The 57671-nt window shown below is 45.5% G+C and carries 48 protein-coding genes (2 of these 48 cut by a window edge); 20 read left to right on the top strand and 28 right to left on the bottom strand.

Annotated features, from left to right (window positions below; all coding sequences use genetic code 11):
- The 10 genes from wecC to ACUALS_RS15320 all read right to left on the bottom strand — a co-directional run.
- Window positions 1-792, bottom strand: partial view of a UDP-N-acetyl-D-mannosamine dehydrogenase gene (gene wecC, locus ACUALS_RS15365; protein WP_005470068.1) — the 5' portion only. It extends 447 nt beyond the left edge of the window; only the first 792 of its 1239 coding nucleotides appear in the window; the start codon lies at window positions 790-792; the stop codon falls past the left edge of the window.
- 30 nt (window positions 793-822) lie between these two features.
- Window positions 823-1959: a non-hydrolyzing UDP-N-acetylglucosamine 2-epimerase gene (gene wecB / locus ACUALS_RS15360; RefSeq protein WP_454449759.1), complete on the bottom strand. Its 1137-nt coding sequence runs from the start codon at window positions 1957-1959 to the stop codon at window positions 823-825.
- Window positions 1960-1974: 15 nt separating this feature from the next.
- On the bottom strand, window positions 1975-4191 hold the full coding sequence (locus tag ACUALS_RS15355) for a GumC family protein (protein WP_454449758.1): 2217 nt from the start codon (window positions 4189-4191) through the stop codon (window positions 1975-1977).
- A gap of 41 nt (window positions 4192-4232) precedes the next feature.
- The gene (locus ACUALS_RS15350) at window positions 4233-4772 is read right to left on the bottom strand and encodes a polysaccharide biosynthesis/export family protein (RefSeq protein ID WP_334474961.1); all 540 of its coding nucleotides are present in this window, start codon (window positions 4770-4772) and stop codon (window positions 4233-4235) included.
- A gap of 6 nt (window positions 4773-4778) precedes the next feature.
- Window positions 4779-6017, bottom strand: a complete 1239-nt coding sequence (locus ACUALS_RS15345) for an outer membrane beta-barrel protein (RefSeq protein ID WP_454449757.1) — start codon at window positions 6015-6017, stop codon at window positions 4779-4781.
- A gap of 10 nt (window positions 6018-6027) precedes the next feature.
- On the bottom strand, window positions 6028-7443 hold the full coding sequence (locus ACUALS_RS15340) for an undecaprenyl-phosphate glucose phosphotransferase (RefSeq protein ID WP_334474963.1): 1416 nt from the start codon (window positions 7441-7443) through the stop codon (window positions 6028-6030).
- Window positions 7444-7940: 497 nt separating this feature from the next.
- Window positions 7941-8690: a phosphate ABC transporter ATP-binding protein PstB gene (gene pstB, locus ACUALS_RS15335; protein ID WP_038135235.1), complete on the bottom strand. Its 750-nt coding sequence runs from the start codon at window positions 8688-8690 to the stop codon at window positions 7941-7943.
- Window positions 8691-8724: 34 nt separating this feature from the next.
- Window positions 8725-9588, bottom strand: a complete 864-nt coding sequence (pstA, locus tag ACUALS_RS15330; protein WP_005470214.1) for a phosphate ABC transporter permease PstA — start codon at window positions 9586-9588, stop codon at window positions 8725-8727.
- 16 nt (window positions 9589-9604) lie between these two features.
- Window positions 9605-10537 carry a phosphate ABC transporter permease subunit PstC gene (gene pstC / locus ACUALS_RS15325; RefSeq protein WP_038188250.1) on the bottom strand — a complete coding sequence of 311 codons (933 nt, stop codon included), beginning with the start codon at window positions 10535-10537 and terminating at the stop codon, window positions 9605-9607.
- Between the two features lie 93 nt (window positions 10538-10630).
- Window positions 10631-11452, bottom strand: coding sequence for a phosphate ABC transporter substrate-binding protein (locus tag ACUALS_RS15320; protein WP_005470267.1), 822 nt, complete (start codon window positions 11450-11452; stop codon window positions 10631-10633).
- Window positions 11453-11834: 382 nt separating this feature from the next.
- Between ACUALS_RS15320 and ACUALS_RS15315 the strand changes: the two genes are divergently transcribed.
- Window positions 11835-13478 carry a methyl-accepting chemotaxis protein gene (locus ACUALS_RS15315; RefSeq protein ID WP_454449756.1) on the top strand — a complete coding sequence of 548 codons (1644 nt, stop codon included), beginning with the start codon at window positions 11835-11837 and terminating at the stop codon, window positions 13476-13478.
- A gap of 64 nt (window positions 13479-13542) precedes the next feature.
- Here the strand turns inward: ACUALS_RS15315 and ACUALS_RS15310 are convergent, their stop codons facing one another.
- Window positions 13543-14886, bottom strand: a complete 1344-nt coding sequence (locus ACUALS_RS15310; RefSeq protein ID WP_334474989.1) for a DEAD/DEAH box helicase — start codon at window positions 14884-14886, stop codon at window positions 13543-13545.
- Window positions 14887-15228: 342 nt separating this feature from the next.
- Between ACUALS_RS15310 and ACUALS_RS15305 the strand changes: the two genes are divergently transcribed.
- Complete coding sequence (locus ACUALS_RS15305; protein ID WP_005470243.1) at window positions 15229-15477, top strand: Lpp/OprI family alanine-zipper lipoprotein; 249 nt, start codon at window positions 15229-15231, stop codon at window positions 15475-15477.
- Between the two features lie 65 nt (window positions 15478-15542).
- On the opposite strand, the gene ACUALS_RS15300 is transcribed toward ACUALS_RS15305, so the two are convergent.
- Genes ACUALS_RS15300 through ACUALS_RS15285 form a run of 4 tightly spaced genes read right to left on the bottom strand, consistent with a single transcriptional unit; the run spans window position 15543 to window position 19602 of the window.
- Window positions 15543-16448: a L,D-transpeptidase family protein gene (locus tag ACUALS_RS15300; protein WP_334474965.1), complete on the bottom strand. Its 906-nt coding sequence runs from the start codon at window positions 16446-16448 to the stop codon at window positions 15543-15545.
- Entirely contained in the window at window positions 16438-17862 is a 1425-nt protein-coding gene (gene phrB, locus ACUALS_RS15295) for a deoxyribodipyrimidine photo-lyase (protein ID WP_334474966.1), read from the bottom strand. The genes ACUALS_RS15300 and phrB overlap by 11 nt, the downstream gene beginning before the upstream one ends.
- Window positions 17859-18662: a MerR family transcriptional regulator gene (locus tag ACUALS_RS15290; protein ID WP_334474967.1), complete on the bottom strand. Its 804-nt coding sequence runs from the start codon at window positions 18660-18662 to the stop codon at window positions 17859-17861. The genes phrB and ACUALS_RS15290 overlap by 4 nt, the downstream gene beginning before the upstream one ends.
- A complete protein-coding gene (locus ACUALS_RS15285; protein WP_005469911.1) occupies window positions 18652-19602 on the bottom strand; it encodes a YbgA family protein in 951 nt (316 codons plus the stop codon). The genes ACUALS_RS15290 and ACUALS_RS15285 overlap by 11 nt, the downstream gene beginning before the upstream one ends.
- A gap of 344 nt (window positions 19603-19946) precedes the next feature.
- Here ACUALS_RS15285 and deoD point away from each other — a divergent pair, with 344 nt between their 5' ends.
- From deoD to ACUALS_RS15265, 4 genes are all read left to right on the top strand, one after another.
- Entirely contained in the window at window positions 19947-20657 is a 711-nt protein-coding gene (deoD, locus tag ACUALS_RS15280; RefSeq protein ID WP_005470284.1) for a purine-nucleoside phosphorylase, read from the top strand.
- A gap of 61 nt (window positions 20658-20718) precedes the next feature.
- A complete protein-coding gene (locus tag ACUALS_RS15275) occupies window positions 20719-22188 on the top strand; it encodes a lactate dehydrogenase (RefSeq protein WP_334474969.1) in 1470 nt (489 codons plus the stop codon).
- Between the two features lie 126 nt (window positions 22189-22314).
- Complete coding sequence (locus ACUALS_RS15270) at window positions 22315-23802, top strand: hypothetical protein (protein WP_038188238.1); 1488 nt, start codon at window positions 22315-22317, stop codon at window positions 23800-23802.
- Complete coding sequence (locus tag ACUALS_RS15265; RefSeq protein WP_454449755.1) at window positions 23783-25363, top strand: diguanylate cyclase domain-containing protein; 1581 nt, start codon at window positions 23783-23785, stop codon at window positions 25361-25363. The genes ACUALS_RS15270 and ACUALS_RS15265 overlap by 20 nt, the downstream gene beginning before the upstream one ends.
- Before the next feature lie 6 nt (window positions 25364-25369).
- On the opposite strand, the gene ACUALS_RS15260 is transcribed toward ACUALS_RS15265, so the two are convergent.
- The gene (locus ACUALS_RS15260; protein WP_454449754.1) at window positions 25370-26260 is read right to left on the bottom strand and encodes a DMT family transporter; all 891 of its coding nucleotides are present in this window, start codon (window positions 26258-26260) and stop codon (window positions 25370-25372) included.
- 140 nt (window positions 26261-26400) lie between these two features.
- Between ACUALS_RS15260 and ACUALS_RS15255 the strand changes: the two genes are divergently transcribed.
- The 5 genes from ACUALS_RS15255 to ACUALS_RS15235 all read left to right on the top strand — a co-directional run bounded on the left by ACUALS_RS15255 (window position 26401) and on the right by ACUALS_RS15235 (window position 31274).
- The gene (locus ACUALS_RS15255) at window positions 26401-26790 is read left to right on the top strand and encodes a DUF3302 domain-containing protein (RefSeq protein WP_038135257.1); all 390 of its coding nucleotides are present in this window, start codon (window positions 26401-26403) and stop codon (window positions 26788-26790) included.
- A complete protein-coding gene (locus ACUALS_RS15250; RefSeq protein WP_005470154.1) occupies window positions 26790-27920 on the top strand; it encodes an HlyD family secretion protein in 1131 nt (376 codons plus the stop codon). The genes ACUALS_RS15255 and ACUALS_RS15250 overlap by 1 nt, the downstream gene beginning before the upstream one ends.
- Before the next feature lie 274 nt (window positions 27921-28194).
- Window positions 28195-28743 (top strand): ECF-type riboflavin transporter substrate-binding protein, encoded by a 549-nt coding sequence (locus ACUALS_RS15245; protein WP_454449753.1) that lies wholly within the window; start codon window positions 28195-28197, stop codon window positions 28741-28743.
- A 6-nt stretch (window positions 28744-28749) separates the two neighbouring features.
- Window positions 28750-30438 carry an ABC transporter ATP-binding protein gene (locus tag ACUALS_RS15240; protein WP_454449752.1) on the top strand — a complete coding sequence of 563 codons (1689 nt, stop codon included), beginning with the start codon at window positions 28750-28752 and terminating at the stop codon, window positions 30436-30438.
- On the top strand, window positions 30435-31274 hold the full coding sequence (locus tag ACUALS_RS15235) for an energy-coupling factor transporter transmembrane component T family protein (RefSeq protein WP_005470016.1): 840 nt from the start codon (window positions 30435-30437) through the stop codon (window positions 31272-31274). The genes ACUALS_RS15240 and ACUALS_RS15235 overlap by 4 nt, the downstream gene beginning before the upstream one ends.
- Window positions 31275-31308: 34 nt before the next feature.
- Here the strand turns inward: ACUALS_RS15235 and ACUALS_RS15230 are convergent, their stop codons facing one another.
- Complete coding sequence (locus ACUALS_RS15230; RefSeq protein WP_454449751.1) at window positions 31309-31659, bottom strand: GlpM family protein; 351 nt, start codon at window positions 31657-31659, stop codon at window positions 31309-31311.
- A gap of 6 nt (window positions 31660-31665) precedes the next feature.
- Window positions 31666-32022, bottom strand: coding sequence for a hypothetical protein (locus ACUALS_RS15225; RefSeq protein ID WP_005470273.1), 357 nt, complete (start codon window positions 32020-32022; stop codon window positions 31666-31668).
- 304 nt (window positions 32023-32326) lie between these two features.
- Between ACUALS_RS15225 and ACUALS_RS15220 the strand changes: the two genes are divergently transcribed.
- A complete protein-coding gene (locus ACUALS_RS15220) occupies window positions 32327-33760 on the top strand; it encodes a methyl-accepting chemotaxis protein (RefSeq protein WP_454449750.1) in 1434 nt (477 codons plus the stop codon).
- A 34-nt stretch (window positions 33761-33794) separates the two neighbouring features.
- On the opposite strand, the gene ACUALS_RS15215 is transcribed toward ACUALS_RS15220, so the two are convergent.
- Entirely contained in the window at window positions 33795-34559 is a 765-nt protein-coding gene (locus ACUALS_RS15215; RefSeq protein WP_454449749.1) for a ferredoxin--NADP reductase, read from the bottom strand.
- Between the two features lie 207 nt (window positions 34560-34766).
- Here ACUALS_RS15215 and ACUALS_RS15210 point away from each other — a divergent pair, with 207 nt between their 5' ends.
- A complete protein-coding gene (locus ACUALS_RS15210) occupies window positions 34767-35471 on the top strand; it encodes a DUF445 domain-containing protein (RefSeq protein WP_454449748.1) in 705 nt (234 codons plus the stop codon).
- A gap of 57 nt (window positions 35472-35528) precedes the next feature.
- Here ACUALS_RS15210 and ACUALS_RS15205 read toward each other — a convergent pair whose 3' ends face one another.
- The 6 genes from ACUALS_RS15205 to ACUALS_RS15180 form a co-directional block, all read right to left on the bottom strand.
- Window positions 35529-36005: an Lrp/AsnC family transcriptional regulator gene (locus tag ACUALS_RS15205; RefSeq protein WP_005470058.1), complete on the bottom strand. Its 477-nt coding sequence runs from the start codon at window positions 36003-36005 to the stop codon at window positions 35529-35531.
- Between the two features lie 118 nt (window positions 36006-36123).
- On the bottom strand, window positions 36124-36354 hold the full coding sequence (locus ACUALS_RS15200) for a hypothetical protein (RefSeq protein ID WP_038135274.1): 231 nt from the start codon (window positions 36352-36354) through the stop codon (window positions 36124-36126).
- A 174-nt stretch (window positions 36355-36528) separates the two neighbouring features.
- Window positions 36529-38016 (bottom strand): sodium/proline symporter PutP, encoded by a 1488-nt coding sequence (putP, locus tag ACUALS_RS15195; RefSeq protein ID WP_454449747.1) that lies wholly within the window; start codon window positions 38014-38016, stop codon window positions 36529-36531.
- Window positions 38017-38106: 90 nt separating this feature from the next.
- Window positions 38107-38805: a 1-pyrroline-5-carboxylate dehydrogenase gene (locus ACUALS_RS15190; protein WP_038135278.1), complete on the bottom strand. Its 699-nt coding sequence runs from the start codon at window positions 38803-38805 to the stop codon at window positions 38107-38109.
- A gap of 20 nt (window positions 38806-38825) precedes the next feature.
- Window positions 38826-41945, bottom strand: coding sequence for a bifunctional proline dehydrogenase/L-glutamate gamma-semialdehyde dehydrogenase PutA (putA, locus tag ACUALS_RS15185; protein ID WP_454449746.1), 3120 nt, complete (start codon window positions 41943-41945; stop codon window positions 38826-38828).
- A 187-nt stretch (window positions 41946-42132) separates the two neighbouring features.
- Window positions 42133-42948: an AraC family transcriptional regulator gene (locus ACUALS_RS15180; RefSeq protein WP_038135284.1), complete on the bottom strand. Its 816-nt coding sequence runs from the start codon at window positions 42946-42948 to the stop codon at window positions 42133-42135.
- 511 nt (window positions 42949-43459) lie between these two features.
- On the opposite strand from ACUALS_RS15180, the gene ACUALS_RS15175 reads away from it, so the two are divergent.
- The 3 genes from ACUALS_RS15175 to ACUALS_RS15165 all read left to right on the top strand — a co-directional run bounded on the left by ACUALS_RS15175 (window position 43460) and on the right by ACUALS_RS15165 (window position 47557).
- Window positions 43460-44554, top strand: coding sequence for a PEGA domain-containing protein (locus ACUALS_RS15175; RefSeq protein ID WP_039477602.1), 1095 nt, complete (start codon window positions 43460-43462; stop codon window positions 44552-44554).
- 147 nt (window positions 44555-44701) lie between these two features.
- On the top strand, window positions 44702-46528 hold the full coding sequence (locus tag ACUALS_RS15170; protein WP_038188193.1) for a formylglycine-generating enzyme family protein: 1827 nt from the start codon (window positions 44702-44704) through the stop codon (window positions 46526-46528).
- A 318-nt stretch (window positions 46529-46846) separates the two neighbouring features.
- Entirely contained in the window at window positions 46847-47557 is a 711-nt protein-coding gene (locus tag ACUALS_RS15165; protein WP_038188190.1) for a helix-turn-helix transcriptional regulator, read from the top strand.
- A 19-nt stretch (window positions 47558-47576) separates the two neighbouring features.
- Here the strand turns inward: ACUALS_RS15165 and pdxH are convergent, their stop codons facing one another.
- Window positions 47577-48212 carry a pyridoxamine 5'-phosphate oxidase gene (gene pdxH, locus ACUALS_RS15160; protein WP_038188187.1) on the bottom strand — a complete coding sequence of 212 codons (636 nt, stop codon included), beginning with the start codon at window positions 48210-48212 and terminating at the stop codon, window positions 47577-47579.
- A 207-nt stretch (window positions 48213-48419) separates the two neighbouring features.
- On the opposite strand from pdxH, the gene ACUALS_RS15155 reads away from it, so the two are divergent.
- The 4 genes from ACUALS_RS15155 to ACUALS_RS15140 are packed head-to-tail and all read left to right on the top strand — an operon-like array spanning window position 48420 to window position 54578.
- Window positions 48420-49811: an HlyD family type I secretion periplasmic adaptor subunit gene (locus ACUALS_RS15155; RefSeq protein WP_038212101.1), complete on the top strand. Its 1392-nt coding sequence runs from the start codon at window positions 48420-48422 to the stop codon at window positions 49809-49811.
- Between the two features lie 59 nt (window positions 49812-49870).
- Entirely contained in the window at window positions 49871-50533 is a 663-nt protein-coding gene (locus ACUALS_RS15150; RefSeq protein WP_038135297.1) for a transglutaminase-like cysteine peptidase, read from the top strand.
- Between the two features lie 5 nt (window positions 50534-50538).
- The gene (locus ACUALS_RS15145; RefSeq protein WP_454449745.1) at window positions 50539-52449 is read left to right on the top strand and encodes a bifunctional diguanylate cyclase/phosphodiesterase; all 1911 of its coding nucleotides are present in this window, start codon (window positions 50539-50541) and stop codon (window positions 52447-52449) included.
- A 14-nt stretch (window positions 52450-52463) separates the two neighbouring features.
- The gene (locus ACUALS_RS15140) at window positions 52464-54578 is read left to right on the top strand and encodes a type I secretion system permease/ATPase (protein ID WP_005469201.1); all 2115 of its coding nucleotides are present in this window, start codon (window positions 52464-52466) and stop codon (window positions 54576-54578) included.
- Window positions 54579-54647: 69 nt separating this feature from the next.
- Here the strand turns inward: ACUALS_RS15140 and ACUALS_RS15135 are convergent, their stop codons facing one another.
- Both ACUALS_RS15135 and ACUALS_RS15130 read right to left on the bottom strand, forming a co-directional pair.
- Complete coding sequence (locus tag ACUALS_RS15135) at window positions 54648-57191, bottom strand: glycosyl hydrolase family 18 protein (RefSeq protein ID WP_454449744.1); 2544 nt, start codon at window positions 57189-57191, stop codon at window positions 54648-54650.
- A gap of 366 nt (window positions 57192-57557) precedes the next feature.
- On the bottom strand, window positions 57558-57671 hold the end of the coding sequence (locus ACUALS_RS15130; RefSeq protein WP_005469170.1) for a tryptophanase. 1284 nt of this gene lie beyond the right edge of the window; 114 of the gene's 1398 nt are visible here — the last part of the coding sequence; its start codon lies off the right edge, out of view — the gene reads right to left on this strand; its stop codon occupies window positions 57558-57560.

Below are 57671 nucleotides of genomic sequence, written 5' to 3'. Positions count from 1 at the left end.
TCCACCAACGCCAGGACCTGGGCTAAGTACGTTTACACGTGGATGGCGGTTGGCTAATTTGATCAACTCCCAAACGTTGATTTTTAGCTTGTCACAAATAACAGATAGCTCATTGGCGAACGCAATATTCACATCTCGGAATGAGTTCTCCGTTAGTTTCGCCATTTCCGCTGTACGTGCATTGGTTACGATACATTCGCCACGAACGAAGGTAGAATAGAGTTCTGCCGCTCTATCGCTACATGCTTTCGAAAGCCCACCGATAACTCGATCATTTGAAACGAGCTCTTGTAAAACGTAACCAGGAAGCACGCGTTCAGGGCAGTGTGCAACTTTAATATCAGCAGCATCACCTTTTTGTTGAGGGAACGTCAAATCAGGTCTAGCCGCCGCCAACCATCCAGCAAGTTTTTCAGTCGCGCCGACCGGTGAAGTAGACTCGAGAATGACTAAGTTACCTTTCTCAAGCATCGGAGCGATGGCTTCACAAGCCGCTTCGATATAGGAAAGATCAGGCTCTTTATCTCCTTTAAAAGGTGTAGGAACAGCAACCATAAAAGCATCAGCCTTTTCAGGTGTTGTTGTAGCTCTTAAATTACCTGTACTCACCACACCGCGCACGACAATGTCTAAATCTGGCTCAACGATATGTATGTTACCTTCGTTAATAGTATCAACCGCGTTTTGGTTGACATCTACACCAACGACTTCAATACCTCGAGATGCAATGACCGCAGCTGTAGGCAACCCGATATAACCAAGACCAATAACAGAGATTTTTTGGAACGACATGATTTATTCCTACTATCAGAAAATTAAAAATTACGAAAAATGGTTGCGAATAGCATTAATGATGCGACTGCACGCTTGACCGTCACCATACGGGTTGTGTGCCTTACTCATTTTTGTATAGGCTTCTTCATCATTAATTAGGCGATTGACTTCTGAAATTATGGACACTTTATCTGTACCCACTAATTTAACTGTCCCTGCTGCTACAGCTTCAGGGCGCTCTGTTGTTTCGCGCATAACGAGTACTGGTTTTCCAAGTGAAGGGGCTTCTTCTTGAATACCACCAGAATCAGTTAAAATGAGATACGATCTATCCATTAAATAAACAAACGGTAAATAGTCCTGAGGTTCAATAAGGTAGACATTGTCTATACCTTTCAAAATTCGATTCACTGGCTCTTGGACATTCGGATTAAGGTGCACAGGATAAATGATTTGTGAATTTGGGTTGGTTTGCGCTATTTCTGCCAAAGATTCACAGATACGTTCAAATCCCCCGCCAAAGCTCTCTCTTCGATGGCCAGTCACCAAGATCACCTTTTTACTAGGATCTAACATTGGGAAAACATGTTCCAATGTTTCGATTAAATCGACGTCTTCTCTGAGGCGATGTTTTATTAGCATTAATGCATCAATAACTGTGTTCCCTGTTATTGATACACTCGTTTGTTCAACGTTCTCAGCGTATAAATTGCGTGCGGAACCTTGCGTTGGCGCAAAATGTAACGTGCTCAAAGCACCAGTTAGTTTTCTATTCCCTTCTTCTGGCCAAGGCGAGTAAATATTACCCGTCCGCAGCCCTGCTTCCACATGACCCACAGCAATTTGTTCATAGTATGCGGCAAGGCTAGCCGAAAGAGTTGTCGCTGTATCACCGTGCACCAAAACCATGTCCGGCTTAAATTCCTGCAATACGGGGCGGAGACCTAAAAGAATTTTGGTCGTCACATCATTTAGAGATTGGCCCGGTTTCATAATATTCAGATCGAAATCAGGCTTAATATCAAAAAGATCCAATACTTGATCTAACATTTCTCTGTGTTGTGCTGTAACACACACCTTTGCTTCAATACCAGCAGCCACTTCAAGCTCTTTTACCAACGGAGCCATTTTGATTGCTTCTGGACGAGTACCAAAGACAGTAAGTATTTTAATTGGTGAGTTCATTGTATTCCGTTACCTTTAACTATTTTGCGCGTATTGCGCATACTCTGAGTAATTGTGTGAGCCCTTTTTCGGTGAAGGAACCTGATTTAGTACTACACCATCAATAGTTATTTGATGCTTGGTAAACAGAGTCATTGTGTGTTTATACACCGATTTAGATGTACTATTTGCTTTTATAACCAGAAGAATGCCTTGGGTTAATTTTCCGATTATAAATGCGTCTTTAACCGGTAGCACAGGAGGTGTATCAAATATAATTCGGTCGTATTTACTTGCTAAGTATGTCACGAGTTTTTCAAATGCTTTACTGCTTAGCATCTCTTGAGGGTTTGGCGCTAACATACCAGCACCTAATACATCTAGATTCGAATCTCCAATTGTCGCTATACATTCTTCAAAAGGCGTATTCATCAACAAAATATTAGTTAAGCCTGGTTGACTAACCGACAAGCCGAATCGCCCTGCAATAGATGGCTTTCTTAGATCGCAGTCTATGAGAAGGACTTTTTCAAGCTTAGAAAATGAAAGTGCCAGATTGACAGACGTCGTAGTTTTACCCTCACCCGGAACAGATGACGAAATAGCCAACATCTTTCTCTCTGAATTCTGAAGGTTCAAGTACAAAGATGTCCGGATAGAGTCGACTGATTCTTGGAATACCGCAAACTTGTTATTAGTAAATACTCTCGAGTCGATAGGTGATTTCCTGTATTCCTTATCTTTTACTATCGGCAGCGTGCCAATGGGTAAGAGGCCAAGTTTGTTTTCAAAATCACGAGCAGACTCAATTGTATTATTGAATGCGTCTAAGCAGATAACCAGCACAGTGGCAAAGCCAAGACTGGCAACAAATGCTAGAACAACAATCAGCTTTTTGTTTGGTTTGTTTGGATATTGAGGTGTAAGAGCATAGTCACTAAAGCGTGCATTGGCAGCACTAAAGTCACTAGTTGCTGTTGTTTCTTTTTGGCGAGTCAAGAACAAGTCATACAGCTTTGCGTTTGTATCAACTTCTCTCTTCAATGCATCATATTCGCGCTTTATTACACTCAGAGATTGAAATTCATCTTTCTTGCTTAGTAACTCTCGTTTTAAAAGCTCTTCTTGATTGATTGCGCTAGCTAGCTCTTTTTCAATGCCATTGATTAGTTTTTTTACAACTTTCGCTGCTCTTTGTTGAATAGATTTAAGCTGCGCGTTGGCTTGAATCATTTTGTCATGCTTTGGACCGTATCGCTTGGCGAGCTCACTGACTTCTCTCTCTGCATTTGATTCTGCAAAACGGATATCTCTTATCTGTGGGTGGTTAGATATCTGCGAAATGGAAGCAAGAGTAGCGACATCCTTTGCAGAGTTGCTCTTAAGAGCATTGTACAACGCTTGAGTTTCAATCCGCCTATCCGTAGCCTTTGCAATTCGGTCGGTTAGATTTGAAAGCTCTGAACTAGTAAGCGCGATAATACCGCTATCATCAATCAGCTCTTGCTGTTTTAGAAAACTCAATAATGCTTGCTCAGACTCATCGAGTTGACTTTTTAGTTCTGCCAAACGTTGGTTAATCCAGCCAGTAGCTTGCTCTGTTGCGACTAGTTTTGATTCAAGGTTGTTCTCAATAAACGCGAGACCGACTTCGTTGGCAATTTTTGCAGCCAATTCTGGGTCAGTAGATTCAAACGAGATGTTCACTAGTTGCGTTTTTCTAATAGGCGAAATACTCAACTTACCTTTAAAAGCTGTTAACACTTTGCGATTAACGGACTCTTCAACACTTTTGAGATCAAGCTCTGTTATTTCTTTTTGAGGGAAATAAGATTCAACAATTGGATGCGATAGTATCTGTTGTTTAAGACTTCCTAATAAGCCTTTTTCTGAAGACTCTACGCTCGGATTAAACTCCTCAAGTTCCGATAGTCGGAGCTTATCAATCACACGTTGCGCCACTTGATTCGATTTCAAAATTTCATATTGAGTGAGGTAGTATTCTTGTGCTTTAGTATCAATGCCAATCACCTCCTCAATAGAGACAGCTTTGGCTGTGCTCGATTCAATAAGAAGCGTTGCCGTTGCTTTATAGGTTGGCGTTATTGATAAAACCACCATGACGGCTAAAGCAGTACACAATAGTGCAAAAAACGAAATGGAAAACCAGCGGGATTTGATCAGGTGTACATAATAACCGATGTCGATCAATTGCTCGTTTCTAGACTGTGTTGTATGGGTGTTATTAAGCATGCTGACGTCCATAGCTTGTTATTTTAGATAAACGGTCGTAATTAGAAAAAACTTTGCTCAATAACAATAATGTCCCCTGGCATCACTTTATTTGAGAGTTTTACTTTGCTTTTGGATTCTTCTGAACCAGATTTTGCAATATAGACTTTTCCTCTTGCAGCACGGTCAGTAAATCCACCAGCCAATGCGATTGCTTTATCGACGGTTAAACCCGGTTGATATTCATAGCCACCCGGCTTCTTTACTTCACCATTGACATAGATACTGCGAAAACCGATAACGCTCACACGCACCTTTGGATCGATCAGGTAATCGCCTTTCAAACCTTTCACGATTTCGTTGCGCAATTGCTCCGGTGTTTTATTAAGAGCGTTGATTTGCCCTAAATAAGGATACTCAAATCGCCCGCCATTACTTATATAAAGCTCTGAAATTGACAAGTCTTCTTCACCATAAACTGAGATTTGAAGCTTATCACCGGCCCCTATCTTATAGGTATCATCAAACGCTTCAGCATTAGCTTTTAATGTCAAAGAAAAAACAACTAAAAATATTGATATGTATTTAATCATTGAAGACATTATCCGTTAGAAAATAAGATTTGCTGACACGTAGTAAACATTTTGCTTATATTTATTTTGTTCTATAGATGAGTCATTATTCTCTAAACGCCATCCCGCACCAATCTCGATATCATCGCGTAGTTCATATCCTAGTCCGAGGCCGAGTCTATATAAATCTTCGGTACGTGTTGACTCTGAATAGTCATCTTTTACATATAAAAAAGACAGGTTCGTAAATAAGTTTGAACGCCAGTAGTGCTTCCAGTTTGAATCAAAACTCTTTTCATCCACGTAATTAGAGCCTTGCTCAGGATCTTTTGCACGCTGGGCGGCAGAGACAAGCACCGTAGAATAGGATAGCGGTTTCCATTCGAGGTCTAAATCCCAACTAAAGCCATTAAAGTCCACTTTGTCTGCTTCAGAATAAGACTTGTTTTGGAAACCTAATCGCAATTTACCTTTGGTTTTCCCGGTAATGTCCCAAGTTGCACCTGTTAGTAGAAATCTATCTACGCTATCTTGAGACGTAGTTGTATCTGTTCCATCGTATTTATAGTCTCGATTATTGACATCTACTTCCACTAATAACTGAGTTGCGGGTAAAGCTCGATAGTAAAACGCCATTCCGATACCAAACTCAAAGTAGTCTTTGTATTTGGTACTTAATGGGGTAAATTGAGGTTCTTTGATGTTTCTATAATTTTGATAGTTTTTGTCTTCCAAGCGAAGAGATGACTCAATTCGCCCCTTTGCTTCGTCAGAACCATAAGCATGAGTGATACTCGCTTTATGAACGGAAAACTCTACCGGACTTTCCGCAATAGTCGACAAATTATCCCCGGCAAGAATACCAGTACCACGCTCTTCATGTTGGTATAAAAATGCATAGTCGATAGACAACGAGTTGCGGCGGTTGATCGAAATGAAGTTTTCGCTTACAAAGCGATGATCAATGTAGTTATCGTCACGACTGTCGAAGTAAGTACCAGAAGACACTTGATAGAGTAGTTGATACAGGCTCTCCCCTCTCTCTGCCTGCAAAGCAACACCTGGCTCAAGTACGATTAAAGATGAGGACTCGGGGTTCTCTTGCTTAGAGTATCGACCTATGTTGTCATTGTATTCATAAGCACTGTTAAAAATCGGAATTACTTTTATTCCAGATTCCGTTACATATCCATTTCCTTCCAGAGCTGCATGGGCATGACTACTCCCGACAATAGATAAGGCAAGAGCAGGCAGTATCTTGTTCGATATCTTCATGGATAATCCTTTAGTAAGCTGTTTTACCAGTGAAACCTTTGAAAATCGTTAGATAGACTATTTTGATATCTAACCACAGTGTCCAGTTTTGAATGTAGGTTAAGTCGTACTCGACTCTTTTCTGCATTTTATCGAGCGTGTCAGTTTCGCCCCGGTAGCCGTTTACCTGTGCCCAACCTGTTATTCCGGGTTTGACATGATGACGAAGCATATACTTATCTATCAGTCCTCTATACTCTTCGTTGTGCGCAATGGCATGAGGTCTTGGACCAACAATCGACATTTGTCCGGTCAACACGTTGAAAAATTGCGGCAGTTCATCTAAAGAGGTCCGCCTTATAAAAGCGCCAAATTTCGTGACTCTCGGGTCTCCCTTAGTCGCTTGCTTAACAACAGGGCCATTATCTGTTGCTCGCATTGAACGGAATTTCCAAACTTTTATTGAACGACCATCTAACCCATAGCGATCTTGTTTGAAAATAATTGGACCCGGGGAAGAAAGTTTTACACCGACGGCAACAAATAGAAGGATTGGTGCTATTGCTAGAATGATAAGAATGGATAAAACTACATCTTCAATCCGTTTAATCACCGATGAAAAGCCTCGAAAAGGAGTATCATGTACACTGAGCGTCACGACGTTGCCTATGCTATTCCACCTAGAGTGCAGTAAATCAAAAGTGAAAAAGTCAGGGACAATATGCACATGTGCGTTAGAGTCAGCAAAGGCATTCAGAATTTGTTTGATACGCTTTGCAGCTTCCATTGGAAGAGCGACATAAACGTTCTTTACACTTCCATGTTTGGCTAGTAATAAGGCGTCATCAATGTTGCCCAACATTTTTAGATTGGTTTGGACAGAGCCTAAACTATCTTCAATCCTTTCTAACGTTCTGTCATCGTAAAAACCAACTAACTTCTCGCCATTGTGTTTATTTTTCTCTAATTCTTTTCCTAGTAGCAACCCTGCTCGAGTCGCACCAATAATGATAGATTTATTACGGTAGCAATCATCTGGCCTTAAACGCTCGGGTAATGCAAATACTGCCCATCGCCATAACATCAAAGATACGGGGGTCACTAGGAACCATACACCAAGTACGACACGAGAATACGAATCTGAAACCTTAAGGAAGAAACCTATTGCTAATGAGATTGCAATACAAATAAGCCAGGAAATAAGAACTGTTACTAGAAGTTGATTTAACGAAACACGTTTGTGTGTACGGTATACCCCAGAGACTTCAGCAGCTAAGTAATAAGACACTAAAACGAAAGATAGAATTACCTTATAAAGAGATGAAAACTCATCTACATAGATAAGTGTTGTGACAATAAGAACAAAACTGATGATAAATATATCGAAAAATCGATACATCAGTACCGATTCTTCTCCATGCTGCTTTATAGGATATCCAGTTTCCATATGAGTTGTTAGGCCTATCTCTGTCGTTCAACGCTACCGCCCTTAGGTTTAGCCCCCAAAGTACTTAAGCAAAAATAATTGTTGTCTGTCGAAATCCAATTTCTGAATCTCATTTTTAAAGCGTATATAGTCTGAATATTTTTCACCGAAAAACAAACACCCTTTAATACCTTATTACTAGAGTTCTTTTTATTGAGAGTGCAAATTTTCTTATCTTTGAGAAAGAGAGGTTCAACGCGATTTAACTCGAATAAATGTGAAAAACAGCTTTCGCAGGCAGTAATTATCCATTAGTAGACATGACCAACAACTAGCACTTTTGATCTTATGAATACGCCAATTAATAAACTTGTGTTCTAGTACTTTGTGTTATGCATTTTTTATTTTCAATCTTGTTACATTCGAAAGCTAAAAAACAAAAAAAGCCCCTCATAAAGAGGGGCAAAAGTACCATCGCTTATAGTTATAGTGATATTGCCAGTAAATAGCGTTTAAAGTTAACCGAAATCACCGTTGACATAACCTTTGGTGCGATCATCTTTTGGTGAACTAAAGATATTTTGCGTTTCATCGTGTTCCACTAACTCCCCCATTAGAAAGAATGCGGTCCGGTCAGAGATACGACGCGCTTGCTGCATGGAATGCGTCACGATGACGATGGTGTAGTTCTTTTTCAGCTCTTCCATCAACTCTTCAATTTTGTGTGTCGCAATAGGATCCAGCGCAGAAGTAGGCTCATCCATCAGGATCACATCTGGCTCCATCGCGATGGTTCGAGCGATACACAGACGCTGCTGCTGACCACCAGATAGACCGAACGCATGAGACTTAAGACGATCTTTTACTTCATCCCATAGTGCCGCGCCGCGTAGAGAGCGCTCAACCACTTCGTCAATGTGCTTTTTGTCTTTCACACCTTGAGCACGCAGACCATACGCCACGTTCTCATAAATGCTCATTGGAAACGGGTTTGGCTTTTGGAACACCATGCCAACTTTGATACGCAGATCCGCCACGTCGATATTGCCGTAAATATCGGTGCCATCCATATCCAGCTTACCGGTGATTTTTACGCCTTCAATGAGATCATTCATGCGGTTTAGACAGCGTAGCAAGGTCGATTTTCCGCAGCCTGATGGGCCGATAAGTGCCGTTACTTGGCGAGTTGGAATCGGCAAATTGATCGCTTTTAGTGCTTGGTTGTCACCGTAAAATAGGTCTAGATTTTCAATATCAAACTTGTTCATTTTCTTAATCTCTTTAATTCGTGTTTGTGTGCGATTAGTACGTCGCTTTGTTGAAGCGGCTAGCAATAAGCTTTGTCGTCATGTTGATTAATAAGACCACGACAATCAGCACTGTCGCTGTACCGTAAGCTTGGTTCCACTCTTCAATAGTGAACAGCTCGGTAGTCAGCTTGTATAGGTGAACGGTCAGCGTTCGTCCCGAATCGAGCAAAGAGTCTGGAACTCGAGCAACCATGCCAGCTGTTAGGAAAACAGGGGCCGATTCACCAATGACACGACCAATACTAAGAATGACCGAAGTTAAGATACCTGGTGTCGCACTGGGTAAGATTAAACGCCAGATAGTGTAAATTTTCGAAGAACCTAGCGCGTAAGAGCCCTCACGATAGGTTTGTGGTACAGCCATCAACGCTTCTTCCGTTGTACGGATGATGACAGGCAGAATCAGGATACTCAAAGTCAATGCACCCGAAAGGATCGAGAAGCCCAGACCGAGAATCGCGACGAAAAATGTCATACCAAATAGACCAAAGATAATCGATGGAATACCCGCCAATGACTCAGTACAAAAACGAATAACTTTGACCAGCTTACTGCCGACTTTTGCATACTCCGTTAAGTAGATGGCCGTCATAATACCCAGTGGCGCTGCCACTGCAATAGAGGCGATAACCATGTAGATAGTCGCGACTATCATAGGGAAAATACCTTTCTCTTCCCCAGTTGCCGTGTAGTTATCGGTGATGAATGCCCAATCTACATGCTTTAAACCATTCGATAAGATGTACCAAATGATCCAGAACAGGAAGCCTACCGTTAAAGCGGCGGCGGCCCAGATAAAACCGTTTAAGATCTTGTCCTTAAACTCTCGAGATTGTTTTAGTTTTGCGCGGTCCATAATCGTCACCTATCGCTTATTTCGCTTTTTCGCGATTGAGATAAAGAAGAGCTGCATTGAGCATCATGATGAAGACAAGCAGTACAACACCCGTGGCGTAAAGTGCGTTAGCGTGAACACCACTTGCGTAGGACATTTCAATCGCAATATTGGCCGTTAGCGTACGCGCAGAGTCCAATATGCCCTCAGGCATTGCGGGTGCGTTACCCATTACCATGATGATCGCCATCGTCTCACCAAGAGCACGGCCGATTCCAAGGATTACCCCGGTCATAATGCCGCTGCGTGCTGCTGGAACAAGGAGCTTAAATATGGTGTAAATCTTAGAGGCACCAAGTGCTAGCGAGCCTTCTTTATAGGTGCGAGGAACCGCTCGAATCGAGGTTTCAGAGACGGTAATTACCGTGGGTAGAATCATGACACCCAAAACAATAATACCCGCCAAAATTGTGTTACCTGCCGGTACTTGGAAGATATTTTGAATTAGAGGAACGATGATAACCAGGCCAAAGAAACCGTACACTACCGATGGAATACCCGCCAACAACTCGACAGCCGGACGAATAACATCGGCAACACGTTTCGGCGCGATTTCAGCGATGAAGATTGCGGTCAATACGCCTACGGGTACACCCACTATAACGGCACCAAATGTTGACACAACCGAGGCAACAATCATGGTTGCAACGCCGTAAAGCGCCGGTGGTAGCCAATCTTGGCCAAGGACAATCCCCGACACTCCAGCTTCTTGGAATGCAGGGATGGATTCTTTAACAATGAAGTAAGCAATAATTGCCAGTGAGACGATACCGATTACGGCACTCGCGAGAAACAGGCCATGGAAGATACGCTCTTTCCAGTCAACGCGTTTGCGCTCTCGTAATGCTGGCTTAGAAACTTGAGTCGCTTCAGTATTCATAAGCTTTTCACTATTGGTTGCGATGGTCATAAAATTCTTACCTGGAGAACGAAAAGAATCGTTTCAGAGTCAGAAAAGGCTCAGCCCAAAACTAGGCTGAGCAATTAAGTAGATTTACTGGGATTAGTTAACTGAGATGTAACCTTTCTTGTCTACAAGCGCTTGTGCGTCGTCAGATACCATCCACTCTAGGAACTTCTGAGTTTGTGCTGAAGGCTTACCTTCTTTGTATAGAACTAGGAATGGACGTGCCACTTTGTAAGAGCCGTTCTTCACATTATCAACAGACGCAGGTGTGCCATCGATAGACAGTGCATTAACAGAAGCGTCAACAGTGCCTAGGGAAATGTAGCCGATTGCGTAAGGGTTAGATGCAACCATTGTTTTTAGCGCACCGTTACCGTTAGCAACTTGAGCGCGCTGAGAAATTGCAGAAACTTTCTTACCAGAGATTTTCTTTTTCAATTTCATGATGTCTTCGAATGCACCACGAGTACCTGAAGCTGTATCACGAGTGATTGCAACGATAGGCTTGTCTGCGCCACCAACGTCTTTCCAGTTAGTGATTTCACCTTTGTAGATTGCTGTGACTTGCTCAGCCGTTAGGCCGCTTAGATCGTTTTTCGGGTTAACAACAACTGCGATACCGTCCATTGCCACTGTAAGCTCTTTAAGAGCAGGCTCTTTTTCGGAATCTTTTAGGTTACGAGAAGACATACCTAGGTCAGCACTGCCGTTTTTCGCCGCTTTTACACCCGCAGAAGAACCTGGGCCTTGAACTTCAATAAATACATCTGAGTTTGTCTTCATGTATGTTTCAGAGAAAACTTCCATCAGTGGAGTTACGCTGCTAGAGCCCACTGCAGAGATCGTTTCTTTAGCAGAAACTGAAGTCACTGCCATTGCGCCTAGAAGTGCGATTGCACCGATAACTGTCTTTTTCATCACAATATCCTTAATTGGCTTTATTGCCGTTGTGTTTCACTTGAACGATGCTCACTTTAGGACCATTATGTGACAGTTGTGTTTCACTTAGTTGAAGCCTCTATGACAGCTTAGTTTTGCTCTCTCTCCTTTAATACTCATTGAGTTATGAATCAATTATTGTGAGAAACTGTGTCAGCTGGATTATAATAATTGATGCAATTAGTTACATAAACCACTGAAAATTAAATAAATTCAGTTGCATAACGTCCTATCAAAAATTGCACACAACTCTAAATTTGTGTATTGAATTATCCTCGCAGGGAATTAGAATCATTCTCGAAACTAATAAAAATAATAATTTATTTACTATTACATTGCTTTTTTATGAAGAGGACCTTTCATGCGCCAACTACTCAGTGGCTTGTCTATTAAGCTTCAGGTGGTTGTGCCTGTTATTTTTACTTTGTTACTTCTCGTTGCAGGTATCAGTTACAGCACTTCAAATCTGAAAAATGTATTCAATCAAGTAACCATCTCTACCGAAAACTTGGTCACCCACAAGGATGAACTCACCAAAATCATCGACAACACTTACGGAATGCGCATTAAAGCCATTTACAGCCTTTTTAGATCCGATGATGTAGCGCAACTTGCAACGACTTTGGAATCCAAAAAACAAACCAATTTCCGCTTGTTGGACTCCCTAGCCCAAGTTAAAGGCCTCGAGGCAGAGGTGAAAGCGATGCGCAACGCCATCGACGATTACGTGAGCTACTCTATTGATACAATGACGCCTTTGCTAAAGACCAAACACGCTAGCGAATCATTTTCTGCGGCGTTTGAACAACAGTACGAACAAGCATCAAACGTTTACCGAACCAAGGGCAACGCGATGGTAAAAGCGATCGACGACTTGTCCGCTAAGCTCAACGAAATTGCATTGCACGAAGTCGCAGCCAACGAAACCAGTCACTCGAATGTGATGTTTAACGCGATCCTCGGCTTACTTGCCGTGCTTGGTACCGCTCTAGTGATAAGCTGGCTACTGGCAGGTATCATCGTTACCCCAATCAAATCACTGCAAAAAGCGATGAAAGAGCTTGCTCAAGGCAACCTCAAAACGGAAGTAAGCGTGGAGGGTAACAACGAAATCACTGCGCTATCACAAGACTTCAACTCGACGGTTAAGCAGCTACAAGGAACCGTCGATGCGCTGGTACGAATCAGTGTTGATGTTGCTTCTGCTTCGACTGAACTTGCGGCTGTAATGACGCAGTCAAGTGCAAACTCCGATCAAGAGAAGAACGAAGTTGAGCACGTTGCAGCTGCCATAAACCAAATGGAAAGCACCGCTTCTGAGGTCACCGAAAACGCTAATCGAGCCGATTCTGCCTCTACACGTGCTGACAAACTTGCGCGTGAGAGCCTTACCGTATTTGAACAGAACACGCGTTCAAGTGAGAAAATGGCTCATCAGCTTTCAGAAGCCGCAACAGTAGTAAACTCACTGAAAGAGCAATCTGAGCAAATTGGTAAAGTCATTGAAGTTATCGAAAGCATTTCAGAGCAAACCAATTTACTTGCGCTCAATGCTGCGATCGAAGCGGCTCGAGCAGGCGAGAGTGGTCGCGGTTTTGCCGTTGTCGCAGATGAAGTCCGTATGCTTGCAGCACGCACGCAAGAGTCCACCAAAGAGATCCAAGTCATTATCGAAGAGCTGCAAAGACAATCAGGAAGCGCGAATGAGAGCATGAACTCGAGTTTAGAGCTACTGAGTCACAATCAAGACCAAGCCAGCAAGGTTAGAGAGTCCTTGGGTAACATTAGCGCCTCAATCTCAGAACTGACAACTATAAACGCTCAAGTCGCGGTTGCATCGGAAGAGCAAGGGCAAGTGACCTCTGACGTAAACAACAACCTGAGCAACATTTACGAGCTTGTAAGCCAAAATGTAACCGGAATTACCCAAGCTGCTGCCGCAAGCCAAGAGTTATCAACGCTAGCAGAAAACCAAAAGCAACAACTGGGTTTCTTCAAGGTCTAACCGCGGTATTTAAGCAAAAAAGGGGCTGCCAATTGGCAGCCCCTTTCTGTTTTGTTTGACCTGTTTATTCGTCGTCCGCTTTGGGAGCAACTTTCTTTTTCGGGATGAACACACTGTCACCCACAGCCACGTTTTGGTGGAAGCTCTTATCTCGCTTCACTGGTTTCTTAACTGCTTTCTTCGCTTGAGGTTTAGCACTCTTAGTCACTTTGCCCTTATTGCGGAAATCTGGCTTACGCGGTTTTAACCCTTTGAATTTCCCTTTTAAACCTTCAAGCTCTGAAAAGCTAAGGTCTTGCTGTAAGTAGGCTTCGACGCGTTTAAAGCTGTCCCAGTCTTTCGGACCAACCAATGAGATCGCATCCCCTTTATTGCCAGCACGACCAGTACGACCTACTCGGTGAACGTATTCTTCCGTGTGTTTTGGCATATCAAAGTTGATTACGTGGGTAACATTCGCAATATCAAGGCCACGAGAAGCAACATCTGTCGTGACCAAAATCTTAAACACCGCTCGCTCAAACTGGCTCATGATGGTGTTGCGCTGAGTTTGATTTAGATTGCCACTTAGCGCGATGGCTTTCAGCTTTTTCTCATTGAGTTTTTCGGTCAAACGATCTGTGTCAGCTCGAGTTGCCGTAAAGACAATAATCTGCTTGTACTCTGCTTCTTGCAGCACACGCTCCAATATCGCCTCTTTGTGATCAAGGTGATCACACAGGTAAAACTTCTGAGTGATGTCCTTGTGCTCTTCATTCGAGACTCCGACAGCAATACGCTTTGGTGCATTCAACATTTCAAAAGCGATATCGTTCACTTCCGCATGATCCAATGTCGCAGAGAACATCAAAGTCTGGCGACGACGGTGTTTTGCCGCATTGTGAATACGGCGTAACTCTGGTGCAAAACCAAGGTCGAGCATACGGTCTGCCTCATCAAGAACCAAGGTTTCTAACCCTTCTAAGAAAAGCGAACGATGCTCTAGGTGATCCGCCAAACGACCTGGGGTCGCGACAATAAACTTAGGGTACTTTCGTAGGGCTTTTACTTGGTCATTAAAGTTTTCACCACCAACGATCAAAGTGGCGTCATAAGACAAGCCAGCCAACATTGTGCGCAGCTCTCCGTACACCTGTTTTGCAAGCTCACGCGTTGGTGCAAGTATCACGGCACGAGGATCTTTGACAGAAAACGCTTTGCTCTTTAACGACTTGTGCAGCATAGGCAAAACAAAGGCAAGCGTTTTACCTGAACCTGTTTTTGACGAAGCCAACAAGTCTTTACCAGCAATCGCGACCGGTATTGCTTTTTGCTGGATCTCCGTTGCTTTCTTAAAATCGAGATGTTTTAAGTTTTTTAACAAGCGGTTGTCTAAGCCTAAATCTTTAAAATGCAAAGTATTCTCCATTGGTACAGCAATATTTTCCATCACTCAAAAAGAGTGAGTTGGAACAGAAAATGAGTAAAAACAGGCTATGATACCTAGATTTACCCAAAGTAGATAGTGATCACATTAAATATCACTTGATGGTCGAAAATGGATAAGAATCGTTCTCAAAAACCGACGTAATTATAGCTCTCACCAATGAGACTCAGCTCAACTTATTGGATAATTGCTTAAATTCTTGGGTTTTTTTGACTTTATTCTGCTTTAGCAAGCGTAAAATTAGCACTACACTATTCACGTCACTATACGCAAGAGAAGGTATAGGACGACTTTATTGATACATATATTTCAAGGAGTTCGATTATGAACAAAATGTTGATCGCAGCTGCAGCGTCTTCTGTACTTCTACTAGCTGGTTGTGCTTCTGGTCCAGATGCAGCAACAACCGCTAAGATGGATGAGCTAAGCAACCAAGTTAGCCAACTAAGCCAAGACGTTCAAGCACTTCAATCTGAAGTTCGTAAGTCTGGCGACGCTGCAATGTCTGCACAAGAGGAAGCGTCACGCGCTAACGAGCGTATCGACAACATTGCTCAGTCTTACACTAAGTAATTACGTCTTCTTAAAGAAAGGGTCTGCAAATGCAGACCCTTTCTTTTTTCTGTGAAGAGACTAAGCTAATTGACAAACGTCGGAGCAACAATCTCTACAGGCACACCGTTCTGCGCCATGATTGCGGCCCTAGCCTTCACATCTGAATGATCAAACTCTTCCAACCACCATCCTAGCTCAAGCGGCATTTCTAAGCTCTTTTTTGAACCATCACTTCTAGTCAGAGGCTCGTGGGCTTCAATAAACACACTGCGATCGGGTTCGAGCGAAACCTTAATTGGCTCATTAATCACCCGTACTTTCTCTCCCAGCGAGACTTTGGGAAACAACCAGTCGATATCTTTCGGCTCCATCCGAATACAACCCGAGCTTACGCGCAGGCCAATACCGAAATCTTTGTTGGTGCCATGAATCAGATAATCACCCGCGCCATAAGCGAGACGAAGTGCGTATTCACCGAGTGGGTTTTCAGGTCCTGCGGGAACCACAGCAGGGAGTTCTATTCCTTTCGCTAAGTACTCTTTGCGAATAGACGCAGGTGGCGTCCACGTTGGATTAGGACGCTTCTGGCTGATCGTGGTCGACATTTCAGGCGTATCGCGCCCGACTCGACCAATCCCCACTGGGAAAATGTGCACCAGACCAGAGTCAGGCTCGAAGTAATACAACCTTAGCTCAGCTAGATTTATGACGACCCCTTCACGTTCAACTTGCGGCAAAATGATTTGCGTCGGAATCGTCAATACGTAGCCGGCTTTAGGCAGAAACGGATCAACGCCTTTATTTGCCGCCATCAATGAGAGAAAGCCAACATCATATTGCTTGGCAATTTCCGCCAAGGTTTCGCCTTCATCAACTTGGTGGTACTGAGTTCGCCCGACAATGTTGCTCCCTTCTGGAGGTAGCGGGTAGCTAGCCGCGAAGACTTGCGAGGCAAAACAACAACCCAGTGCAACGAGTTTACGTAGCATCCATGAAATCCTTAGCATTTTTATAGTTGGCTAAGGTTATCTCTCTTTGAGCCTTGTGATCAACTATTGGCGAAGGATATGACACGCCTTTTGCATTGGCCCACTTGCTTGGTTGATGAATAAACTTATCAGGTACATTCTTAAGCTCAGGGACCCAGTGGCGAACAAAATCACCCTTCGGATCGAACCGCTCCCCTTGTGTGGTTGGATTGAAAATTCGGAAATAGGGCTGACCATCGCAACCCGTTGATGCACACCACTGCCACCCTCCGTTATTGGCTGAGTATTCTCCATCGATCAGTTTGCTCATAAAGTAATCCTCACCAATCCGCCAATCCACTTGCAGATCTTTAATAAGAAAGCTCGCGGCGATCATTCTTAATCGATTGTGCATCCACCCCGTTTGGTTTAACTGGCGCATTGCCGCATCGACAATGGGGTAACCCGTCATACCTTCCTTCCAAGCCTGAATGCGCTTCTCATCATTCTGCCATGTGAGATGTCTCCCCCAAGGAAGGAAACTCTCTCCGCGACTCAACTTTGGCTCAAAATAGATAAGATGCTGATAAAACTCTCGCCAAATAAGCTCACTCAACCAAGTTTGACGTCCTTCACTCAAGGGAGGCATTTGCTCATAAAGTAGCCTTGCCATACATTGCCTGACAGACAATGCACCAATCGCTAAATAAGGAGACAATCGGCTGGTACCCTCAATAGAGGGGAAATCACGGTCTGCTTGATAATCGTCACTGCGTTCATTGACAAACGCTCGCAACAACTCAAGGATCTGTGTCGTATTTACGGGATAAACGTCACTACACTCCGTCGGGTAACTGAACGTCATATCATGTTGCAATATGTCTTGTGGTCGCAGCTCTCGACCAAGCTCAACCGCGCCTTTTACTTTCTGAACCTGCACAGGGTATTCCTCGAGTTTCTGTAAGTAAGCACGTTTATAAGGAGTAAAGACTTTAAAATAATGCCCCTGCTTATTTACGACACTGCCTGGCGCAAAGTGGCACTTGTCGTCATAGCGATGCAGCATCACTCCCAGTTCAGACAGCTTACTCTCAGCCTTATCGTCGCGACTCACTTCGTTCAGCTCGTACTCTTTATTGACGTGGACGTTGGTCACACCATATTGCTTAACCCAACTTAACACCACATCGACACTGCTCGCATAATCTGGAGCTTCGGAATAGATCAGGGGAATGTTCAGCTCAGAAAGCTCGCTCTTGAGTTCGACAAGCCGCCTTTTGATTAAATCCGCTTGGATAGGCGCCATTTTATGCTCACGCCAACTATCAGGCGTTGCCACAAATGCGGCGATTACCGGTTCTCTGCTCTCAATCGCCGCGTTCAGTGCCGTATTGTCGATCGTGCGCAAATCGCGCCTCAGCCATACAATTCTCATCTATATTCCTCGTAAGCGGCTAGCACGTCTGACAAGAAAAACTGACCGGAAAACCCACCTCTCACACTCTCAATACCACCAATTTGCTGCTCGGTGAGCGGACGTGGGCTATAGAGCGCTATCGAATCAAATTGCGTATCAAATTCTGCCCGAACTAGACCTGACACATCATCAACGCCATCTAGCAGCGTCATGTTCCATCCATCATCAGATAATTTTGCCGCCCACAAACGACTCTCGATGTCTCGACTTGGATCAAAGTTGATGAACAGGCACTTGCCTCGATGCGATGCTTTGTTTTCTGCTTCAATAATGGCTTCTAACTTTGCGATTAGCAGACCATTAAACAATGCCGTTTGTAGTACCTGCTGGTTACGCTTTACTAAAGAGAGCGATTCGTAGATCGGCTTCACGAACTGTTGAATGACCGCAGGCAATGGATACTCTTTTAGCACCGTATTAATGGTCGATTCGACCCGCTTTTTATTGAGTATGGCAAGAGCAGCGGTGACCTTATCTACTTCTTCTAGGTGTTGGTCAATGGCTACCCCTTGATCCTCGACTAGGGATTCTGCGTCTAACAACGCTTTTACCTTGCCAATAGAGACACCCTTGTCCAACCAGACTTGAATAGACTGAATACGAGCGATGTCTTCTTCTCTATATAAACGATGGCCCTTTTCAGTTCTTATAGGTTTAATCAGGTTGTATCGACGCTGCCACGCTCGCAAAGTGACGGGCTTTACACCAGTCAACTCTGAGACCTCTCTAATGGCATACTGTTTTTCATTACAATCCATAACGTAAACGTAACTCCTGCGGATATGGGTCAAAATATTTTTGTTGTTGCAAATAACTGTCCGGATGGGTCGCTAAATAGTGTTTAATAAGCGTCAGTGGTGCCAATAACGGTATCAGACCAACACGATAGTCATCGATCACTTGGCAAAGCTCCGCTTTCTTTTCTTTATCTAGGTCTCGCTTGAAATAACCCTGCAAGTGCATTAGAACATTGGTATTGTTCTTTCGGCTTGCTCTGTGAGCCATCGCTTTCATCAACCCTTCTCGATACAACTTGAAGAATTCCTCAAGATCGTAGTCAGAAATATTGGCGACCAGCTGGCCAAGTTTCTTATAAGATTCTGGGTGATGAGCCATGAGCGTTAACTTATAGCGAGAGTGGAAGGCCACAATCGCTCCACGTGTTAGGTTATGGCCTACAGACTGGTAGTAGTCATGCAGTGTGTATATACGAGTAATGAAGTTCTCTTTCAATACAGGATCATTTAGACGACCGTCTTCTTCTACTGGTAACCACGGCATTTTTTCCATCAAAGTTTTGGTGTACAAGCCAATGCCTTCTTTCGCAGCACTGTTCTTGCTGTAAACCTTCACACGCTCCATGCCACACGTTGGCGACTTAGCACAGACGATGTAACCACAAAGCTCTTGATCAACAAGCTCCGCAACCTTCTTCTCAGAATAATCGATCATGGCTTCAGTATGCTTATTGTCAGGATTTTTGGTTTCAACAAGTTCGATTCGCTCTTCATTCGACATCAAGCGAATAGTGGGTCTTGGAACCGGCATGCCCATACCGACTTCTGGGCAAACAGGCATAAAGTTGAAGTAGGGCGCCAACTCTTTGGTGACGAATTTACTGATCTTATGCCCTGAGTCGAAACGCACGTTTTCGCCCAGCACACATGAACTGATACCGATATTGATTACATTACTCATCATACTGTCCTCTCAAAGGTGTACAAATTTTTTGTTTGTATAATTATTAGCACAATTTTCTCATGTTATACAAAAATTATTTTTGTACACACAAATGACCGATACGATAAATTGCCTCAATAAGTTCACTTTAAATAAGCAATCGTTTTTCCGAATCGATTGCATTACCACTTTCAACACAAAACGTTATCAATAGCCTTTTTCACTTCGAGTTTGGGTGCTTTTGTGACATACATCTCACGGCTCGAGCGCTTATCTAGCTAGTATTGCCTCAACAGATAAAACAGAATCAACAAAATTGGTAATCAGGAAACTGAATAATCAATAACTTTGGAGTATCAACTATGGCAACCCCACACATTAACGCTCAACCAGGTGATTTTGCAGAAACAGTACTTATGCCGGGTGACCCGCTACGCGCTAAATACATTGCAGAAACGTTCCTAGAAGACGTGAAGCAAGTATGTGACGTACGTAACATGTTTGGTTTTACAGGTACTTATAAAGGTAAGAAAGTATCAGTAATGGGCCACGGTATGGGTATCCCATCATGCTGTATCTACGTTCACGAGCTAATCGCTGAATACGGCGTTAAAAACGTAATCCGTGTCGGTAGCTGTGGCGCAGTGCGTGACGACGTAAACCTAATGGACGTTGTGATCGGTATGGGTGCATCTACTGACTCTAAAGTTAACCGTATCCGTTTCAACAACCACGACTTCGCAGCAATCGCTGATTACGGCCTACTAGAAGAAGCGGTAAACCAAGCTCGCGCTCAAGAAGTGCCAGTAAAAGTGGGTAACGTATTCTCGGCAGACCTTTTCTACACACCTGAAGCTGACATCTTCGAGAAGATGGAAAAACTAGGCATTCTAGGTGTAGATATGGAAGCTGCTGGCATCTACGGTGTTGCTGCAGACCTAGGTGCAAAAGCACTAACGATTCTAACCGTTTCTGACCACATCATCCGTGGCGAAAAACTTAGCTCAGAAGAACGTCAAAAATCGTTCAATGACATGATGAAAGTGGCGCTAGAGACAGCAATCAACATCTAATTCGATTTACTTTGCCACCAAGTGTCTGCTTGGTGGCCCGAATAATCCCGAGGGGGAGATAGTGACAACTGGCAAACTGCCACAGGAAGCAGAAGGTTTACAGCTCAACTTTTGTAAAACATTGGCGTGTGACAACTTTGGATTGAGTGATGCATATCGTTACGTTGTGCAACATGCGAACCCTAAACGACCTGCGATGGTTTGTCGGGAGTGCGGTGCTTTCCCCCCCTTACTTAACAACCAAGAAGTTCTCAACGAGCTTCACCGCTTGCGTCATCTCCATAGCGATGGGCTTCCAGCCTGCCGCAACGATGATTGCGAAAACTTTGGCTTATCAGTCCATACTCACAAGCACCTTTATCATGCGTTTGGTTACAGTGGTGACCGCCAACGCTATCGCTGCAAATGCTGCCAGACAACCTTCGTCGATAAATGGTCTGGAGCCAATAAAAAACTTCATTTCCAAGAAAACCTGCTTGGCTTGCTCTTTATGGGCTATTCTGTCCGCGAGATTTGCCGCAAATTAGAGATCAATCCAAAAACGTTTTATGACCACTTGGACCATATCGCAAGTCGTTGCCGACGCAAGTTGGCGATGTTCGATGCGAGATGGGTTAACCACGCACAATCCTATGAGTTTGCTTCCCACTACGTACAGTTGCAGCCTAAAAGCAACAATGGCGTCCTTTGGATGGCAACGGGCGAAGCCAACAGTGGCTATATATTGTGTCAACACGTCAATTACTCGGCTCAAGAAGAGCCAAGTGGAAGCGTCGATCACGATCCGTATTCAACACCATCACGTTTTGTTTCACGCGATCACTCTTCAGAAGCAAACATGCCAGCACCCAGTCCTTCACCGGTGCTGAAGGAACGTATAGACCAGCAATATCAAACCATTCTGGCACGTGGCAATGTTGAAGACCCAATGGGCAACTTGACGGTATTCAATTACCCGTCAAAAGGCGCATTGATTCGACCTCCTTACACCTCGTACGCTCACTTTTTGCACGTTCTAGATATGTGCCAAGAAGAGAGCCGAGTCAGCATTTACTTGCCACAAGATCCTGTCCTTCGCTCGGCAGCGTTGAGCGTATTCTTGCCAAGAATTCAGCGCCAAAATATCGACTTGATGTATGTAGAGGAAGACAGCCAGTGGCAGACAGGCAGTACAATCGACAAGATTGACATTGTCCATATGGGATGGTGGCGAGATCGCTGGGCAATCAGTTCGGTTGGTAACAACTCAAAAGGAATTTGTTACCTAGCGGGTCAACAAAACGAGCCTGAATACTGGTTGCAAAAGGCTTCAATTCGAAAAACAGCGTTCTACCAACAACGCTTTCAAACTCTATTCGAAAGTTTTATCAATGAGCCTCGCCGCAAACTTCGACCTGGTGGTCTACTACCAATGTTGGATATTTTCCGAGCATGGCACAATTTGTGCTACCAAGATAAGTGCGGTAACACGGCGGCGCAAAATCTTGAGCTAACACAGTCTCCGCTGACATTAAGAGAGTTGCTTTCATAATTGTCATTAATGTGACGCGCCCCCGTAAACCGCCCGAGTTTTAGTACTTTTAGTAGAGTAAAGTAAACTGCTATTCTTATAATAAGTATGGCGTTTTAAGCATAGAAGCGGTAAGGGATTGATTCATTGGATAAAAGCCAACGACTACTAGAGACAGAGATAGATCAGCTTAAGGCGCGCATCGAAGCCGAGCCTGATAAGGTTCGAGCTATCGCGGAACAGTGCGCGGCGCGTTCTGCACAAATCCTCTACCCTGAAGGCGAAATTCAGTGCTTAGTGATCATGTCTCGCTGCGCATGGAATACCATGGACTACCGAAAAGGGATTCGGTACATCAAGGAAGCGCACAGCAAGCTTAGCTCTCTAGACACCGACGATCTCCTGCCTGAAATTCTTCACATTCACGCACTCCACTATTGGGGACAAGCCAAGTATTACTCTGCCCAGCAGTATTGGATTAACGCGCTTGAGCAATCGGCTTTAGTCGACGAAACAGAGATTCAACTGGAAGCATTGATTGGCCTTGGCAACGTGTGGCGTATTACCAATGAATACCAGTTGGCCAAGACCACCCATGAGCTTGCGGTTACCGTCGCGAACAATGCCCGAATAAGCTGGTTAGAGGGTAAAGCGCGTATCTTGCTTGCTTGGGACCACTATCTACTCAATAACTATGTCGAGATGCTGTCGGTACTTGATGGCGCCGCTGAAGCGCTAAAAGATCACCATGACAATACCTGGCAAGCGGAAATTTGGGATTTTCGCGGCCTTGCGCTGCTTGGCTTGGAGCGATTGGAAGACGCTGAGGAAGCGACCAACAAAGCGCACTCCTTAGCGGTTAAGCACGATTTAGTCTGGATGAAAGCGCACTCTTACATCAGCCGTGCTCGCCTAGAGCTATTGCGTAAACACCCACAAAAAGCCTCAGAGTTATTGAAAAATGCGGAGCAATCTGCAACATCATTTGATAACGGAGAACTGTTGTCTCAGATCTGTTTTCAACAATCGAGAGTGGCAGAAGAGTGCGGCGAGCACAAAATCGCCCTGCAAGCGTTCAAAAAATACCGTAAACACTCGACCGATATGCTACGCGAACAGACCGCTCGCGTAAGCAACGACAAAGCGCGCGCTTCCAAACGTCAACTTGAGCAACGTGCTCGTAAACTGATCAACCGAATTCGTGGCCAGCATGAATACGATCCAGAAAAACACCTCAGCCAGATGGTGTCTGAAATTTACTGGTGGGAACAACTGGTTCTGTTCAAGACTGAGCTAAAACGCTCAAACCATGCCGTCATTATGATTCAACACTCTGACTCTGGATACTTAGACGTATGTGCGGAACTGGCTCACTCTTTGTGTAACAAACAAGACCTGCTCTCACGCTTGAGCAGTGAAAGACTTGGGCTTTTATTGGCAGACAAAGGCGATGAAGCGCTAAATGTTTTCCATGTACTCGCCAAAATGATCGAAATCTACCCTTGGCATCGCAAAGGACTCGACAAACCTCTGCCAAAAGTTGTCTTCCAAGACATACTCACCTTCCCATTCACCCTAGAACAATTAGAAGAAAACCAGCGACAGGAAGAGCAAAATGGAAGTATTACTGAATAAAATTTCCGACTCTGGTTTAGATGCGTCTTCGGTGGCTGGTGAAGAAGCGTTAATTTTCTGGAGCCACGTTCGCCAACATGTCGCCTCGACGCCTCAAGAAAAAGCCCAGTGCTTAATCATAAGCGCTGAGTTTCGCAGTGAACTAAAGCAACCTCTTACCAGTATCGAAGAGTTGAGAGAAGCGCTTAACCTGCTTACATTGCCTCAAGATGCGGAATTGATCCTTGAGGTAAAAAACAGCTTAGCGGATCGCCTCGTTGAAGGCGGAGACTACAGCGGCGCGCTTCATGAATACATCACCGCCTCCACCATCGCTGTAGATAACAGCTTTATCGATGAATACGCCCTAGCCGTGCTGGGAATGGGTAACCTCTGTGACGCGTACGGCGATCACAATCGCGCCCTTCGCTATTACCAAAAGATTGATAGCATAGACCACGCGATAAGTAGCCGCTCACTTCGCCTTAGATACAAGCTCTACATGCTTGCCTGCTACATTGAGCTTAACCGCTACACAGCGGCACAAGATTTAATTAAAGAGTGTGAAGAACTCAGTATCCTCGTTAGCGATAAAGTGCTGGCAGGGCAAATCTTACTCTATCAAGCAAAGTTATATCGCCAAGAGAAGCGAACCGATCTCGCGATGTCGTGTCTATCCAATGTTCAATACGCATCGGGCAACATCCATTCGGTGTGGTTATCCAACATGACGCGCTTAGAACTTGCCTACTGTTTGAATGAATCAGGGAAATCGCATTGGGCCAACATGATTCTTGAAGCGGCGCATAAGAGAATCAAACAACACGCGTCACCGATATTAAACCTTCAGCTTTGTAACTCACTGGGTGAGATTTGCGAGCAACAAGGCGACTACGTGCGCGCGCTCGATTATCAAAAACGAGCATTTCGAATCGAAAGTGATTTGATGAAGCAAATCCCGATCGGTGAACTCGGCGCTAGCCAATTACGTAGGCTTTCTCGTTTCGAACTGCAGCTCAAGCTCATCTTATCCGAGATTGAAAATCGCGAACTCAAAGAGACAACAGAAAGCCAGAAGCACACCGTGGCTCAGTTGCAACAAGACGTGTTTACCGACCCGTTAACCAAACTGCACAACCGACGTTGGCTCGACGTGAAGCTGAAAGACTTACTGCTTCACGACGTGCCGTTTGCTTTGATGGTGATAGACATTGACCACTTTAAATCGATCAACGATGAGCTTAGCCACTTGGTTGGCGACAAAGCGATCGTCAACGTTTCAGCCGAGCTAGCGGCTTACTTCAAATTCCGCGGAGCCTCATGTGTTCGATTTGGTGGTGAGGAGTTTTTGGTCATTATTGAGCGCTGCACACTAGAACAAGCCGAAATGCATGCTGAAACCTACCGCGAGCGCATTTTCAATTTTGGCTGGGGAGATATTCTCGGTGAGCGCGGATTAACCGTGAGTGTCGGTATCACTTTGCATCGCGAAGGTGAAAACACACAACGTACCTTCTACCGTGCAGACAAAGCGCTCTACCGAGCAAAAGCCAACGGTCGCAACCAAGTCTGCACCGAGTAAACACCACTACTGAACAAAAAACAGCGAGATTCCGATTATCGCCGCCAGAGTGCCGAAAACGCTCTGGCGGGTCACCCTTCTTCCTTTAAACAGATAGATAAGCAACATAAACAGCGGACTGGTTGCGATTAATGTTTGAGCTACTGCCGGATTGGCATATTTTAGTGCTATCTGCTGCAACCACAACGCTAAAAAAGTGCCCACGAAAATAGCTGCGAGAAGCCAGATAAAAGCGGGCTGTGATAACGAGCGTAAATGACGTTTAGTCTCTTCAAATGGCGACTTTTCAATGAATCCAATGACCAGTACCACGGCCAACACACCGACAGATAACCGAATCAAGGCGCCAAGCAATGGTGGAAGATCCCCAGCAACCAAGGCATAGTGCGAAATAACAACACCCGATGCCTGACATACGCTGGCTAGTAATCCAAACATTACCCCTGTCATGCTAATTGATTGACTCTGTTCTTCGGGCTGAAAAATGACAAATGTCACCGCAACCGTTGTAACAATCACACCTAGCCAACTCTGAAACGTTAAGACAGACCCCAATACCAGCAAAGCTAAGACACCCGACAACGGCGGGGCAAGCGATTCCAATAACAACGTCTTATTCGCACCAATTCGTTTTAACGAAGCAAAATAAGCGCTATCACCAATAGCGATACCTATCACGCCGGAAATGGCCAGTATCAACAAATGAGATGTGTCGGGCTTTACGATGTTAACCGAGGTAATCGGTAGCGCAATCAACATCATTATTGACGCTATCGTTCCCTTTAGGATGTTCAATTGCAAAGCGCTAAATCGGTGACTAAACTGGCTGTAGATCCACGTTGCTAACGCCCATACCACCGCTGCGGCGAGCGCTGCTACCTCTCCTTGGTATGCCATATCACCCCACATAATTGTTAAAACAGTTAATTGAGAAGTGTAACCAAAAAATCTCTAATTTGTTGTTTTTATTTCTATACTTTATCTCTTAACCACCGTACGATTTAACTTTCCATGATTTAAAAAACAAGGATGTAACTATGTTTTTAGATTACTTCGCATTGGGCCTTCTGGTCTTTGTCGCGTTGGTTATCTTTTACGGCATCATCGTTATTCATGACATTCCGTATGAAATAGCAAAAGATCGCGAGCACCCTCATCAAGATGCGATTCACTATGCTGGCTGGGTTAGCCTATTTACCCTGCACGCTATCTGGCCATTCCTTTGGATTTGGGCAACGCTATGGCGAAAAGAGCGTGGCTGGGGATTCCAAAAACTGGAAGCGGAGCAGCATGATATTCACCATCGCGTCGATGCATTGATTGATCAGGTCAACCAACTACAAAAAGAAGTCGCCGAACTAAAAACCGAATCCAAACAGACCACAGCGCCTTCCAACCAGACTGATGGTCAAGAGGAGAAGCAGTAATGGATTTACTTTTAATTCTGACGTACGCCGCTCTGTGTATCACCATATTCAAAGTCTTTAACATTCCGCTGAACAAATGGACAGTCCCTACCGCAGTTCTTGGCGGCGTTGTCCTTATTGGTACACTCATTTTATTGATGAACTACAACCATCCGTTCACACAAACCGGTAATCAAGTCTTTTCTTCGACCCCTATCGTTTCTGGCGTAAGAGGAAAAGTAATCGAAGTACCCGTTCAGCCAAACCAACCACTCCAGCAAGGGGACGTTCTATTCAAGATTGACCCAATCCCTTATGAAGCGGAAGTAGCCAAGAAGAAGGCTCAAATTAAAGAGGCGAGTCAAGGCGCGCTTGGACTCGAGTCGCAGCTTCAAGCAGCCAAAGCGGCAGAAGTGAAAGCGATAGCAGAGCGCGATAAGGCGCAGCGTGAATTCGATCGTTACCAACGAGGTTACGATAAAGGTGCATTTACCGAGCAACAACTCGATACACGCCGCCAAGCCTTCAAAGCCGCACAAGCTGCCGTTGAGTCAGCTCAAGCGGGCGTTGAACAAGCAGAACTCGCACTGGACTCTGAGATTGGTGGAGAAAACACCACTGTCGCTCGTCTATTAGCAGAGCTGCGCCAAGCGGAGTTTGACTTGGAGCAAACCGTGGTTCGCGCACCGACTGATGGCTTTGCTACCCAGCTTGCTTTACGCCCTGGTGTCATGGCAGTACCTTTACCGCTCGCGCCTGTGATGACCTTCGTTCATACCGAAGATAAAATATACACGGCAGCCTTCAGACAAAACTCGCTGCAACGATTAAAACCTGGCTATGAAGCCGAGTTTTTATTCCGCGCACTGCCAGGTAAGGTGTTTAAAGGTGAGGTAATCGACGTTCTTCCAGCGATTGGTGAAAGCCAGTTCCAGGCTCGTGGCTCACTTCTTGGAACAGAAGCTCTGCGCACCAGTGGCCGCGTATTTGTGACACTGAAGATCACTGATGACTTAACAGAGTACAATCTTCCGATGGGTACAGCGGTCGAAGTGGCGGTGTATTCCGATAAATTCACCCACGTTTCTATCATGAGGAAAGTATTGATTCGAATGAAGAGTTGGCAAAACTACCTCTACTTGGATCATTAATACTCGCATAAAACAGGCCTCATTCGAGGCCTGTTTTTTGTCTCAACCTCTATCCTCATCTGCGAGCCGACCAACAACGGTTAGCCATCTAGATAGTTGGCTTTCCAAGTCATTTATCAACAGGTATAATTCGCACCTTGCGCTCATAGGTGTACAAAAATCAATCAAATAAAGCACCTATAGCTACGTTCTTTAAAGAATTTATCACTGTTTCCTTGAACAGCAGACACAGAGTATTGCTGTTCTGAAATAGGCATCACACTAAGGGTTATCTATGAATCTTTCTGCAAAAACCGTTGTCGTTATTGCAATTGGCGCAGCGCTGTATGGAATTGGCGGCTTACCGATGTTCGGTATTCCTGTTTTTGCCAATACAACACTTAAACCGGCAATGGCGGTATTGGCACTTTTCTCTGTTCTGTTTGGTCCTATTGTTGGCTTCTTAGTGGGTTTCATCGGTCACTGGGTGACGGATTTGTTTGCAGGTTGGGGCGTTTGGATCACTTGGGTGCTAGGTTCTGGCATCGTGGGACTTATTTTGGGTTTCTATCCTGCGCTAACCAAACACCGTCTACAAAATGGCCACTTCAACCAAAAAGACTTCGCGCTGTTTGTCTTGCTCGCACTGGTTGGCAACGTGATCGGCTACGGCTGCTCCGCATTCCTTGACACCATTCTATACGCTGAACCATTCACCAAAGTCTTCACTCAGTTGACCATTATTGCTGCTGGCAACACAGTGTTAATTGCGGTTGTTGGCTACTTTATTCTCAAATCAGTCGCAAAACGCAACGCTCAAAGCCGTAACCTAACTGAGGCTTAATCATCAATGACTATTGAATTTTCTGACTTCTCTTTTAGATATGAGTCGCTGGACAAACCGACGCTTAAACATATCAATCTAAGGATAGAGAAAGGAGAGAAAATCGTCATTATCGGTCCAAGTGGTAGCGGAAAATCTACCCTTGGCCAATGCCTAAATGGGCTCATCCCCCATGCCATCAAAGGGGAAATAACGGGGCAATTGACCTTACATGGTCAGCAATGTGCCAAGCTCCAATTGCACCAAATCACCGAACAGGTCGGTACCGTCCTGCAAGATACTGACAGCCAGTTTGTTGGGTTAAGTGTCGGTGAAGATATTGCATTTGCACTCGAAAACCAGCAAGTTTCCAATGTTGATATGTATCCAATTGTCAAATCAACCGCCAAAATGGTTGAACTGGAAACGATGCTTGACCGCTCGCCGCAAGACCTCTCCGGAGGGCAAAAACAGCGAGTTTCGTTAGCGGGCATTTTAGTCGACGATGTCGACACACTGCTCTTTGATGAGCCACTAGCAGCGCTCGATCCAAAGACAGGTCGAAAAACGATTGAAATCATCGACCAGCTTCATCAAGAATCCGGCAAGACCATCATTATTATTGAGCACCGACTGGAAGACGTACTGCATCGCCCCGTTGACCGAATCATTCTGATGGAACAAGGGGAAATCATTGCCGATCTCACGCCTGATGAGATGCTTGCTTCGCCATTGCTGGCTGAGCATGGGATTCGTGAACCTCTTTACCTCTCTGCATTGAAAAGCGCGGGGTGCGCCATACACGCAACAGATAAGCCCGCGAGTCTAAACCACTACCCCATAGACCAGTGCCAATCTCAGTTTCTGCAATGGCGCAGTCACGTCGTTTCAGAGAATAACAACAGCGACAAACTACTTGAAATTTCAAACCTCACCTACTCGTACGATGGCGAACGAAACGCACTGGAAGAGGTTAGTTTTTCTATTCGACGCGGTGAATTTGTCTCTATTTTAGGGAAAAATGGATCGGGTAAGTCGACCATCACCAAGTTGATCATGGGCGTAATTGCACCGGATGATGGAACCATTACATTTAATGATGAAGCGCTGCAAGAACTCTCTATCTTCGAGCGCAGCCAAAAAATTGGTGTTGTCATGCAAAACCCTAATCATATGATCTCTCACCATATGATTTTCGATGAGATCGCTTTTGGTCTGAGAAATAAGGGGCTAAGCGAAGAGATAATCAAAGAAAAAGTGCTCTCGATTCTCGAGCTCTGCGGTTTAACTAAGTATCGTAACTGGCCAATAGAAGCACTCAGCTACGGTCAGAAGAAGCGGGTCACTATTGCATCCATTTTGGCATTAGAGCCAGAACTTCTGATTCTAGACGAGCCCACTGCCGGCCAAGATTATCGCAACTACACCGCGATGCTTAACTTTATTCACAAACTCAATAGAGAGCTCGGGATAACGGTGATCATTATCTCTCATGATATGCATCTCGTTTTGGAGTACACGCAGCGATCCATTGTGATTTGTGATAGCAAGTTGATTGCTGACGCACCGATGACGCAAGTGTTTAGCCAACCTGCGTTACTCGATAAAGCGAACTTGACCACCACAAGCTTGTACGATCTGGCGGACAAGTTAGGCATCGATGACAAGAATGGGTTTATGCAGCACTTCATACAACTTGAGAATCACCTCGCATGAAAACGTCTAAAATGAAATTTGGTATCAGCTATGTCGATACCAAATCCCCCCTGCATGCGCTTAATGGCATTACTAAATTTGCACTCTTTATCGCTTGGGTAACCGTTGTATTAACAACCTTTGATCTTCGGCTGATTGGCCTCATGATTCTGATTGGACTAGGGTTATTAAAAATGACTCGAGTGCCACTCACCGTGTATAAACCGTTATTAATCGGAACGGCGAGCGTGCTGTCGCTCAATGCACTGTTTATGTTTTTGCTTGCGCCAAATCAGGGCTCCGAATATCTGGGCAGCACCACGCCATTGGTGACACTGCCTGGCCATTACTCATTAACGCAAGAAACCTTGTTCTATCTGATCACGGTCACTCTGAAGTACTTTAGTATGTTCCCAATTGCGTTGGTGTTTGTGTTTACCACGCACCCAACCGAGTTTGCCGCTAGCCTTAATCGTATTGGCGTACCTTACAAAATCGCCTACGCAGTCAGCCTGACACTACGCTACCTGCCAGAAGTGAAAAACGACTTCGTCAACATCATGCATGCACAGCAAGCTCGCGGGCTAGACATTTCGAAAAATACGCCTTTGTTTCAGCGCTTGCAAAACGTATCAAAAATTTTGGGGCCGTTAATTTTCTCGAGCTTAGACCGAGCAGAAGAGATTTCAAACGCCATGACGTTGAGGGGATTTGGCCGCCACAACAAACGGACTTGGTACAGCTACCGCCCACTCCAGAAGCAAGATATCGCTTGGTTACTCGTGATTGGGATAAGCGTTGTCGCAGCCATTGCGAAACGAATCACCGACACCGAACTTTTCTGGTATCCACTCTGATAAAAGGGCCTGACAGCAGTCAGGCCCTTTCACTTTATACAGGAGCCATTAAGGTTTTCGTCCACACGAGCATCAATGTTGCTGCCGCCACTAGCCATACGAGTGTCGCACCACCTAATGTGGGAATTAAAGACCATCGGTAACTCAAGTAGTATACGGCGATTAGATAGCTCGCGTAAGGCAACAACGAGTAGAGACCAAAAAGCGCGGTTAACCTTAGCTCTTCCATATTGCGCTCGGAACCGACAATAAAATGGGCGATCAAGGCAAACGTTGGAAATAGAGGCACAAGACCTGCGATGTAAAAGTTCTTACTCTTTGACAGCAGCGCAATCAACACGACTGCACCAGCGCCAAGCAAACTTTTGAAAAATAAAGAGACCATGGCGTGTCATGCTAGGTTGTTGAACAGTTCATCATCCGACATGTATTTATGCTTACTGCCCAAATTACGTAGATGCATAAACATAAAATCAGGAAAGCCAGGGGCGAGTAAGTCATTTGGCTCCCACACAATACCTCCGACGAATACGTATCGACCTTGCTTTTCTTCGCTGTGCAGGCTGTTGTTGATCTCTGTTGAGAACTCTGGACGAACCCCTTCGATAACGCAGACGATCTGCCCTTTTGCAACACCGACAACGCGCTTGACTAGGTTAGCCTTAAAACCGCACTTCCAAGCCTGCCGAGTCGCCATTTCGAAACCGTGTTTACGAACGTTCTTGTGAATATTGACCACCAGATTCATCTCAACGCACCACCTATCAACCCGTAATTAATTCCAGATTAGAGAGCAACAGCAGATAAGGCGAGTGAAATGTTCCCAGTAATTCTCACTCGGTGAAAATAATCTTGTATTCACCACGAATACGCCGACGTAACTAGAATCAAAAACCCAACAAATGTCACACTTATAAAACAACACAAATATCTCATTGCATTATTATTTGAATAATGTCGCATAAATCTGTCGAATTTATCGATAACTTTAATACCTTTAATGACTCATAAAAATTCGACTCCACTAGAGTCTGAATTGAGAGGAAAACACAATGAAAGAAGTCGATTTTAGGACCATAGATCGCCTGTTCATCAAGATGTCAATCAATGATAAGTTCTGGGTGATACTTGGCCTGTTTCTCGTAACCGTTTCATTCCTAGCGGGAGGACGGTACTTGGATACGATCAAGCAAGCAGAAACAAGCGAGATACTAGCTGCCCAAGTTCGGTTGGATACTCTCGTTTCGACGTTGGAACAGAACCAGCTTACGACGGTTTCCGATATTTCGCGAGTAACATCTCGTCAGGAGTCGAACATCAGCAATGGCGTCATTTCGGTTTATCAAACCAGTCGAGACGGCAATCACTATGTATTGACTAGCCAAGTCAGCAATGCAGTTGCAGAAACAAAAACGCAAGCCCTTACCACCTTTTTACTTAGCTATTTATGGACTTTGCCGTTTGCTCTTTTCTGTTACTGGGTATCGACCTTTATTGGCGGCGCACTATGGGTGCTGTTCACGACAACTCAACGTATCGGAGAAGGCGACTTAACCTCTCGCTTAGGCTTTCATCCAGGAAGGGATGAGTTCGGTACCATTGGCTGTGCACTCGACAAAGCTATGGACACACTCAGTGACTTAGTCAACAACGTCAACCAAAACACTCAAACGCTGACAGACACCTCTGCCTCTTTCGAACAAGATATGAAGCAAAGCGAACAACAAGTCCGTAGCCAATACGCTTCACTGGACTCGGTTGCGACCGCAATGGAAGAGATGACAGCGTCTGCAAGAGAAGTATCCAACATATCTCGCCAATCCACCGAACAGACCGAAAATGATTCGAAACACATTGAAGGTAGCCATAAACGCGTTCTGTCAGCCATCAAAGAGATTGATACGCTCTCACAGTACATCGCTCAAACAGAGAACTCGGTAACGAGCCTAAATGACAACACGACACAAATTAATGAAGTCATCACGACGATCAACTCCATTTCTGAACAGACCAACCTACTCGCGTTGAATGCAGCCATTGAAGCCGCACGGGCAGGAGAGCAAGGTCGCGGCTTTGCCGTTGTCGCGGATGAAGTAAGAACGCTCGCAAGCCGCACTCAATCCGCCACCGTTGAAATCCAGTCCATGATCGAGAAGCTCCAGTCTGAAAGCCAAAACATTGCGACGATCACGTCTAAAACTGTCTCTCAGGCGCAAACAAGCAGCGATTTGATCGCCGCGATTGGTGAAGATGTTCAATCCATCGCACAGTCGGCGCAGTCATTGACAGAAATGAGTATTCAAATCTCAACCTCAGCGGAAGAACAAAGCGCAGTCGCCAATGATATCGCCGCAGAGCTGACCGACATCCGAACTCAGTCAAACGCCTTACGCACAGTGGCAGAGCAATCGTCTCAAGGGATAGAGAACTTAACCGCCACAGCCATATCGCTTTCGCAAATATTGAAACAGTACCGCACACAATAAACGAAAATCCCTGTCATACATGACAGGGATTTTTTTACCAATAGCGCTCATAAATGATCTGCCCACCTGTGGCTCGCCGATGTTTCTCGAGGCCAAAGCTTTTTAACACCTCGACAGACTCTTTAATCATATCTGGGTTGCCGCACAGCATCACAAAGCTCTCTTCTGCGCTAAGATTGACGCCCGCTTCCTTTTGTAGTGTTTGGTTGGAGAGCAACTGCGGTATACGCCCATACAAAGCGCTGTCCAACTGTTCACGCGAAACGACGGGGACATACTGTAAGCGGCCATCATATTGCTCAATCAATGTTTCTATCAAGTAACGATAAACCAAATCTTTTTCTTGGCGGACGGCATGAACAAGCATAATGTGCTCGCAACCCGGCCTGACGTTAATATCATCTAGCAGCGAAAGAAAGGGACCGATACCCGTACCAGTAGCAAGCAGCCATAAGTTTTGAGTGTTTTTTGGAATCGAGCTTAGAGTCAAATCGCCATACGCTTTGTTACTTACGTAAATGGTGTCTCCTTCTCTCAGTTGCTGCAATAAAGGGGATAAGGATCCTTCAGGATTTGCAACAATCAAAAACTCCATCATGTCACTGCTGTTTAAAGGAGCGTTAACAATAGAGTAAGGCCGTGCTACCAGTTGTTCGTCTTGGTTTAGTAGTGCCAACTTCACGTATTGACCCGCTTGAAATCGAACAGAAGCACCACCGAGTCGTAAACTGAACAACGAGCTTGTCCATTCAGTACGACGTTCAACATGGGCTTGAGAAAAACCATCGAGTGCTGCCATCACAGTTCCTCCAATTGGTTAACTATTTTTTAACTTACGCCCTGTCGTCTTAGTTGTAAAATCCCTTGTCTATCAAGTTATTGTGGATCACATTTATTTAACAAAGAGGCAACGTTAAAGGAATTAACCTCAAACTGTGATATTTAGCGTTCTACTCGGTTTGAGATATACTGCGCTCCATAAATCCACTCCATAACTAGATGTTTAATGAATAAGAGCTTACTCACCAACATTATTGCGTTAGCCCTACTTGCTGGAGGCTATCAAACTGATAATCAAATCGCCTTTTATGCGGGCCTTTTTGCTTTCTCAGGTGCCATTACTAACTGGTTAGCCATTCACATGCTGTTCGAAAAAGTACCGGGATTATATGGTTCGGGTGTGATTCCTGCGCGCTTTGAAGAGTTTAAAGCGGCCATCAAAAACTTGATGATGGAGCAGTTCTTTACCCAAGAGAATATCGATAAGTTTCTGAACAAAGAAATGGCTGGCGGTAAGTCGTTAAATCTTGAGCCTGTCATTGAAAAAATTGACTTCAACCCTACCTTCGACTCCCTTGTGGATGTGATCGCCAACTCTCAATTTGGTGGCATGATTGCTATGTTTGGCGGCGCTGAAGCACTCCAACCTCTTAAGCAACCTTTTGTCGAGAAAATGCAAGAAGCCATCGTTGACATGAGCCAGAGCGATACGATTAAAGAAGCGCTAAAGGAGCAGTTTGAGGCCCCCGCTATGATGGAAGAAATTCGCGGCAATGTTGAAAACATCATAGACCAACGCCTAAATGAACTAACACCAAAATTGGTCAAAGAAATGGTGCAAAAGATGATCAAAGAACATCTTGGCTGGTTAGTGGTTTGGGGAGGTGTATTCGGCGGTGCGATTGGTATCGTGTCATCCTTCATCGCATAATACTCTGTGAAAAAACAACAAAGGGAGGCTGGTGCCTCCCTTTTCATTCTTAGTGAATCAAAGCTTACTGATCAAATCCGCATTCACACCAAAGCTAGTTTTGTGCTCTTCTATTACAACTTCACTGCGCGTTTGGATAACGCCAGGTAAAGTGCCAAGCTTTTTCGACATAAAGTATTGATACGCCTTCATGTCTTTGACTCGAACTTTAATCATGGTATCGAAATCTCCAGACAACGAGTAACACTCTTCGATTTCAGGAATGTCAGACACAACATCTGCAAACTTTTCAAAGATAGAAAAACTGGTTTGATCGAGGCGGATATGGATGAACACTTGCACGTCTAAACCGAGCTTTTCAGGATTTAACTCAGCGTGGTAGCCTTTAATATAGCCTTCTTTTTCGAGACGTTTTACGCGGTCGGAGCAAGGAGAAGTGGTTAAGTTAACTTGCTTAGCTAACTCGACAATAGGTAGCCTGCCTTTGAGGTTTAAGGTACGTAGAATTTCACGATCAATTCTATCTAGGTCCATGTAACACTCTTATTATTGGTTATTATTCTGACCAATAATAAGCGAATAGCCCTCTACACACCTAGAGACAAATAGAATCTAAGCGTGATTTTGGTGATTAGGTCACTCACCCCAAAGTTTAGGCGGCTTTTACACCAGAAAAACCATCTGAGCTCACCACATCTGCTTGCGTGTTGCATACTCGACAAAAGCACTGCTTCTCCATCTTCATGTAGTGCGCACCTTGGAATACGGTTGCAAAAAAACAAGCCAGACTTTTTACCATTGATTGATGCTCTTCCTCACAACGCTTCATGACAATTTTATGCGCTGTCATTTTGTTGCAGCAATGGCAGTAAACCTGTGGCATTGGAACTCTCCCTGTATCTGGTGTGGTTATTGATAGTGGACATAGTTGTAAGGCCTTGGTTCCCTTTGCTCAAACTTTAGTGTGCAATTTGTGAAGCATGTTCAATTCCTGACCAACAAATAAAAAAGCCCCTGAAACTTTTCCGTTTCAGGGGCTTTTAACAGAGCAGTACGATTAGTCTAATTCGACTAGCTGTTTCTCAAATTTTGCGTGCTGCGCTTTCACTGATTCTTCAGGTTCACCTGTCAGCAAGCTCACTACCACAATGGAAATCGTCGAGAAAATAATGCCCGGTACAATTTCGTAAACATCAAACCAACCGCCACTCAGCTGCTTCCATACTACGATAGTAACACCACCAACCAGAATACCCGCCAACGCACCATTGCGGTTCATGCGAGCCCAGTACAAGCTTAGAATTAACGCAGGGCCGAATGCCGCACCAAAGCCAGCCCATGCATAAGACACAAGGCCAAGAACTGAGCTGTCTGGCGTCATTGCAAGCACAAGAGCAACAATAGAAATACCAATTACCGCAATACGGCCAACCATCACGATCTCTTCAGATGAAGCATCTTGCTTGAACACTTGCTTGTAGAAGTCTTCTGCAAGCGCAGACGAAGAAACCAATAGTTGTGAATCGGCTGTACTCATTACCGCCGCCAGAATTGCCGCCAGAAGAATGCCGGCAATCACAGGGTGGAACAACGAGTTAACCAAAAGCATGAAGATCTTCTCACCATCATCAACCGTTACACCGGAGTTGTTCACGTAGATTAGACCAACAATACCAACGAGCATCGCACCAAGCATAGACAGCGCAGTCCAAATAACGGCAATACGACGAGCTGTCGTTAAATCTTTGTTGGTACGCGTCGCTTTGAAACGCGCTAGAATGTGTGGCTGACCAAAGTAACCAAGACCCCATGCAACAAGCGAAATGATCGCAATGGCAGAAAGTGGCTCACCTTTTGAGTCATTCCATAGTGTCAATAGCTCTGGGTTGATGTTTTCTAGCTGACCACCAAGATCGCTAAATCCACCTTCCATGGCCGCGATCGGTACGATCATTAATGCTGCCGCCATCAACAGGCCTTGCACCAAGTCCGTCCAAGATACCGCAAGGAAGCCCCCAAACAAGGTGTACGACACAACACACACGGTGCCAATCACAACCGCCGTCGTGTAATCCAAACCAAATACAGTTTCAAACAACTTACCACCAGCTACCAAGCCAGAACTTGTGTAGAAAAGGAAGAACAGAAGAATGAAGAAAGCAGAAATTACTTGAATCATCTTTGATTTGTCGTTGAAGCGGCGCGACAAGAACTCTGGCAAGGTCAACGCATCGGTTGTAATCGAGTACGTGCGCAGGCGCTTGGCATTAATCAACCAGTTGAGCCATGTACCTACGAGTAGACCACCCGCTAGCCAAAACGCTTCAATACCCGCTGCGTACGCATACCCCGGAAGCCCCAATAGCAGCCAACCACTCATATCTGACGCCCCTGCGGAAAGCGCCGCAGGCCAAGGGCCAAGTGAGCGTCCACCCAAGAAATAATCTGATGAGTTTTTCGTTCGTTGATACGCAATAACGCCTATTGCCAGCATCAAAATTAGATACGCAATAAACGTGGTCGTAATAGCAAAGCTATTTTCCATGTGATTTGTCCTCTTTTAAACGATCGCCTTCCCTAAACGCCCCAACCTGTAATTATCAAAATAGTCGTTGGGGCTATACACGGAAAAGGATTAGTGAGTGTCGCTACCAAGTTCTAGCAAGGTCGCGTTACCACCCACCGCTGTTATATTTATTGTGCGTGTGCGCTCGGTAATGAAACGCAACGAGAGATGTGGATCATGGGCAACGGGAGTTGCGTTGAGATCCGTTTCAGAAACTAAGCCAACGATGGCTCCTTCACGTTTCGCAAGTTGACGGTTGATACTACGTTCAACTTCAACATTACCTACATAACCGACACTACGTACGTCAGACTCCAGCAGCTGATGATAGGCATCTAAAGAAGCAAACTGTACTAGGTTGGTAGGTAAAGAAGACTGCGTGTAAGCAGCTTCAAGGTCTTTGCAAAGCTCGGCATCATCACTACAAAAGATGACACTGTTGCCCGCAATAAGCGCCGCGGTCATTTGCGCAACCGCTGCGTTTTTTGCTGGTTGCGTCGCATCACCTTGAATGATCAAAGCGACGCCACGTCCAGCAGTGTACAACTCGTTGGTTTCCCCAGTAGGGCCAATAAGTTGATGAGTTTCGGCAAGCAAAGTAGACGCTTGCTCGATATGGAAAGAGACCACAGCTCCAAGCAACGCTTGGTTTTGCTGCAGCGATTGCTTAAAAGCAAGTAGGCACTCACTTTTTGAATCAAAATCGGTCAGATTCCAGTTTTCCCAAGCAGAAAAAGCATCAGAAAAACGAGTGACTTGATGAACCATAATTATTCTCCTGCCTGAACTTAAGAAAAGGTTGCTTGCGTGAAACGGAACAAGTAATGCGGACCACCCGCTTTTGGCCCCGTTCCTGACAACCCTTGGCCGCCGAATGGTTGAACACCAACAACTGCGCCGACTTGGTCGCGGTTGATGTAGCAGTTACCCACTCGGGCGTGCTTCTCAATCCAGCGATAAGTCGTCTCGTTACGGCTGTGGATACCCATCGTCAAACCAAATCCAGTGTGATTGATTTGCTCAACAACTTGCGTCAGCTCACTCGCTTTAAAGCGAACGATGTGCAAGATAGGACCAAATTGCTCCTCTTTCAGGCAAGAGATGTCACGGATTTCAAAGGCACTCGGCGCGACAAAATCGCCATGCTCATGCTCTTCTGAAAGCGCTAGCTGAGCGACTTTCTTTTCCGTTGATAGCATCAGTTCGATGTGCTTAGTCAACTTCGCTTTAGCCGTTGCGTCGATCACAGGCCCAACGTCTGTAGAGTGAAGGTAAGGCTTACCGACCGAAAGTTCCTGCATCGCACCTTGGATTAGGGCAACAATGCGATCCGCGATGTCCTCTTGAACATACAGAACACGAAGAGCACTACAACGTTGACCTGCCGATGCAAACGCAGAGCGAATCACGTCACGAACGACCTGCTCAGGCAGCGCCGTACTGTCGACGATCATCGCGTTCTGACCGCCAGTTTCAGCAATAAACGGAACTGGCGCCGCATCACGCTGGGCTAACGTTTGGTTGATGCGCTGAGCGGTTGCCGTTGAGCCAGTAAACGCCACACCAGCTATCGCAGGGTGAGAAGTAAGTGCAGAGCCAATCTCGGCGCCGCGGCCCGTCAATAGCTGAACAGTGCCCGCAGGGAATCCGGCTTCATGCATTAGCGCCACAGCGCGAGCGGCAATCAGACTCGTTTGTTCCGCAGGCTTGGCAACGACAGTATTACCCGCAACTAACGCGGCCGTCACTTGGCCAAGGAAAATAGCAAGCGGGAAGTTCCAAGGGCTGATGCAGACAAACACACCGCGTCCTTGACGTGAAACTTGGCGAGTTTCACCATCAAAGCCTGTAATAGATAATGCCGCCAACGCGTCGACCTGTTTCGCGTAGTAGCGACAGAAATCCACCGCCTCACGAACTTCGTCGATGCTGTCATGAATGGTTTTTCCTGCTTCCTGATGACAAAGTGCCACCAACTCCGCGAGATGTTCCTCAAGCAAATCCGCCAGCTTCTCTAACTTTTCACCACGCTGTTGCGGCGACGTCGTTTGCCAACCTTCAAATGCAGCTTGTGCTCCTTCAATCGCTTCGAAAACATGATCAAGGTTTGCAAAGGCAACCTGACCGACTTCAATTCGGCGATCGTAAGGTGCTTTGACAAGCTCAACATTGATGTTTTCCTTGATCATGCTTTCGGCATAATCGTGACCATTGATGACAGGAGCCGCCTGCCATTGCTTATCTAGGAAGCGCTCGACTTCCGCTTCAAACGGTTTCGCTTCACTCTCAATATCAACGTTGACGCCAATTGAGTTCTTGCGCTCAGGGAAAACTGCAGGGGGCAGTGGAATTTGCGTATTGTTCAGGGTATCGAATGCTTTTAGCATATCCACAGGGTGTTGCGTTAACGACTCGACAGGACATCTTGCATCCACAAGACGATGAACAAAGGAGCTGTTGGCACCGTTTTCTAGCAGTCGGCGAACCAAGTAAGGCAGTAGATCTTTGTGGCTGCCCACAGGTGCATAGATGCGAACTGACTGCTGATAAGCTTCCATCGCATGGTTGTAGAGCGAATCGCCCATACCGTGTAAACGTTGGAACTCAAAATCTTTGTGCTTAGCCATAACCGCGATAGACGTTACTGTCTGAGCGTTGTGGCTAGCAAATTGTGGGAAAATATTGCCACGTACATTGTCGCTTAAAAGAAACTTAGCACAGGCTAAATACGCCACGTCGGTCGCTTCTTTACGCGTGTATACCGGATAGTTTGCGTAACCGGCTTGCTGTGACCATTTGATCTCACTATCCCAGTAGGCACCTTTCACTAGACGAAGTGGAATTTGATCGCCCTGCTCTTTCGCCAGTCCGTTTAACCAGACTAACACCGGTAATGCACGTTTTGAGTACGCTTGAACCACCAAGCCAAACTTACCCCAGCCTTTGACCAGTTCGCTGCGATACACTTTCTCGAACAGTTTAAGAGATAACTCCAAACGATCCGCTTCTTCTGCGTCAATCGTGATTGCGACATCTAGCTCAACCGCTCGGCTAAGGAGTTGTTGTAACGTATCGTACAACTCAGTGAGAACACGCTCTTCATTCGCGACTTCATAACGCGGATGCAGCGCAGAGAGCTTAATTGATACCGAAGGCGCAGGACTTGTTTCAAGGCCATACTTGTCGCGACCAACGGCTTCGATCGCCATTAAATAGTCTTTGAAGTACTTATTCGCATCAGCGGTCGTCAATGCCGCTTCACCGAGCATGTCGTATGAGTAGGTAAAACCTCGGTCGCGATTCGAACGTCCATTTTTCTGCGCTTCTGCTATGCTGCGACCAAGAACAAACTGGTGTCCCATCACTTTCATTGCTTGATGCATTGCTTTGCGAATCACGGGCTCAGACATTTTGTTGACTAGGCGATTAACCGCACTTACCGGGCTTTGAGCTTCCCCCTCAGAAAGACCAACCACTTTACCGGTTAGCATCAAACCCCAAGTCGAGGCATTCACAAAGACCGAATCTGAATTCTTCAGGTGAGATTTCCAGTCCGCCACTGTCAGCTTGTCGCGAATCAACGCATCCGCCGTAGCCGCATCCGGAATACGCATTAAGGCTTCTGCCAGACACATCAACAAAATGCCTTCCTGAGTATCAAGGCTGTATTCAAGCAGCAGTGCGTCGATCATTTGAATCGACTTTTTATCTGCACGAATCGCTTCAATTAACTCAGTGGTTTTTAGGGTAATTTGCGCTTTCTCAGCGTCAGTTGGCATCGCCAAAGGCAACAGTTGTTCTAGCCATTGTGATTCGTCCACCATATAAAGTGGCGAGATCAGTGACCAAAGCTTCTCAAGCGGCTGCTCGACAAACTCAGTGTTCAACACATCAGTTGCTGTAAACATGCGTTTTCCTCAATCTCACACCTGACAATCGTTCAGGTTTCCTACAATGGCATGCAGTGTATTTTGAGCGTGCGAGGAATACTTGTCAAAAACTCCGAGCTTTTTGCTAAAAACTCTGTTTTTTAACAAAACAAAAACAGAATCACACCAAATTAAGCAATATTATATTCGGTTTGTGCTTGCAGTTTTAACCAATTCTTTTCTTATAGGCTGAAGGTGAAATACCTTGAAGACGAGAAAAAGTGTGCGTGAAGGTACTTTGCCCTGAGAACCCCGTCAGCTCTGCCACTTGCCCAAGTGATAGGTTACCTTGCGCAATAAGCTGTTTCGCCATATCAATGCGTTTGCTTAACACATACTGATGTGGCGTAATCCCCATTTGTTCTTTGAACAGATTGTGAAACTGACTTTCGCCGAGAAAGACACTGCCCGCTAACTGAGCGACGCTGATTTTCTGGCTCAAATGCTGCTCGATGTAGCGGTCAATCGCATCGAGATCAAAACGGGACTCTTTTCGCAACGTTTCAAAAGAAGACATGTGACGATGCAGCAATGCAATTACCGTGTCATTGCAAGCACGGCTTAACAGCAAGTCCTCAGGACTGGACTGCATCTCTAGCACCAGCATCTGGATGAGCTTTTGAATCTGACCATCGAGCTGAAAGTAAGTGTCACGATCATTGAGCTCATTGAGCTTTTGAAGCATTAATGGGTCGTCATCACTCGCTATCGGCATATTGAGAACCAAGATATCGGATTGACCGACAACCCCACCAAATGCATGCCCTGATCCGGAAGTCACGACGCAACCTTGGCCAGGGCCAACATAGTTACCCTGCCCATTGACTTCAAATTCCGCTTGCCCCTTTAGCCCTATCACAATTTGCGTGTAGCTGTGGTCATGACACTCCATGTAAGAAGGGAGAGTCACCAATTCTGCCGGTTTCGGTGACAACTTATTGGCAGCATCGGGCGTGATGAGGGGTTTAGGAGGTAGATGCATAGAACACCACACAAATAGGACGGTCAGTAAGCAAATGGTATAACAAAATCGCGAAGATTCGAAATTCCTATCATCGAATACCAAATCAAATGCATAAAGCCTGGCCGTTCTTTTCTTTGCAAATCGATAGCTTAGAAGAGAAATCAACAAAATCTTCCTCACCGGAAGAATGATCAAGTGCACATAATTTACGGTCAATGTGCCTTCTATCCATTAACTGATTTCCAGATTCGAATTTGCCACTTGAATATTTCTTTAATACTCACAGAATGGTTCGACGACTTTCCTGATTTTCTAGAAACTTGTGTTAGAATCGCAGGCTGAGTTTAGCCAAGAGTGCTAAAAAGGACGAATCGATATCTCTGAAAGGCAAACGTGCAAAGGAGTGTCAATTGTTTGTCTTAAACATCTATCTGTCCGCTGGCTGTGGTTGTCTATTCAACATTCACACCCCATAAAGCAGACTGAGTTTTGAGATTAGTGTATTAAACATTATATGTTGCAGGGACTTATGAACAAACGTCGCCTCCCAGCGCTTCTACTAGCGCTAACCCCTTTTTGGGTTTCGACTTCAACATTTGCGGAAGAATCTGCCCCGTCAGACCCTGTTGCCGCAATAGAAATCAAGATAAAGCAAAAAGAATCTGAACTTGATTCCGTGACCAATGAAGTCAGTGCGGAAACAGAACAGTTAAGACAGCTACAAAGTGAAAAAAATCGCTTGAAGCGTGCAGAGCAAGAGCTGATCGTGAAACGAGACCGCGCAAAAGCCGCTCTGGATACGCAATATACCCGATTGCTTGAAGACCCAGGCTTGGACTTAGCGTCGTACCAAAATGAGTACCGCCAATCATGGGCTGCGGTAAAAGAGACCCAGCAGGCACAGCTTGAGAATAGACAAGCGATCGCCGAGAGCGAAATGCGCGTAGCTTCTATCAATCAAAAACACGCCCGTTTGAAATCTGAATTTTCATACTTGAAAGAGCAAAAGGTAGACGCGCGTGTCAAACGTTTAGATCGTGAACTGCGTGACAGCAGTGTGCTTGAGACAAGTTACACAACAACCTGTTCGGCGACCATGACGTTGGGTGAGTGTTCAAACCAAGGTCAATACCTTACTAAGCAAAAAGCCGTAAAGATTTTCAAATCACAGCTGCTTGATGGTGTTACTGAGTCCCACACCGCGAAAGAAAACGCTAAAGATGTTCAGCTCAATGTCATCGTGCAAGAGTCTCAAGTGATCCGCTCAAGCTTTGAAGGCACGAATCAGTACTTTACCCAAATCCAAGCTCAGCTGCGCGCTCGCCCGGACAAGAGCACAGCGTGTAAGCTACTTAACGTCTCGACTCGATACTGCCTTAAAAACGCTAAGAAAAAGGATAAGAAAATCGACAAGAGTTGGGTAAACGTGACTGTTCGCTCTGACCAATACGACGATTCTGTGACCATCAACGGCATCAGTTACGGCAGCACACCGGTTGAAGTCGTCCTACCAAAAGGTCAGCACCAAGTGACGGTATCGAAGAACGGTTTCCAATCTTACAATCGGATCATTACCATCAATTCGAACGATACTGTGTGGGTGAAATTGCGTCCTAACGGATAATATTGAGTAAAAGACCAACACAATTCACAAAGATGAGTAAAAACGCCACTTTGATTCTCAGTTATCTAATGATAATTTGAGACCAAAGTGGCGTTTTCGTTTAGAATGAGCCAATTAACTTAATTTTTTGGATGTAGAAGAAAGACAATGCGATTCGGTTTCTCGACCCTTTTGCTAGCATTATCTCCGACCTTGATGGCGTCGTATGCTCAAGCACAAGAAACGCCAACATCATTGATGGAAATCGATGACCAGATTTTTACTAAACATTCGGAGTTAGTGACTTTTGAGCAGTTCAGGGATGGACAACAAGAGCTCGTTAATCAGCAACAGAGTGAAATAAAGCGCCTCAAGGCTGAAGCTGCGACTCTATCGGCAAAATTCGAGGATGCAAAAGTTAAACTCAAGCGCGACTACGAGCGCATGATTAATGATCCCAACATCGATATTGCCGCTTCTCAAGCCGCCTACCAAAACGCGTGGCAAAGTGTTAAAGACAATCAAGATCAAACACTATCAGCGCAGCATCGTCTTACTGAGCTCGAAGCGGATCTTGTCACTAAGCAAGCAGAAATCAAAACCATCAAGCGGTTGATTGAAAACCTTGAAACCGCCAAATATCGCGCTCGTGCAGAACGCTTGGCGCAAGAGCTAAACCAACATAAAAAGATTTCCGTCAGTTTCACCAACCGCTGTGCTGACTCGATGACATTTGCTCAATGTGAAAGCCAAACCAAAGAGCTGGCGCTGCAAAAAGCCGTCAAAGAGTTTCGCTTGTCACTGTTAGAGAAACTTTCTGAAACCAATGTTGTAAAAGCTAACCTGCACAAAGCGTCTATCAACATCCACGTTCTCGATCATCAAACGCTTGAAAGCGGCTTCCAAGATGGAATGCGTTACAGAAGCTTGATGGACGTCGAAATGGAGTCTCGCCCAGATAAAAGTACCGCTTGCCGCCTGCTGGATCTTGATAAGCAATACTGCCTATCTAAAGGGCAAAGCAATGGCAATAACGCGGCAGTACAACAGGAAGTGGCGTGGGTGAACGTGTCAGTTCGCTCAAACTTGTACGATGATAACGTCTTGATTGATGGTGTATCCTACGGTTCAACACCCGTAGAGGTCATGCTACCTATTGGCGAACACACAATTTTAGTTGAGAAAGAAGGTTACTACCCATTCAGCAAAAGTGTTGAAGTGGGCTCTGATTTCGCAATTCGTGCTGAGCTAAAAGAGAGAACCAATCAACCGAGATCGGGAGACAAGTTTGCTGACTCTCTCGCCAATGACACCAAAGCTCCAGAGATGATTACCGTATTGAAAGGCCAATACCTTGTCGGTCAAAATGCGGCAGAGCGCGTTAACCTTGATCATGCTTTCGGTATCGGCGCAACGCCCGTCACTGTTAATCAGTTTAAGTTTTTTGTCGAACAAACCAACTATAAAACGGATGCGGAGCTGAAAAACACCTGTACTGCATTGATTGATGGCGAGGTAACGCCACTGTCAAAAAGCAGTTGGAAAAATCCTGGCTTTAAACAGTACCCGAACTCACCGGTGGTATGTGTTAGCCAGAATGACGCGAAATCCTATGCCAAGTGGCTAAGTAAACAGACGGGAGCCAAATATCGTCTGCCAACGGCACAAGAGTGGGAAATTGCTGCTCGAGCCGGAAGCCAAACCAAATACTGGTGGGGCAACACATTCGAAACCGGTAAGGCAAACACCGGCTGGAGTGGAACTCCTTGGTCTAATGTGAGTACTGCACCAGTCAGTGCATTCGCGCCAAACAAACTGGGTATGTACGATGCAGTGGGCAACGTATGGCAATGGACCAACGGCTCAAGTGGTATAGCCAAAGGTGGTGCATGGAACTTCTCACCTGAAATGGCCGCCGCCGATCAGCAGTTGATTCTTTCAACATTTACCGCATCTAACTACCTCGGCTTCCGAGTTGTGCGTGAATTAAACTAACGCACTTCACTCAAACACGAGTAAGGGGGGGATTTCCCCCCTTTTTTGTTCCCGCGTACTAAGTAAAATGTCTATAGAGTCAATCTAATGCCAAATCTGTGCTAGCGAAATATTCCGCCAATTACAGAAACGGCTTTTAGGTCGCTCGGTATCTATTGATACGTCTATTCCAGCTAATATTGGTAATAGAACCTCTTCTACACGTCGACAAGAGTCATCTTGTGTTTGCCAGTCACTCTGTGTCTGGCATTTTTTATTCCTTAGCAACAGGGCCTTAAGCTAGAATCTCAGGGTTGCTCTATGAGGTGCATATAAGAAGTGAGTCCGCATTTAGTCTCCTTATTTAATCAGTTACCCGGATACTGGGGATGCAAAGACCAGAACTCCGTGTTTGTTTACGCAAATCTTGCCTACGCTCAACTTGTCGGTTTGGAAAGTCCTGATCAGTGTATCGGTCTAAGCGATCATGAGATCCCCAGCCCAACATCACGCTGTGCGGAAGATTTTCGTAGCCAAGACATCTATGTAATGGAACATCGCACCAGTCTAAAGGTGCTCGATATCCATCCTTATCCGGATGGGCGGTGGCGAGCTCATATTTTTATCAAAACGCCTTGGTACAACGAACTGGGTGAAGTGCAAGGGTCGATATTTTATGGACAAGATTTGTCAGACACGGCAATTTTGGAGGTCGGGCACTGGATATGTCGTGCAACGGGATTGTCAGACGACTCAATGCTGTCGTTAAAGAGCCCGCAAACAGAGCTGCCTCTTAAACTTTCTCCTCGAGAATCAGAAGCGCTGTTCTTGCTACTGTACGGGAAAAAGCCAAACTACATTGCAAAAGTGATGAACATTTCGATCAAAACGTTGGAAAGTCATGTCGCGCGGTTAAGAGCAAAGTTTGGAGCCCATACCAAAGCGCAATTAATCGACCTTGCCTTAGAAAGAGGATTCGGCTCTCAAATACCGCATACTTTGTTGAGAAAACAGATTTCGGTGGCGCTCAATACAGAATACGCCGCATAAGCGGCGTATTTTCAATGCACTAAGGTGCTAAACGGTCAATGTGCCAAGCCTCAGCTTCTTTCGAGAAGAGGAATCGATCATGCAAGCGGTGTTCACCTCCTTGCCAAAACTCTATCGACGTCGGTTTGATACGGAAACCACCCCAGAAACTTGGTACAGGAATCTCGCCTTTTTCAAATTTTTGCTTGAGCTCTAGAAACTTACCTTCAAGCACACCGCGTGCAGAGATACGGCTGCTTTGTTTACTGGCAATCGCCGCCAACTGGCTATCTTTTGGTCGCGACGAGAAGTATTTCATGTTTTCTACCACGGATAGCTTCTCGGCAACGCCTGTGATGTGAACCTGACGCTCCATTGGGTGCCATGGGAAATGAAGACTGACTTTCGCATTTACCTCTATTTGAGAAGCCTTACGACTGCCTAGGTTGGTGTAAAAGACAAACCCCTGCTCATCAACATGTTTAAGCAAGACGATGCGCTGGAATGGCTGCCCAGATTCATCCACGGTTGCCACTGTCATGGCCGTCGGGTCAGTCAGCTTGGCCTCAATGGCTTGTTTTAGCCATAAATCAAACTGCTGAACAGGATCGGCGAGCAGATCTTTTCTTCTAAGACCGCCTTTGGTGTATTCGCGGCGAATATCTTCAAGTTCCATCTTATCTCCTGACGAAATTTTTTGCCTGATTGTGAGCTCTAATTTAGGAGAACTCAAGCATGAAGCTCGATACAAACACTACACTTAATCATGCAATGTAAGAAAGAGAAATTGCATACTGAAAGGCGATTATGACAGCAAATTCTTAACATTTGCATCAGACAGTAATAAAATCAATAAAATAACCTAATTTTACAAGGATCACCAATGAGTAAGAGCGGTTACAATAAGCTTACTCCTGACGAGCTAGAGTATGTCGACGACAAAACAGCGGCACTGCTATTGAATACGCCTAACAGCGCTCGAATCATGCTTTGGATTATGGTGCTCTTTTTCGTACTTGCCGGTGTATGGGCATCTTGGGCTCAAATCGACAAAGTCACCGTTGGACAAGGCAAGGTCGTTCCCTCTTCACAAATCCAAGTGGTTCAAAACCTTGAGGGCGGGCTGATCAAAAATATCTTGGTCCAAGAAGGGCAAAAAGTCGAAAAAGGACAACAACTGCTGCTTATTGACGACACGCGTTTCCGCTCAGATTTCCGTGAGCGAGAGCAGCAAGTCGCCAACTTAACAGCAAGCGTTATGCAACTTTCTGCGTCGATTACCAGTGTGGCGATCAACGAAGACTTCGACAACAACACATGGCAAAACAACGTCCTAATTAACTTCAACAAACTCGCTTTCCCACCACAACTATCTGAGAGCAAGCCTGAACTCGTAGCACGTCAGCGTGCAGAGTATCGACAAGACCTAGACAAGTTGAGAAACCAGATCTCTGTTGTCGATCAGCAGGTGAAGCAGAAACAGCAAGACCTGATCGAGATCCAAGCACGCGTCCGTAACCTAAGAGACAGCTACAATTTCGCCAAAAAGGAGCTCGATATTACCAAGCCCCTTGCCGATGAAGGGGTTGTACCAAAAATTGAGCTGCTCAAACTGCAAAGGCAAGTTAATGATACCCGACGTGAACTTACATCCAGTGAACTCAAGGTCCCTGTTCTAAGATCGGCCATCCGTGAAGCCATGCTTAGCCGTATCGATATCGCGCAAAAGTTCCGTTCAGAGCAACAAGAAAAGCTCAACCAAGCTCAAGATAAACTCTCTGCGATGACAGAGTCCGCTGTAGGGTTGGAAGATAGAGTCAACAGAACCATCGTCACCTCTCCAGTTACGGGCACGGTAAAAACTCTCTACATCAATACCGTTGGTGGGGTCATTCAACCGGGTATGGACATTGTCGAAATCGTACCGAGTGAAGATACCCTGCTCGTTGAGGCAAAAATTGCGCCTCAAGATATCGCCTTCTTACGCCCAGAACTGCCCACTATTGTTAAGTTCAGCGCCTACGATTTCACCAAATATGGTGGTCTAGAGGGGACACTTGAACACATCAGTGCCGATACCACTACCGATGAAGAAGGCAACAGTTTCTACTTGGTACGAGTAAGAACCAAAGAGACAAGCCTAAACAAAGATGAAACTTTGCCAATTATTCCAGGCATGACCGCATCTGTAGATATCATCACTGGTAAACGCACGGTCATGGAGTATCTGCTAAAGCCAATCCTTGGTGCCAAAAACAATGCTTTGAAGGAGTGATGCATTATTCTATGTTCATACCAATACAGATGCCCAAATCAAACGACAATAGTGCTTAAATGAAATATCTCTATTTAGCACTCCTGCTTTTGATTGCCTCAACCACATCGTTTGCTCTTAATACCCAAGAGCAACGTTGGGTTGAGGCTGTGCGCAACACGTATGGTGATCGCGCCGCTCGCCGAGTAGAAACATGGCGTAAAGAAATGGCAGCTTACCGCTCTCTCTCTGAACGACAGCAGCTTACCGAGGTAAATCGCTTTTTCAATCAGCTCAACTTTGTCAACGATGACCGCTTGTGGGGCAAAAACGACTACTGGGCAACGCCTCTCGAATTTCTTGGCAGTAACGCCGGCGATTGTGAAGATTTTACCATTGCGAAGTACTTCTCTTTACTCGAGTTAGGAGTCTCAGACAAGAAACTCCGTTTAGTGTACGTTAAAGCCATAGAGTTAAATCAGTTTCATATGGTTCTCGCTTATTACTCCAAGCCAAGCGCAGAACCGATTCTACTCGACAACATTGACCCAGAAATTAAGCGGGCGTCGAAACGACGTGACCTGCTACCGATATACAGTTTTAACGGTAAAAACCTGTGGTTAATGAAGTCGAAACAAGGACAGTTAGCAGGGAAATCATCCAGATTGAGTTTATGGAATGATCTCCGTGCTCGCGAGAAATCGCTAAAACTAAACAAACCCATAGTCAATTATGATGAGTAGGCAATATGACGTTATATAAACAGCTTGTCGCGGGAATGATTGCTGTAATCTTGATGCTACTGATCTCGGTGTTTATCATCGAGTTTGATACCACTCGAGATAACCTAGTACAGCAACAACAGTCGGAAGTGAACAACACCATTAATACGGTCGGTTTGGCTCTCGCTCCCTACCTAGAAAAACGAGACACCGTTGCTGTTGAATCGGTAATCAATGCGCTGTTTGATGGCAGTAGCTATTCGGTCGTGCGACTGATCTTTCTCGATACTGGGGAAGAGATTCTGCGCTCATACCCAATCAAACCCAACAATGTGCCTCAATGGTTCACTGACCTTCACCTGTTTGACAAAATCCACGATCGTCGTGTTGTCACCAGTGGCTGGATGCAATTGGCCGAAGTTGAAATTGTCAGCCATCCCGGAGAAGCCTATGCTCAGCTGTGGAAAGCATTCGAACGATTGGTGATTGCGTTTTGTATCATTATGCTGATTGGTCTGTTCTCAATTTCATTTATTCTTAAACGCGCGCTTAAGCCTCTCAATCTCATCGTAAACAAAATGGAGCAAGTGGCGCGCAATCAATTTGGCGACCCACTTCCCCGCCCTGCTACGCAGGACCTCATCTATGTTGTTGATGGCATCAACAGTATGTCTTCTCAGCTTGAAAAGTCCTTTAAAGCGCAAGCAAAAGAAGCGCAACAGCTTCGCGAAAGAGCCTATGTTGATCCAGTTTCAGGGTTGGGTAACCGCGCCTTCTACATGAGCCAATTAAGCTCTTGGCTAAGCGAAGGCGGATTTGGTGGCGTTGCTATTCTTGAAGCGAGCTTCATTCGTGAGCTGTATGAAGATAAAGGGTATGAATTTGGTGATGGTATGGTCCGTGAGCTAGCCGATCACCTTAAAGTGTCATTGACCTCACCGAATGTCACTTTAGCCCGTATCTCAACGGAAGAGTTCGGTTTTATACTGCCAAACATGGATAACACAGAGTTGAAACTGATCGCCGACAGTATTGTCACCTACGTACAAGACATCAACTCCGACCCTACTGGCATGGCAACATCGAGCATCGCGCTTGGCGTAGTCCACAATGAAACCTCGGTTAATACCAGTGAAGTGTTGACTATGCTCGATAACGCACTGGCAACCGCAAAAGCTAACCCAGAGATTTCTTACGGCTACATTTCTGCTGCCAATCACGACAACCTTATGGGCAAACAGCAATGGAAAACCTTGGTGGAAGAAGCGATCAACAACGATTGGTTCACCTTCCGTTTCCAAGCAGCCAATAATTCGTGGGGACAAACATTCCACCGCGAAGTGTTCTCGGCAATTGAAAAAGATGGCGAGCGCTATAGCGCCAACCAATACTTGTTTGCACTAGAGCAGCTTAACGCTAGCCATGTGTTTGATGAATACGTAATCGAGTCCATGGTTAAACGCATCAAGGAAGGGGAAGTCTCTGAACCTGTCGCGATCAACATTGCTCAAACAAGTATCTCTCAACCAAGTTTCATTCGATGGGTAACCCAACTGCTCAACAAAAACAAAGCATGTGCGGGTCTGCTTCATTTTGAGATTCCTGAAAACTGTTTTATCAACTCCCCACATCACACTGCACTATTTTGTAATGCGGTTCGTGCAGCGGGTGCAGATTTCGGTGTCGACAACTATGGACGAAATTTCCAATCACTCGATTACATCAATGAGTTCCGTCCTGCGTATGTGAAACTGGATTATCTTTACACGCATCACTTAGATGATGAGAAGCAGAAGTTCACCTTGACCTCTATTTCACGCACAGCTCACAACCTAGGTATCAAGACCATCGCTTCACGTGTTGAAACTCAAACTCAGCTCGACTTCTTGTCTGAGCACTTTATTGAAGTCTTCCAAGGCTTCATTGTAGATAAATAGGAAAAAGGTATAGCATGCAGGATCCGCTATTAAATTCGCTTATCTACGTAAGCCGTTACTATGGCTTAGCGAATTCTCCGGAGGCATTGATCAATGGTTTACCGTTGGCCGACGGAAAGCTCACTCCTTTTCTATTCCCGCGCTCTGCTGAGCGTGCGGGCTTGGTAGCGAAAGAAAACAGAGCACCACTAAAAGACATATCACAACTGGTCTTGCCGGTCGTGTTGCTGCTTAAAAGTGGCGATGCTTGTGTTCTAAACAGCATCAATGACGACAAAAGTGAAGTTGAAATCGTTACCGGAGATTCAGGCTTAGTCCCTGTATCTATCAGTTGGAGCGACCTCGAAGAGCAATACATTGGTCGCTACTTCTTAGTCAAAAAACAGTTTCGCTATGACGAACGCTCTCCCGAAGTATTGGAAACCAAGAAAGGTCACTGGTTCTGGAGTACCATTTGGCAGTCGAAGCACATCTACCGTGACGTACTAATCGCGTCGATTCTGATTAACTTATTCGCGGTCGCGGCGCCGATGTTTACGCGCTTAGTCTACGATAAAGTGGTGCCAAACCTCGCTTTTGAAACACTTTGGGTATTAGCGAGCGGTATCTTTGTCATTTTCTTGTTTGACCTGTGCCTGAAGTTGATGCGCAGCTACTTTATTGATGTCGCGGGCAAGAAGTCCGACATACTGATCTCATCTAAGCTGTTTAGTAAAGTGATGGGGATTCGAATGGAAGCAAGGCCACCCTCAGTCGGTGCGTTTGCGCGTCACTTACAAGAGTTTGAGTCCATTCGAGAGTTCTTTACTTCAGCCACGATTGGTTCCTTGATTGATCTTCCGTTCGCATTACTCTTCTTGCTACTGATCTGGCTGATGGCTGGCAACCTCGTTCTCGTGCCTATCGTCGGCGTGTTGATTTTGGTGATTTACTCACTGCTAATCCAAGGACCATTGCGTCATACCATTGAAGAAGGTTCACGTTTGGCCTCGCAAAAATACGCTAACCTGATCGAGAGCCTTGCCGGGCTCGAGACAGTAAAGCTGTTTGGCGCACAAAGTCAGTTCCAGTTCCGTTGGGAAGAAGCGGTTGCTCATATGGCCAACTGGAATGTCAAAAGCAAAAGGATTACTGACGGTATCCAAAATACTGCGGGCTTTGTTCAGCAAGCTTCAAACGTCGGCATGATTATCCTTGGGGTTTATCTGATTGCAGAAGGCGAATTAACCATGGGTGGGCTCATTGCTGCCACCATGCTAAGCGGCCGTGCCATTGGTCCTATGGTTCAGTTGTCTCTGTTATCGACACGCTATAACCAAGCGAAATCCTCCATGTCGATCATTGAGCAAGTCATGAGCATGCCGGATGAACAAGAGGAAGGGAAACGCTACATCCATCGACCTATCGTCCACGGTAAAATTGAACTGGATAAAGTGACTTTCCACTACCCCGACTCTCCGGTCGCGTCGGTTAGGGACTTGAGCTTAACTATCCAGCCCGGAGAGAAAGTCGCGATTATCGGTCGTATTGGTTCAGGGAAAACCACCCTAGAACGCCTAATTATGGGTTTATACCAGCCGACGGAAGGCCACGTTCGTATCGACGATACTGATATCCAGCAGTTGCACCACATTGATGTTCGACGCAACATCGGCTGCGTGCCGCAAGATAGCCAGCTGTTTTACGGCTCTATCCGCGACAACATCACCCTAGGGCGACCTCTGGCCGATGATCGAGACGTAATGGACGCAGCGAATCGAGCGGGTGTTACCGTGTTCACTCAACAAGACCCTGCAGGTCTGGAGCGTCAGGTAGGTGAAGGTGGCATGCTATTGTCCGGAGGGCAACGTCAAGCAGTGACCATTGCGCGTGCACTGCTAGGCCGTCCACCTGTACTTCTTATGGATGAACCCACCAGCGCCATGGACAACCGTTCAGAAATGCATATCAAACAGCAACTCGCTCAGCTTAAGCAAAGTGAGACGCTGATTTTGATCACTCACAAGACCTCTATGCTCGATGTCGTCGACCGAGTGATTGTGATGGAAAAAGGTTGCGTGATTGCTGATGGGCCAAAACATGAGGTACTAAACAACCTCAAACAAGGTAAGGTAAGAGCGGTCAACTAACCATTTCGAGAACTAAAAAAGCCATTCAGGTCACCCTGAATGGCTTTTTTGTTTTAGCTCGAATATCGATTAGTTAGTTGAACAACTTGCTGGGCCAACTTCTTTCCATACTCCCCATTGACCAGACTTCGTTGGATCGTCACCTTTAGTCCACCATTTCGCTTCCCACACTTTACCAGCCCAAGAAACTTGGTTGCCGCCAGTGTATACCGTAGATGCACTCCAAAGGTCGCTACAAAGATCGCCACCTGTTACCTTCTTCGCCACAACGACAGTCGAAGAAGCCGAAGCGGTCGCTTTGCCATCGCTTAGTGTCACGGTGAAAGCAAGTGATGTATCTTGCGTGTACTCAGCAGCAACAAAGCTCACTGTTGCACCATCCACAGTTGCATTCAAACCTGCTGGTACATCCCAAGTGTAAGTCAGCTGATCGTTGTCAGCGTCACTTGAAGAAGATGCATCAACGACTACCACGTCACCCGCATTGACATTCGCAGGTGCGACAATCGCTGCCACTGGTGGCGTGTTGACAGGTGGTAGGTCCTTAGCGTTGACAGTAACCGTCACGGTATCTGATGCTGTTGCACCTTCGTTGTCAGTGACTGTCAGTTTGAAGCTCAGAGTTTGTGTCTGTGTGACTTCATTGACATCAAAGCTTGCCGCTACACTGCTTGCGCCAACCAAGGTCACTGGCGTGCCGGACACTTGGCTCCACTGGTAGCTCGCGATAGTACCGTCAGAGTCTTTTGAAGCGCTGCCGTCAAGAGAAACAGTAGCAGGACCAACAACCGTAATATCAGCACCTGCATTGGCAACTGGTGCGCGGTTTACTGGCGTTGTTGTGCCGCCCGCTAAACCTTCATGCATCGCATTTAGGATATCGCCATTGTCAGCATCAATTTCCCAAGAGAAAAGACCAGCAAGGCCAAGAGAGCGCACGTACGCACCTTTTGCTTTCACTGAGCGATCATCGTCAAACGTGATCAACTCACCAGTAGAACGGTTCCACACCCAAGGCGCTTCTGCTTGCTCATCATAGCCATATTCAAAGCCATTAACGCCCTGCTTGTTATCGCCAAGCATGAAGGTTTTCACGCCTTTGTAATCAATAACGCCATCTTCCCAAACGCCTTGCTCGGTAGACCCTTTGAGTTTACCTGTTGCAACACCTGTCATTGGGTCGGTTGGATCAGACAATGTATCTGGCATCACACCTTCCCAACCACGACCGTACATAGCAGTTCCCAGTACGAGCTTGTTGGCTGGAACACCTTGCGCTAGTAGCAATTGAATACCGTTGTCAGAGGTGTAAGCAGGACCTTTGTACGGTTCGCCATTTTCATCTAGGCCTGTTCCATCACACTGACCAGGGCGCATAAACGAACCACAGTACAACGCTGTTTGGTGACCCACTACGTTGTTCCAACCACCATAGAAGTCGTAGGTCATCGCGAAGATGTAATCCATGTATTGAATCGCTTCACCGTAGTTCACGTCTTCAATCTTATCGTGACCAACACCGATTGCAGATGTCAATTCGTAAGTACGGCCAGTCTCTGCTTCAAGTTCATCAAGCATGGCACGCAGCTCACGCATTAAGGCGATGTACGCCGGGCCATCGTTTACTGGATCACCTTTATCCGCCGCAGCACCGCCGCCACCAGGGAATTCCCAGTCAATGTCGACACCATCATAGAATTTCCACGTTTTCAGGAAGCGCTTCACTGACGCGATGAAAGTGTCACGATTTGCTTTGTCTACAAAATCGTAGAATGGGTCTGACAGTGTCCAACCACCGATAGAAGGGATGATTTTCAAATCTGGGTTACGCTGCTTCAGCGCCATCAACATTGCGTAGTTGCCCTTGATAGGCGAGCTGTATTCGTGACCGGCTTGCGGGAAGCTCTTTTGATAAGCAGCCCAAGGGTCATGAATGACCACTTCGTAATCCGCAACGCCCTGACACGCAGTTTGCAAAGCGTTGAAGCTGTTGCCTCCAACAGATTTCACCGACTCGTTCGGACCACAAACTGGAATGAAGCCATAAAGAATATGAGTTAGGTTATCGGCTGGAATGTTGTCCACGGTGTACTTACGGCCATAGATACCCCACTCAACAAAGTAAGTACCCACAACGGTATTGGGATCGGTATTGTAGGTTTTATTGTTCGGGTCAACATTCATTGTCAGTGGTTTTAAGTGCGAACCATCCGTATCCGCGACCACAATTTCTGCTGGAGCACTTGCGCTACAACCTGTCGCATCACATGCTTCAATCGTCATCTGATAACGACCACCTTGGCCATAGGTAAAGTTTGCTGTGGTTTGGCTGCCAGTAATCGGGCCAGTCGCCACTTCAACGCCATCAAATAAGATCTTGTAAGTGTCACCCGTAGTGCCACTCCACTGATTAAACTTAACGGTGATGTTCGCTTGCTCGTTGTATTTCACCATCTGGTTGTAGCCAGAGGTGGTTTCCATTGCGAGTTCTATTTTAGAAAATTGTAGGTTGTTCGAGCCATATACGTCGACGCTTGGAGCGGCTGGTGCTGCAAGCGTGGCCCCAGAAAGTGCCATCGCGATGCTAGCTGCACACAAAGTAATACGATTCATATCTATTTCTCTCATTCCTTGAAGTTCACTCTAAAGTCAGAGTTAAAGCTGTTCCTCTACAACTAATGAAGAACATCCACTTCAGTATTTAAGAGACTTTTTTTTAGTTGGAAAAAATAAAAGTGCTTTACGAGTCAAAGTCAAAATTCATAATCGTGTTAGCACTTTGTTACATCAGTAATTGGATACTGAGTCAGAATTTATAAACTCATTGAGTTGCAGAAGAAACCGTATGCTTATGAATAAAATGCAGAATCTGTCACTAGCTAAAGACATGGGATTAAAATAGAACACTGCCCCAGTGAAAATCGCTGAGGCAGTATTTCGGGTCTATTGACCTTTTGCGGTTAAATCGAAATAAGGGAACTATTTCGATTTGAAACGCGCGGTAAAGTGGCGCAATACCGGAGGCTCGTACTCAAATGTCAGCCCTTTTAGCTCGTGCGCACTCTCTTTCAACGCAATAATGGCATCCGCGAT

The sequence above is a fragment of the Vibrio sp. NH-7 genome (assembly GCF_053643215.1).
The sequence above is the reverse complement of the archived record's forward strand: the minus strand, read 5'-3'. Positions and strand labels throughout refer to the sequence as shown.

Coding starts and splice junctions, on each gene's coding strand:
- ACUALS_RS15310 (WP_334474989.1), bottom strand. CDS start 14,886: ATGGAGAATACTTTGCATTTTAAAGATTTAGGCTTAGACAACCGCTTG.
- ACUALS_RS15205 (WP_005470058.1), bottom strand. CDS start 36,005: ATGGACCTAGATAGAATTGATCGTGAAATTCTACGTACCTTAAACCTC.
- deoD (WP_005470284.1), top strand. CDS start 19,947: ATGGCAACCCCACACATTAACGCTCAACCAGGTGATTTTGCAGAAACA.
- phrB (WP_334474966.1), bottom strand. CDS start 17,862: ATGAGAATTGTATGGCTGAGGCGCGATTTGCGCACGATCGACAATACG.
- ACUALS_RS15315 (WP_454449756.1), top strand. CDS start 11,835: ATGCGCCAACTACTCAGTGGCTTGTCTATTAAGCTTCAGGTGGTTGTG.
- pstB (WP_038135235.1), bottom strand. CDS start 8,690: ATGAACAAGTTTGATATTGAAAATCTAGACCTATTTTACGGTGACAAC.
- ACUALS_RS15285 (WP_005469911.1), bottom strand. CDS start 19,602: ATGAGTAATGTAATCAATATCGGTATCAGTTCATGTGTGCTGGGCGAA.
- ACUALS_RS15140 (WP_005469201.1), top strand. CDS start 52,464: ATGCAGGATCCGCTATTAAATTCGCTTATCTACGTAAGCCGTTACTAT.
- ACUALS_RS15340 (WP_334474963.1), bottom strand. CDS start 7,443: ATGGAAACTGGATATCCTATAAAGCAGCATGGAGAAGAATCGGTACTG.
- ACUALS_RS15150 (WP_038135297.1), top strand. CDS start 49,871: ATGAAATATCTCTATTTAGCACTCCTGCTTTTGATTGCCTCAACCACA.
- ACUALS_RS15170 (WP_038188193.1), top strand. CDS start 44,702: ATGCGATTCGGTTTCTCGACCCTTTTGCTAGCATTATCTCCGACCTTG.
- ACUALS_RS15155 (WP_038212101.1), top strand. CDS start 48,420: ATGAGTAAGAGCGGTTACAATAAGCTTACTCCTGACGAGCTAGAGTAT.
- ACUALS_RS15190 (WP_038135278.1), bottom strand. CDS start 38,805: ATGGTTCATCAAGTCACTCGTTTTTCTGATGCTTTTTCTGCTTGGGAA.
- putA (WP_454449746.1), bottom strand. CDS start 41,945: ATGTTTACAGCAACTGATGTGTTGAACACTGAGTTTGTCGAGCAGCCG.
- ACUALS_RS15135 (WP_454449744.1), bottom strand. CDS start 57,191: ATGAATCGTATTACTTTGTGTGCAGCTAGCATCGCGATGGCACTTTCT.
- ACUALS_RS15320 (WP_005470267.1), bottom strand. CDS start 11,452: ATGAAAAAGACAGTTATCGGTGCAATCGCACTTCTAGGCGCAATGGCA.
- ACUALS_RS15305 (WP_005470243.1), top strand. CDS start 15,229: ATGAACAAAATGTTGATCGCAGCTGCAGCGTCTTCTGTACTTCTACTA.
- ACUALS_RS15225 (WP_005470273.1), bottom strand. CDS start 32,022: ATGAATCTGGTGGTCAATATTCACAAGAACGTTCGTAAACACGGTTTC.
- ACUALS_RS15265 (WP_454449755.1), top strand. CDS start 23,783: ATGGAAGTATTACTGAATAAAATTTCCGACTCTGGTTTAGATGCGTCT.
- pstA (WP_005470214.1), bottom strand. CDS start 9,588: ATGGACCGCGCAAAACTAAAACAATCTCGAGAGTTTAAGGACAAGATC.
- ACUALS_RS15145 (WP_454449745.1), top strand. CDS start 50,539: ATGACGTTATATAAACAGCTTGTCGCGGGAATGATTGCTGTAATCTTG.
- ACUALS_RS15220 (WP_454449750.1), top strand. CDS start 32,327: ATGAAAGAAGTCGATTTTAGGACCATAGATCGCCTGTTCATCAAGATG.
- ACUALS_RS15215 (WP_454449749.1), bottom strand. CDS start 34,559: ATGGCAGCACTCGATGGTTTTTCTCAAGCCCATGTTGAACGTCGTACT.
- ACUALS_RS15300 (WP_334474965.1), bottom strand. CDS start 16,448: ATGCTACGTAAACTCGTTGCACTGGGTTGTTGTTTTGCCTCGCAAGTC.
- putP (WP_454449747.1), bottom strand. CDS start 38,016: ATGGAAAATAGCTTTGCTATTACGACCACGTTTATTGCGTATCTAATT.
- ACUALS_RS15350 (WP_334474961.1), bottom strand. CDS start 4,772: ATGTCTTCAATGATTAAATACATATCAATATTTTTAGTTGTTTTTTCT.
- ACUALS_RS15245 (WP_454449753.1), top strand. CDS start 28,195: ATGAATCTTTCTGCAAAAACCGTTGTCGTTATTGCAATTGGCGCAGCG.
- ACUALS_RS15345 (WP_454449757.1), bottom strand. CDS start 6,017: ATGAAGATATCGAACAAGATACTGCCTGCTCTTGCCTTATCTATTGTC.
- ACUALS_RS15250 (WP_005470154.1), top strand. CDS start 26,790: ATGGATTTACTTTTAATTCTGACGTACGCCGCTCTGTGTATCACCATA.
- ACUALS_RS15235 (WP_005470016.1), top strand. CDS start 30,435: ATGAAAACGTCTAAAATGAAATTTGGTATCAGCTATGTCGATACCAAA.
- ACUALS_RS15210 (WP_454449748.1), top strand. CDS start 34,767: ATGAATAAGAGCTTACTCACCAACATTATTGCGTTAGCCCTACTTGCT.
- ACUALS_RS15290 (WP_334474967.1), bottom strand. CDS start 18,662: ATGGATTGTAATGAAAAACAGTATGCCATTAGAGAGGTCTCAGAGTTG.
- ACUALS_RS15355 (WP_454449758.1), bottom strand. CDS start 4,191: ATGCTTAATAACACCCATACAACACAGTCTAGAAACGAGCAATTGATC.
- ACUALS_RS15240 (WP_454449752.1), top strand. CDS start 28,750: ATGACTATTGAATTTTCTGACTTCTCTTTTAGATATGAGTCGCTGGAC.
- pstC (WP_038188250.1), bottom strand. CDS start 10,537: ATGACCATCGCAACCAATAGTGAAAAGCTTATGAATACTGAAGCGACT.
- wecB (WP_454449759.1), bottom strand. CDS start 1,959: ATGAACTCACCAATTAAAATACTTACTGTCTTTGGTACTCGTCCAGAA.
- ACUALS_RS15180 (WP_038135284.1), bottom strand. CDS start 42,948: ATGCATCTACCTCCTAAACCCCTCATCACGCCCGATGCTGCCAATAAG.
- pdxH (WP_038188187.1), bottom strand. CDS start 48,212: ATGGAACTTGAAGATATTCGCCGCGAATACACCAAAGGCGGTCTTAGA.
- ACUALS_RS15260 (WP_454449754.1), bottom strand. CDS start 26,260: ATGGCATACCAAGGAGAGGTAGCAGCGCTCGCCGCAGCGGTGGTATGG.
- ACUALS_RS15255 (WP_038135257.1), top strand. CDS start 26,401: ATGTTTTTAGATTACTTCGCATTGGGCCTTCTGGTCTTTGTCGCGTTG.
- ACUALS_RS15230 (WP_454449751.1), bottom strand. CDS start 31,659: ATGGTCTCTTTATTTTTCAAAAGTTTGCTTGGCGCTGGTGCAGTCGTG.
- ACUALS_RS15200 (WP_038135274.1), bottom strand. CDS start 36,354: ATGCCACAGGTTTACTGCCATTGCTGCAACAAAATGACAGCGCATAAA.
- ACUALS_RS15175 (WP_039477602.1), top strand. CDS start 43,460: ATGAACAAACGTCGCCTCCCAGCGCTTCTACTAGCGCTAACCCCTTTT.